This window comes from Streptomyces sp. ISL-94 (assembly GCF_018614075.1).
Taxonomy (GTDB): Bacteria; Actinomycetota; Actinomycetes; order Streptomycetales; family Streptomycetaceae; genus Streptomyces.
The window spans coordinates 1-56,138 of record NZ_JAGGOZ010000074.1; the positions used below are offsets into that span (position 1 = coordinate 1).

At 71.9% G+C, this 56,138-nt stretch carries 49 protein-coding genes and 1 tRNA gene (1 of these 50 running past the window's edge); 11 read left to right on the top strand and 39 right to left on the bottom strand.

The window, feature by feature from the left end:
* Positions 1–323: 323 nt before the first annotated feature.
* The 7 genes from J7E94_RS22635 to clpS all read right to left on the bottom strand — a co-directional run bounded on the left by J7E94_RS22635 (position 324) and on the right by clpS (position 5,042).
* On the bottom strand, positions 324–1,274 hold the full coding sequence (locus tag J7E94_RS22635) for a PLP-dependent cysteine synthase family protein (protein WP_215018292.1): 951 nt from the start codon (positions 1,272–1,274) through the stop codon (positions 324–326).
* Positions 1,274–1,552 (bottom strand): MoaD/ThiS family protein, encoded by a 279-nt coding sequence (locus J7E94_RS22640; RefSeq protein WP_215018293.1) that lies wholly within the window; start codon positions 1,550–1,552, stop codon positions 1,274–1,276. Before J7E94_RS22640 ends, J7E94_RS22635 begins: the two co-directional genes overlap by 1 nt.
* A 104-nt stretch (positions 1,553–1,656) precedes the next feature.
* Entirely contained in the window at positions 1,657–1,764 is a 108-nt protein-coding gene (locus J7E94_RS36005; RefSeq protein ID WP_312847437.1) for a putative leader peptide, read from the bottom strand.
* 77 nt (positions 1,765–1,841) lie between these two features.
* Positions 1,842–2,264, bottom strand: a complete 423-nt coding sequence (locus J7E94_RS22645; RefSeq protein ID WP_215018294.1) for a Mov34/MPN/PAD-1 family protein — start codon at positions 2,262–2,264, stop codon at positions 1,842–1,844.
* 89 nt (positions 2,265–2,353) lie between these two features.
* Positions 2,354–3,793: an amino acid permease gene (locus tag J7E94_RS22650; RefSeq protein WP_215018295.1), complete on the bottom strand. Its 1,440-nt coding sequence runs from the start codon at positions 3,791–3,793 to the stop codon at positions 2,354–2,356.
* 320 nt (positions 3,794–4,113) lie between these two features.
* Positions 4,114–4,728, bottom strand: coding sequence for a DUF2017 domain-containing protein (locus J7E94_RS22655; RefSeq protein ID WP_215018296.1), 615 nt, complete (start codon positions 4,726–4,728; stop codon positions 4,114–4,116).
* Positions 4,728–5,042 (bottom strand): ATP-dependent Clp protease adapter ClpS, encoded by a 315-nt coding sequence (clpS, locus tag J7E94_RS22660; RefSeq protein WP_215018297.1) that lies wholly within the window; start codon positions 5,040–5,042, stop codon positions 4,728–4,730. The genes J7E94_RS22655 and clpS overlap by 1 nt, the downstream gene beginning before the upstream one ends.
* Positions 5,043–5,123: 81 nt before the next feature.
* On the opposite strand from clpS, the gene J7E94_RS22665 reads away from it, so the two are divergent.
* Positions 5,124–6,452, top strand: a complete 1,329-nt coding sequence (locus J7E94_RS22665) for a nicotinate phosphoribosyltransferase (RefSeq protein WP_215018298.1) — start codon at positions 5,124–5,126, stop codon at positions 6,450–6,452.
* Positions 6,453–7,113: 661 nt separating this feature from the next.
* Positions 7,114–7,698, top strand: a complete 585-nt coding sequence (locus tag J7E94_RS22670; protein ID WP_215018299.1) for an isochorismatase family protein — start codon at positions 7,114–7,116, stop codon at positions 7,696–7,698.
* Between the two features lie 37 nt (positions 7,699–7,735).
* On the opposite strand, the gene J7E94_RS22675 is transcribed toward J7E94_RS22670, so the two are convergent.
* Together J7E94_RS22675 and J7E94_RS22680 are read right to left on the bottom strand one after the other, a co-directional pair.
* Positions 7,736–8,038: a hypothetical protein gene (locus tag J7E94_RS22675; RefSeq protein WP_215018300.1), complete on the bottom strand. Its 303-nt coding sequence runs from the start codon at positions 8,036–8,038 to the stop codon at positions 7,736–7,738.
* 113 nt (positions 8,039–8,151) lie between these two features.
* Positions 8,152–10,506 (bottom strand): immune inhibitor A domain-containing protein, encoded by a 2,355-nt coding sequence (locus tag J7E94_RS22680; protein WP_215018410.1) that lies wholly within the window; start codon positions 10,504–10,506, stop codon positions 8,152–8,154.
* Between the two features lie 504 nt (positions 10,507–11,010).
* Between J7E94_RS22680 and J7E94_RS22685 the strand changes: the two genes are divergently transcribed.
* Positions 11,011–11,283: a hypothetical protein gene (locus J7E94_RS22685; RefSeq protein WP_215018301.1), complete on the top strand. Its 273-nt coding sequence runs from the start codon at positions 11,011–11,013 to the stop codon at positions 11,281–11,283.
* A gap of 78 nt (positions 11,284–11,361) precedes the next feature.
* Here J7E94_RS22685 and J7E94_RS22690 read toward each other — a convergent pair whose 3' ends face one another.
* Together J7E94_RS22690 and J7E94_RS22695 are read right to left on the bottom strand one after the other, a co-directional pair.
* Positions 11,362–12,099, bottom strand: coding sequence for an RDD family protein (locus J7E94_RS22690; protein ID WP_215018302.1), 738 nt, complete (start codon positions 12,097–12,099; stop codon positions 11,362–11,364).
* A 76-nt stretch (positions 12,100–12,175) separates the two neighbouring features.
* Positions 12,176–13,780: an RDD family protein gene (locus J7E94_RS22695; RefSeq protein WP_251057077.1), complete on the bottom strand. Its 1,605-nt coding sequence runs from the start codon at positions 13,778–13,780 to the stop codon at positions 12,176–12,178.
* A gap of 285 nt (positions 13,781–14,065) precedes the next feature.
* Here J7E94_RS22695 and J7E94_RS22700 point away from each other — a divergent pair, with 285 nt between their 5' ends.
* A complete protein-coding gene (locus J7E94_RS22700) occupies positions 14,066–14,545 on the top strand; it encodes an SsgA family sporulation/cell division regulator (RefSeq protein WP_215018304.1) in 480 nt (159 codons plus the stop codon).
* A 22-nt stretch (positions 14,546–14,567) separates the two neighbouring features.
* Here J7E94_RS22700 and J7E94_RS22705 read toward each other — a convergent pair whose 3' ends face one another.
* The gene (locus J7E94_RS22705; RefSeq protein ID WP_215018305.1) at positions 14,568–15,950 is read right to left on the bottom strand and encodes an FAD-binding oxidoreductase; all 1,383 of its coding nucleotides are present in this window, start codon (positions 15,948–15,950) and stop codon (positions 14,568–14,570) included.
* Positions 15,951–16,074: 124 nt separating this feature from the next.
* Between J7E94_RS22705 and J7E94_RS22710 the strand changes: the two genes are divergently transcribed.
* A complete protein-coding gene (locus tag J7E94_RS22710; RefSeq protein WP_215018306.1) occupies positions 16,075–17,652 on the top strand; it encodes a tetratricopeptide repeat protein in 1,578 nt (525 codons plus the stop codon).
* A 358-nt stretch (positions 17,653–18,010) separates the two neighbouring features.
* Here J7E94_RS22710 and hppD read toward each other — a convergent pair whose 3' ends face one another.
* Positions 18,011–19,156, bottom strand: a complete 1,146-nt coding sequence (gene hppD, locus J7E94_RS22715) for a 4-hydroxyphenylpyruvate dioxygenase (RefSeq protein WP_215018308.1) — start codon at positions 19,154–19,156, stop codon at positions 18,011–18,013.
* Positions 19,157–19,287: 131 nt separating this feature from the next.
* Between hppD and J7E94_RS22720 the strand changes: the two genes are divergently transcribed.
* The 4 genes from J7E94_RS22720 to J7E94_RS22735 all read left to right on the top strand — a co-directional run bounded on the left by J7E94_RS22720 (position 19,288) and on the right by J7E94_RS22735 (position 22,098).
* A complete protein-coding gene (locus tag J7E94_RS22720; protein WP_215018310.1) occupies positions 19,288–19,764 on the top strand; it encodes an Lrp/AsnC family transcriptional regulator in 477 nt (158 codons plus the stop codon).
* A gap of 86 nt (positions 19,765–19,850) precedes the next feature.
* The gene (locus J7E94_RS22725; RefSeq protein ID WP_215018312.1) at positions 19,851–20,507 is read left to right on the top strand and encodes a helix-turn-helix domain-containing protein; all 657 of its coding nucleotides are present in this window, start codon (positions 19,851–19,853) and stop codon (positions 20,505–20,507) included.
* A gap of 86 nt (positions 20,508–20,593) precedes the next feature.
* Positions 20,594–20,809: a hypothetical protein gene (locus J7E94_RS22730; RefSeq protein WP_215018314.1), complete on the top strand. Its 216-nt coding sequence runs from the start codon at positions 20,594–20,596 to the stop codon at positions 20,807–20,809.
* Positions 20,806–22,098, top strand: coding sequence for an MFS transporter (locus J7E94_RS22735; protein ID WP_215018316.1), 1,293 nt, complete (start codon positions 20,806–20,808; stop codon positions 22,096–22,098). Before J7E94_RS22730 ends, J7E94_RS22735 begins: the two co-directional genes overlap by 4 nt.
* On the opposite strand, the gene J7E94_RS22740 is transcribed toward J7E94_RS22735, so the two are convergent.
* The 6 genes from J7E94_RS22740 to J7E94_RS22765 form a co-directional block, all read right to left on the bottom strand.
* Positions 22,028–22,810 (bottom strand): PDZ domain-containing protein, encoded by a 783-nt coding sequence (locus J7E94_RS22740; RefSeq protein ID WP_215018412.1) that lies wholly within the window; start codon positions 22,808–22,810, stop codon positions 22,028–22,030. The genes J7E94_RS22735 and J7E94_RS22740 overlap by 71 nt on opposite strands.
* 211 nt (positions 22,811–23,021) lie before the next feature.
* Positions 23,022–23,663, bottom strand: coding sequence for an IclR family transcriptional regulator (locus tag J7E94_RS22745; protein WP_215018318.1), 642 nt, complete (start codon positions 23,661–23,663; stop codon positions 23,022–23,024).
* 348 nt (positions 23,664–24,011) lie between these two features.
* A complete protein-coding gene (locus J7E94_RS22750) occupies positions 24,012–25,796 on the bottom strand; it encodes a DEAD/DEAH box helicase (RefSeq protein WP_215018320.1) in 1,785 nt (594 codons plus the stop codon).
* Between the two features lie 115 nt (positions 25,797–25,911).
* Positions 25,912–26,295: a type II toxin-antitoxin system death-on-curing family toxin gene (locus tag J7E94_RS22755; RefSeq protein ID WP_215018322.1), complete on the bottom strand. Its 384-nt coding sequence runs from the start codon at positions 26,293–26,295 to the stop codon at positions 25,912–25,914.
* Positions 26,296–26,493: an Arc family DNA-binding protein gene (locus J7E94_RS22760; RefSeq protein WP_215018414.1), complete on the bottom strand. Its 198-nt coding sequence runs from the start codon at positions 26,491–26,493 to the stop codon at positions 26,296–26,298.
* A gap of 43 nt (positions 26,494–26,536) precedes the next feature.
* Positions 26,537–28,009 carry an MFS transporter gene (locus J7E94_RS22765; RefSeq protein WP_215018325.1) on the bottom strand — a complete coding sequence of 491 codons (1,473 nt, stop codon included), beginning with the start codon at positions 28,007–28,009 and terminating at the stop codon, positions 26,537–26,539.
* A gap of 171 nt (positions 28,010–28,180) precedes the next feature.
* Between J7E94_RS22765 and J7E94_RS22770 the strand changes: the two genes are divergently transcribed.
* Positions 28,181–28,278, top strand: a tRNA-OTHER gene (locus J7E94_RS22770).
* A 74-nt stretch (positions 28,279–28,352) separates the two neighbouring features.
* Here J7E94_RS22770 and J7E94_RS22775 read toward each other — a convergent pair.
* From J7E94_RS22775 to J7E94_RS22830, 12 genes are all read right to left on the bottom strand, one after another.
* Positions 28,353–29,000 carry a hypothetical protein gene (locus J7E94_RS22775; protein ID WP_215018327.1) on the bottom strand — a complete coding sequence of 216 codons (648 nt, stop codon included), beginning with the start codon at positions 28,998–29,000 and terminating at the stop codon, positions 28,353–28,355.
* Positions 29,001–29,069: 69 nt separating this feature from the next.
* Positions 29,070–31,403, bottom strand: coding sequence for a DUF6571 family protein (locus J7E94_RS22780; RefSeq protein WP_215018329.1), 2,334 nt, complete (start codon positions 31,401–31,403; stop codon positions 29,070–29,072).
* Between the two features lie 12 nt (positions 31,404–31,415).
* A complete protein-coding gene (locus J7E94_RS22785; RefSeq protein WP_215018331.1) occupies positions 31,416–31,841 on the bottom strand; it encodes a hypothetical protein in 426 nt (141 codons plus the stop codon).
* Positions 31,842–31,902: 61 nt separating this feature from the next.
* Complete coding sequence (gene mycP / locus J7E94_RS22790) at positions 31,903–33,072, bottom strand: type VII secretion-associated serine protease mycosin (protein ID WP_215018334.1); 1,170 nt, start codon at positions 33,070–33,072, stop codon at positions 31,903–31,905.
* Positions 33,073–33,093: 21 nt separating this feature from the next.
* A complete protein-coding gene (locus J7E94_RS22795) occupies positions 33,094–34,536 on the bottom strand; it encodes a WXG100 family type VII secretion target (RefSeq protein ID WP_215018336.1) in 1,443 nt (480 codons plus the stop codon).
* Positions 34,529–35,077, bottom strand: a complete 549-nt coding sequence (locus J7E94_RS22800; RefSeq protein WP_215018338.1) for a hypothetical protein — start codon at positions 35,075–35,077, stop codon at positions 34,529–34,531. Before J7E94_RS22800 ends, J7E94_RS22795 begins: the two co-directional genes overlap by 8 nt.
* A gap of 170 nt (positions 35,078–35,247) precedes the next feature.
* Complete coding sequence (locus tag J7E94_RS22805; RefSeq protein WP_215018416.1) at positions 35,248–37,542, bottom strand: xanthine dehydrogenase family protein molybdopterin-binding subunit; 2,295 nt, start codon at positions 37,540–37,542, stop codon at positions 35,248–35,250.
* A 44-nt stretch (positions 37,543–37,586) separates the two neighbouring features.
* Positions 37,587–39,608 (bottom strand): 2Fe-2S iron-sulfur cluster-binding protein, encoded by a 2,022-nt coding sequence (locus tag J7E94_RS22810; protein WP_215018340.1) that lies wholly within the window; start codon positions 39,606–39,608, stop codon positions 37,587–37,589.
* Positions 39,605–40,477: a xanthine dehydrogenase family protein subunit M gene (locus J7E94_RS22815; protein ID WP_215018342.1), complete on the bottom strand. Its 873-nt coding sequence runs from the start codon at positions 40,475–40,477 to the stop codon at positions 39,605–39,607. The genes J7E94_RS22810 and J7E94_RS22815 overlap by 4 nt, the downstream gene beginning before the upstream one ends.
* 377 nt (positions 40,478–40,854) lie before the next feature.
* Entirely contained in the window at positions 40,855–42,495 is a 1,641-nt protein-coding gene (locus J7E94_RS22820) for a beta-N-acetylhexosaminidase (protein WP_215018344.1), read from the bottom strand.
* A gap of 528 nt (positions 42,496–43,023) precedes the next feature.
* The gene (locus J7E94_RS22825; protein WP_215018346.1) at positions 43,024–43,308 is read right to left on the bottom strand and encodes a DUF3039 domain-containing protein; all 285 of its coding nucleotides are present in this window, start codon (positions 43,306–43,308) and stop codon (positions 43,024–43,026) included.
* A gap of 28 nt (positions 43,309–43,336) precedes the next feature.
* On the bottom strand, positions 43,337–43,897 hold the full coding sequence (locus J7E94_RS22830; protein WP_215018348.1) for a YqgE/AlgH family protein: 561 nt from the start codon (positions 43,895–43,897) through the stop codon (positions 43,337–43,339).
* A gap of 263 nt (positions 43,898–44,160) precedes the next feature.
* Here J7E94_RS22830 and murA point away from each other — a divergent pair, with 263 nt between their 5' ends.
* Positions 44,161–45,504, top strand: coding sequence for a UDP-N-acetylglucosamine 1-carboxyvinyltransferase (gene murA / locus J7E94_RS22835; RefSeq protein ID WP_215018350.1), 1,344 nt, complete (start codon positions 44,161–44,163; stop codon positions 45,502–45,504).
* A gap of 333 nt (positions 45,505–45,837) precedes the next feature.
* Here the strand turns inward: murA and J7E94_RS22840 are convergent, their stop codons facing one another.
* The 8 genes from J7E94_RS22840 to J7E94_RS22875 form a co-directional block, all read right to left on the bottom strand.
* Positions 45,838–46,119, bottom strand: a complete 282-nt coding sequence (locus J7E94_RS22840; protein WP_007264399.1) for an HU family DNA-binding protein — start codon at positions 46,117–46,119, stop codon at positions 45,838–45,840.
* Positions 46,120–46,469: 350 nt separating this feature from the next.
* Positions 46,470–47,873, bottom strand: coding sequence for an NAD-dependent malic enzyme (locus J7E94_RS22845; RefSeq protein WP_215018352.1), 1,404 nt, complete (start codon positions 47,871–47,873; stop codon positions 46,470–46,472).
* A 501-nt stretch (positions 47,874–48,374) separates the two neighbouring features.
* A complete protein-coding gene (locus J7E94_RS22850; protein WP_215018354.1) occupies positions 48,375–50,681 on the bottom strand; it encodes a UvrD-helicase domain-containing protein in 2,307 nt (768 codons plus the stop codon).
* A gap of 93 nt (positions 50,682–50,774) precedes the next feature.
* On the bottom strand, positions 50,775–51,335 hold the full coding sequence (locus J7E94_RS22855; protein ID WP_215018356.1) for an ABATE domain-containing protein: 561 nt from the start codon (positions 51,333–51,335) through the stop codon (positions 50,775–50,777).
* 539 nt (positions 51,336–51,874) lie between these two features.
* Positions 51,875–52,402 (bottom strand): GNAT family N-acetyltransferase, encoded by a 528-nt coding sequence (locus tag J7E94_RS22860; protein ID WP_215018418.1) that lies wholly within the window; start codon positions 52,400–52,402, stop codon positions 51,875–51,877.
* A gap of 52 nt (positions 52,403–52,454) precedes the next feature.
* Positions 52,455–53,630, bottom strand: coding sequence for a uroporphyrinogen-III synthase (locus J7E94_RS22865; protein ID WP_215018358.1), 1,176 nt, complete (start codon positions 53,628–53,630; stop codon positions 52,455–52,457).
* A gap of 111 nt (positions 53,631–53,741) precedes the next feature.
* Entirely contained in the window at positions 53,742–55,112 is a 1,371-nt protein-coding gene (locus tag J7E94_RS22870) for a NarK/NasA family nitrate transporter (RefSeq protein ID WP_215018360.1), read from the bottom strand.
* Positions 55,113–55,209: 97 nt separating this feature from the next.
* A protein-coding gene (locus tag J7E94_RS22875) for a LysR family transcriptional regulator (protein WP_215018362.1) crosses the window boundary here: on the bottom strand, positions 55,210–56,138 show its 3' portion. Its footprint extends 37 nt past the window's final position; only the last 929 of its 966 coding nucleotides appear in the window; its start codon lies off the right edge, out of view; the stop codon is at positions 55,210–55,212.

Consider the following 56,138-nt stretch of genomic DNA (forward strand, 5'->3'; position numbering starts at 1 on the left):
CGCTCCGCGCCCGCGCCTCAAACGCCGGCGGGGCTGGAATTGCCCTCCGGGCAATCCAGCTCCAGCCGAACGGAGCCCGGCCGGTCAGCATCCAGCCCAGCCGCGCCGGCTGTGAGGCGACCTCACAGCCTCGCGGGCGCAACCTCTCAGCCCCGCCGGCGATTGAGGCGGCTCTCAGTCCCGCCTGACGTTTGAGGCGGTCTTTCAGCCCCGCCGCCGTTTGAGGCGGTCTTTCAGCCTCGCCGGCGTTTGAGGCGTGGGGTCCCCCGGACTGAGTCTGGGGAAGGGGCTGGGGCATAGCCACGGCGGCGGCGCCGCCGGGGCTATGCCCAGAGCTGGCCCTGGAGGACCTCGATGGCTTCCTCGGTGGTGGCCGCGGTGTAGACGCCGGTCGAGAGGTACTTCCAGCCGCCGTCGGCCACGACGAAGACGATGTCCGCGCTCTCGCCCGCGGCCACCGCCTTGCGGCCGACGCCGATCGCCGCGTGCAGGGCGGCCCCGGTGGAGACGCCCGCGAAGATGCCCTCCTGCTGGAGGAGTTCGCGGGTGCGGGTGACCGCGTCCGCCGAGCCGACCGAGAAGCGGGTGGTGAGGACGGACGCGTCGTACAGCTCCGGGACGAAGCCCTCGTCGAGGTTGCGCAGGCCGTAGACGAGGTCGTCGTAGCGGGGTTCCGCGGCGACGATCTTCACGCCCGGCACGTGCTCCCGCAGGTAGCGGCCGACGCCCATCAGGGTGCCGGTGGTGCCCAGACCCGCCACGAAGTGGGTGATGGAGGGCAGGTCCGCGAGGATCTCGGGGCCCGTGGTGGCGTAGTGCGCGCCCGCGTTGTCCGGGTTGCCGTACTGGTAGAGCATCACCCAGTCCGGGTGCTCCGCCGCCAGCTCCTTCGCGACGCGGACGGCCGTGTTCGAGCCGCCCGCCGCCGGCGACGGGATGATCTCGGCTCCCCACATGGCCAGCAGGTCGCGCCGCTCCTGGGAGGTGTTCTCCGGCATCACGCACACGATGCGGTAGCCCTTGAGCTTCGCCGCCATCGCCAGCGAGATGCCGGTGTTGCCCGACGTCGGCTCCAGGATGGTGCAGCCGGGGTACAGCCGGCCGTCCTTCTCCGCCTGCTCGACCATGTGGAGCGCGGGGCGGTCCTTGATCGAGCCGGTCGGGTTGCGGTCCTCCAGCTTCGCCCAGAGGCGGACGTCGTCCGAGGGCGACAGCCGGGGCAGGCGTACCAGCGGCGTGTTGCCGACCGCGGCCAGCGGGGAGTCGTAGCGCATTACTTCGATCCGCCGGCCACGGCAGGGAGGATGGTGACGCTGTCGCCGTCCTTGAGACCGGTGGAGATGCCGTCCAGGAAGCGGACGTCCTCGTCGTTGAGGTAGACGTTCACGAAGCGGCGCAGCTGCCCGCCGTCGACGATGCGCTCCTCAATGCCCTTGTGGCGGGTCTCCAGGTCGGCGAAGAGCTCGGCGAGCGTGGCGCCCGAGCCGTTCACGGCCTTCTCGCCGCCGGTGTAGGTGCGGAGGATGGTGGGGATGCGGACCTCGATGGCCATGGCTGGGCTCCAGTCGTCAGGGCGTAAGCAGGTGCTTGAGCAGGGGCGTAAGAACGTGGAAGGCGCGCGGTGCGTCCGGGCCCCGCGCAAGAGGGCTCTGGTGCTCAGACAGCAGGACAGATGGCGCTGGCGAGGCGGCACAGGTCGACATGCAGCCGCGCCACGAGCAGCAGCCTGCCGGGCGTCTCGATGCTCACGTCGTGGGAAACCATGCGGTCATGTTAACGATTCCCGGTCACCGGTTTGGAGTGTGATCCCGCATCGTGGACGCTGACCGCTCACATGGTGGTCAGTAGGCCGTTACGACCTGCACTTCTTCCTCTGTGATCACACCGTCGACGATGCGGTACGAGCGGAACTGGAACTCCCCGAGGCCGTCCTTGTCCGCCGTGGAGACCAGCACGTAGTGCGCGCCGGGCTCGTTCGCGTAGGTGACGTCCGTGCGCGAGGGGTAGGCCTCGGTGGCGGTGTGCGAGTGGTAGACGATCACGGGGTCCTCGTCCCGGTCGTCGAGCTCGCGGTAGAGCTTCAGCAGGTCCTTGGAGTCGAACTCGTAGAACGTGGGCGAGCGGGCCGCGTTGAGCATCGGGATGAACCGCTCGGGGCGGTCGGTGCCCGCCGGGCCGGCCACGACACCGCACGCCTCGTCGGGGTGGTCCTGGCGGGCGTGCTCGACGATCCGGTCGTACAGGGCCTGGGTGAGGGTCAGCATGAGCGACAGGATAAGCAGACGGGCCCTCCCGTACCGAGGAGTGGTACGGGAGGGCCCGAATGGTGGACAGGCAGCCTGAACGAAGCGGGTTACGAGGCCTTGGTGAAGGCGGCGCCGCGCGGGTTGCGGGACTTCAGGACCAGGTAGGACAGGCCCAGGACCAGGCCCCACAGCGGGGCGCAGTACAGCGAGACGCGGGCGTCCTTGTCGAGGCCCATCATCACGATGACCATGCCGATGAAGAGCAGGGCGAACCAGCTCGTCCACGGGGCTCCGGGCGCCCGGAACGGGGAGGCGGGCAGCTCGCCGCGGTCGGACTTGGCGCGGTAGCGGATCTGGCAGACCAGGATCATGATCCAGGCCCACATGCCGGAGATGGTGGCGAAGGAGACGACGTAGTCGAAGGCCTTGCCCGGGGCGACGTAGTTGATCCAGACGCCCCCCAGCATCAGCGCGGCGGAGAAGGTGGTGCCCGCCAGCGGGGTGCCGCTCTTGGTCAGCTTGGTGAAGAACTGCGGGCCCTGGCCGTTGAGCGCGAGGTCGCGCAGCATGCGGCCGGTGGAGTACATGCCCGAGTTGCAGGAGGACAGGGCGGCGGTCAGCACGACGAAGTTGACGATCGCGGCGCCGACGCCGAGGCCCATGCGCTCGAAGGCGGCGACGAAGGGCGAGACGCCGGGCTGGAAGTGCGTCCACGGGACGACCGACAGGATCATGATCAGGGCGCCGACGTAGAAGACGGCGATGCGCCACGGCACGGTGTTGATGGCCTTGGGCAGGGTCTTCTCGGGGTCTTTGGACTCGCCGGCGGTGACGCCGACCAGCTCGACCGCGAGGAAGGCGAACATCACGATCTGGAGGGTCATCAGCGTGCCGCCGATGCCCTTGGGGAAGAAGCCGCCGTCGTTCCACAGGTTGGTGACGGTCGCGGTGTCGGCGGCGTCGGAGAACCCGATGGTGAGGATGCCGGCGCAGATCAGGATCATGCCGACGATGGCGGTGACCTTGACCATGGAGAACCAGAACTCCAGCTCACCGAAGAGCTTCACGGAGATCAGGTTGGCGGCGTAGAGGATGACGGTGAAGATCAGCGCGTACGCCCACTGCGGGAAGCTGTCGTGGGTCCAGTACGACATGTACTGCGCGGCCGCGGTGACCTCGGTGATGCCGGTGACCACCCAGAAGAGCCAGTACGTCCAGCCGGTGACGTACCCCCAGAAGGGGCCCAGGAACTCGCGGGCGTAGTCCGAGAAGGAGCCGGAGACGGGGCGGTACATGAGCAGCTCGCCCAGGGCCCGCATGATGAAGAAGATGACCAGGCCCGCGATGGCGTAGGCCAGGATCAGGCTGGGGCCGGCCTTGGAGATCGCCTTGCCGGCGCCCAGGAACAGGCCGGTGCCGATGGCCCCGCCGATCGCGATCATCTGGATCTGGCGGGCGCCGAGCGCGCGGTGGTAGCCCTCGCCGCCTTCGCCCTGCGTGCCCTCGCCGGGTGTCTTGTCGTGCTGCTCGACCTGCACAGAGGTCATGTCTTGATGCGCCTTTCTCCACGCCGACCCGCGCCTTCTGCTGGCTGCGGATCGGGTCCTCGATCCCCCCGGATACGGATGGAGTTGCACGCCGGCGGTCCGCCGGTTCAAGCAGGCCGCGGGACATGGGTGGCGTCCCGTCGGCAGTCGTGAAGATTTATCACGTGCTTACGGGTCGACGAGGCCGGGAAATGTGACGCGGGGCACAGGAAATCCGGGACATAGGCCCTGAAACAGATCAGACCACCGCATGGCGGTGATCTGATCGTTATCCGGATTTGAGCGTCCGCTGAGCGAACTCCGTCGGCCCTTGAGGATCCTCAGAGGGTCTCGATGAGGGTCTCCTGGAGCCCGCCGAGCCAGAGGTAGGCCATCACCATCGGCTTGCGCGGGTCGTCGTCCGGCAGCCGGAAGAGCGTGGCGCTCTCATCGTCCTCGGTGATGTCGAGGCGGGCCGCGATCGTCAGGCGCAGGTCGTTGAGCGCGCCGAGCCAGCGCAGCGGCAGCTCCCCGGTCAGCTCCAGGACCGCCGCCTCGTCGCCGGCCGGGGTGAGCCCGGCCAGGCTCTGTACGACGGCCAGCGCGTCCTCCCGCTTGCGGGTGCGCAGGTCGTTCTCGGTGAAGCGGCGGAACTCCGCGGACCGGGCCGTCAGCTCGGCCGGGTCCACGCCCTGGTCGCCCGCGCCGTCCGGGGACCCGTAGGCGTCGGGGAAGAGCCGGGCGAGCGCCGGGTCGGACGGGGGCTCGGTGGGGCCGTCGGAGGCGAAGAGCACGGCGAGCGGGTCGGCGTCCTCGGCGGGCTCCGGCTCGCCGGGCCCGATCAGCTCCAGCAGCTGGACGGCCAGCGAGCGCAGGATGGAGATCTCGATCTCGTCGAGCGCGATGGCGGCGCCGCCGCCCTTCAGGGCCTCGAACATGCCGGTCGGTCCGCCCATCAGAAGCGGTCCTGGGAGAGGGTCGCCCACAGGCCGTAGCCGTGCATGGCCTGCACGTCGCGCTCCATTTCCTCGCGGGAGCCACTGGAGACGACCGCGCGCCCCTTGTGGTGGACGTCGAGCATCAGTTTGTGCGCCTTGTCCTTGGAGTAGCCGAAGTACGCCTGGAACACGTACGACACGTAGCTCATGAGGTTGACCGGGTCGTTGTGCACCAGGGTCACCCAGGGGACGTCGGGTTCCGGGACCGCGAAGGTCTCTTCGGCCGATTCGGTGCGTTCGATCTCTGCAGGAGCAACACTCACTTGTCCCATGCTGCCACCGTGACCGGCCCGTCGCACAAACGGGGGCCTACATCTCGTCACTCTGACGAAATGTGCGCTAGCATCCGTGACATGAACCCTGCGGACCTGGGCCTGCCGGTGGACGTGCCGTCGACAGCGCTCTTCACGGACCATTACGAGCTGACGATGCTGCAGGCCGCCCTGGCGAACGGCACCGCCGAACGCCGCTCGGTCTTCGAGGTCTTCACCCGGCGGCTGCCGGAGGGACGCCGCTACGGGGTGGTGGCCGGAACCGGCCGGGTGCTCGACGCGGTGGAGAACTTCCGCTTCGACAGCGCGGTGCTGGAGTTCCTGCGCGAGCGGGCCGTCGTCGACATGCGGACGCTGGACTGGCTGGCCTCGTACCGTTTCTCCGGCGACATCTGGGGCTACCCGGAAGGGGAGGTCTACTTCCCCGGCTCCCCGATCCTGCGGGTGGAGGGCAGCTTCGCCGAGTGCGTGCTGCTGGAGACCGTGATCCTGTCCATCCTGAACCACGACTCGGCGATCGCGGCGGCCGCCTCGCGGATGTCCTCGGCGGCGGGCGAGCGGCCCCTGATCGAGATGGGCGCGCGGCGCACGCACGAGCTGGCGGCGGTGGCGGCCTCGCGGGCCGCGTACGTGGGCGGCTTCACCTCCACCTCGGACCTGGCGGCCGGCTTCCGGTACGGCATCCCGACGGTCGGCACCTCGGCGCACGCCTTCACGCTGGTGCACGACAGCGAGCGGGACGCGTTCACGGCCCAGGTGGCCTCGCTGGGCCGGGGCACCACCCTCCTGGTGGACACGTACGACGTGGCCGAGGCGGTCCGCATGGCGGTGGAGGTGGCCGGCACGGAGCTGGGCGCGGTCCGGATCGATTCCGGGGACCTGCTGCTGGTGGCCCACCGGGTGCGGCAGCAGCTGGACGAGCTGGGGGCCACCGCGACGAGGATCGTGGTCACCTCGGACCTGGATGAATACGCCATCGCCTCGCTGGCGGCGGCGCCGGTGGACGCGTACGGGGTGGGCACGCAGCTGGTGACGGGCAGCGGGCACCCGACGTGCTCGATGGTCTACAAGCTGGTGGCGCGGGCCGCCTCGGGGGACCCGAAGGCGCCGCTGACGCCGGTGGCGAAGAAGTCCTCGGGCGGCAAGACGTCCATCGGGGGGCGGAAGTGGGCCGCGCGCCGGGTGGACGCGGAGGGGGTGGCCGAGGCGGAGGTCATCGGGACCGGGCCGGTCCCGTCGGCCCTGGCCGACCACCAGCTGCTGACCCAGCTGGTCAAGTCCGGCGAGATCATCGCCCGCGAGCCGCTGGAGGCGGTACGCGACCGCCACCGCGCCGCCCGCGGCGGGCTCCCCCTGTCGGCGATGCAGCTGTCCCGCGGCGAGGCCGTGATCCCGACGGAGTACGCGTAACCGGCCCCGCGCCTTCATCCGCCGCCCCGAAAAACCGGGGCTCCGCCCCGCACCCCGCTCCTCAAACGCCGGAGGGGCTGGATTGGCCTGGCATAGGCCTACAAGTCCACACCGTGCGTTCTGCGCCCCGGCGGGCGGTTGTGGCGCGTCGTGGGCCTGGAAGCGCACACCGTGCGGTTGGGCCCCCCGACGGGCGGGTGTGGCACGGTGTAGGCCTGGAAGCGCACACCGTGCGGTTGGGCCCCCCGACGGGCGGGTGTGGCACGGTGTAGGCCTCCACGTGCACGCCGTGCGCCCTGCCCCCCGGCGGGCTGGTTTGCGCGCAGCGCGAATCCAGCCCGCCGACGTGTGAGGCGCGGGGGTGCGGGGCGGAGCTCCGGGCCTTGGGGCGCGCGGGGCCGCTAGGGCGCAGCACAACCCAGCCCCGCCGGCGTGTGAGGCGCGGGGGTGCGGGGCGGAGCTCCGGGCCTTGGGGCGCGCGGGACCGCTCGGGCCCTTGGGGCGCGAGATGCGGGGCGGAGCCCCGGGCCTTGGCGCGCGGGACCGCTCGGGCGGAGCGCATGGTGCTGGGGCGGGGCCGCAGGTTCGGGTAGGGGTGGGGCGGGGGAAGAGCACCCGCAGGTTCCCGCCGCAACACACCATCAAGCGAAGGGCACGCGAAATGCACCGCGCACTGATCGTCGTCGACGTCCAGAACGACTTCTGCGAAGGCGGCAGCCTCGCGGTCGCCGGCGGGGCCGACGTCGCCGCCTCCATCACCGAGCTCATCGGCCAGGCCGCGCCCGCCTACCGGCACGTCGTCGCGACCCGCGACCACCACATCGACCCGGGCGCCCACTTCGCGCACGCCCCGGCCGAGCCGGACTACGAGACCTCCTGGCCGGTGCACTGCGTCGCCGGCACCGAGGGCGTCGGCTTTCACCCGAACTTCGCGCCCGCCGTGGCGTCCGGCGCGGTCGCCGCCGTGTTCGACAAGGGGGCGTACGAAGCCGCGTACAGCGGCTTCGAGGGGGCCGACGAGAACGGCACGGGCCTCGCCCAGTGGCTGCGGGACCGGGACGTCACCGAGGTGGACGTGGTCGGCATCGCCACCGACCACTGCGTGCGGGCCACCGCGCTCGACGCGGTCCGCGCCGGCTTCGCCACCCGCGTGCTGCTGGACCTGACGGCCTCCGTCGCCCCGCACACCGCCGCCCGGGCCCTGGAGGAGCTGCGGGCCGCCGGTGTGATCCTCACCGGCGGCTAGCCGCTCCCAGGGCCTGAGGGGGCTCCCGGCGGGCCCCCTACGCGCCCAGCAGGGCCCGGATCGGGTGCCAGAGCTCCTGCGCCCGGTCCGGGGCACCGCGCCACAGCAGGCCGTCCGGGTGGTGCAGGACGGCCGTGACCTCGTCCGGCGTCGGCGGATGCGCGTTGCCCCGCAGGTACACCGCCCGCATCCCGAGGTTCCGCAGCCTGGTCAGGGCGCGGGCCCGGTTCGCGGCGTGCACCAGCACGCGGACATTTCCGCCGCCTCCGGACGGCCTCGGCAGCATGAGCGCGACCACCACGCTGCCGCCCGGCAATCTCACGAAACCTCCATCTGGCATGGAAGTCATCTCCCCCGTCAATAAGGAACTCGTACCGGGGCATCTAAACGCGATCGGCCGCCGCCCGCTAGAGGGCGACGGCCGATCATGCTTTGACCTGCGGTTGTACCCGATTACTTAACGGCGGGGCCAACCTCGACCGTCATGACGAGACCGTCGTAGGTCTCCTTGGCGATCTTGATCTTGGTGTTGGTGTCAGTGACCTTCACCGAGCCGGTCGGGTTCTCGTCGTAGTAGTACTTGCCCTTGTGGTCGTCGAAGACCAGGTTCGCGGGCTTCGGCTTGAGGAAGAGCTCCTCGCCGTTCTTGTGCAGGGTGAACGCGTCCGTCGAGTAGGCGCTGAAGGCCGCGTCGTACGGCTGGATCTTGTTCCGCAGCAGGGTGCCGTCGGCCCACTTCATGGGCTTGGCGTTGGCGTCGATCGGAAGGATCAGACCCTGGCCCGGGTGCTGGCTGGTGTTGTTGTCCTTCTGGGAGGTGTCCCACTGCCAGATGAGCAGGCCGTCCTGGTACGGGTAGTGCTCGACCCAGTTCGGCTTGGTGTTGGCGAAGCCGAAGTTGTACGGGCCCACCTTGAGGGTGGAGTCGTACGAGACGTAGCGGCGGTTCTCGGCCAGGTAGTACTGCGCGTACTCCTTGGTGAAGCCGGCGCCGATGCGCGAGAAGCCCTTGCCCGTCCAGCCGTTGTCGCCGTTCTCGGCGCCGTCGGTGAACAGGGCGGAGCCGTCCGCGGCCAGGGTGACGGCGTCGGCGGTGAAGCCCTTGCCGCCCGCGCCGCCGTCCGTCTGGTAGCGGAAGCGGAGGTCGACCTTCTTGCCCGCGTAGGCGTCGAGCGGGAAGTTCAGGTTCTTCCAGGCACCCGAGACACCGGTCAGCGACGGGCTGCCGGAGGCGTCGGCCGGGATGGCCGCGCCGTCGGCGGTGCCGGCCAGCGCGGTCCAGGTGGCGCCGCCGTCCGTGGACACCTCGGTGTAGAGGAAGTCGTAGTCGGCCTCGATGTCCCACCAGCCCTTGAGGGACAGGGCGGCGGACTTCTTGCCCGTCAGGTCGACCGAGCGGGTGAGGGTGTTCTTGAGGTCGTCACCCATGTTGCTCCACCACTGCGAGGAGCCCTCGGCGGGAGCGACGATGTCGGTCTTGACCTGCTTCTTCGGCAGATCGACGACCAGCGCCTGCTTGTCCTTGGTGTTGTACTCGGACACACCCAGCTTGTGGGTGGACTTCGTCGCGGCCTTGGCCTTGTCGAAGTTCAGCCAGCCCAGCTGGAGCTTGTCCCAGGCGGTCATGTCGCCGGGGAGGTCGCCTATGGAGTCCTTGCCGTTGCCGAGCCAGGAGCCGGCCGACATCAGGGACCAGAAGCCGACCGAGTTCTCGCCGCCACCGGAGGTGTCGTAGAGGTCCGGCAGGCCGAGGTCGTGGCCGTACTCGTGCGCGAAGACGCCGAGGCCGCCGTTCTCGGGCTGCATCGTGTAGTCGCCGACCCAGATGCCGGTGTCGCCGATCTGGGTGCCGCCGGCCTTGTTGTTCGCCGGGCCGGTCTTGCCCACGTCGGTGCCGTAGGCGTACCAGCGGTGCGCCCACAGCGCGGTGGTGCCCTGCTCGCCGCCGCCGGCCGACTCGTCCTCGCCCGCGTGGACGATCTGGAAGTGGTCGATGTAGCCGTCGGGCTCGTTGAAGTTGCCGTCGGCGTCGAAGTCGTTGCGGTCCCACTGGTCGTACTGGGCCAGCTGCGCCTTGATCTGCGCGTCGGTCTTGCCCGCCTTCTTCTGGGCCTCCGTCCACGCGGTGACGCCGTCGCGGACGGTGTCCCACACGTTGGAGCAGTTGGTCTGGCCGCAGTAGTTGGAGCCGTAACGGCCCTCGTTGTACGGGACCTTGACCCAGTCGGCGACCTCGCCCTCGACCGAGTAGCGGCCCGAGGAGGTCTTCTCGTAGTAGGTCTTCAGGGAGTTCTTGCCCTGGCCGGTACCGAAGTACAGGTCCTGGAAGTAGTCCCGGCTGAAGTCCTTGCGCCAGGCCGTGCTGTTGTTGCTGGCACGGTCGGGCTGCTTGATCGTGTTGCGCAGCGGACCGGGGGTGCCGCCGTACTTCGGGACCGAGGGCTTCGGGCCCGGGCCGTCCGGGTCGAACATGGTGGTGCTGTCGACCTGGTCGCCGAACTCGACGAGGATCGTGAAGATCTTGTCGGTCTTCTCGCGGCCGAGCTCGACGTACTTCTTGTCGTCGAGCTTGACGACCTTCGAAGCGCCGCGCTGCTCGACATTCTTCTTGCCGCTCAGCACCTGCTCGAGAGCGGCCTTCCTCTGGGTCGCCGCCTGCTCGCTGAACGGACCCTTGAGGTCGTGCTCGACGACCTTCGCGGGGGCCGTCGGGTCCTGGCGGTCGGAAGCCGGTGCTGCCGGGCCGCGGTCTTCGGCCTGGGCGGCGGTGACGGTGAAGAAGGTGGCGCTGGTCGCGCATGCGGCCATGGTCACGGTGACGGCGGCAGCGCGGATCGCACGCCGTCTGGCGGAATTGGTGGTCACTTGATGTCGTTCCCCTCCCGCGGCCGCAACGTAGGTCGGAACATCTCCATAGGAGCGGGGGGTTCCGCGCGGCGCGCGTCTCAAGTGACGACATTTGACCGGAGAGTCGAGAGAAAAGACAGATCTTGACTTGTTCCTTACAACTGCACTATGCGGTCAGTCAGTTCCGCTATTCGGACGTTCCGCTGCCATATGGGGCGAAGGGCGCTTCCCGACCGTCCTCTAGTGCCTCACGAGCGCTTCCCGAGTACCTCCTGGCACCGTTTCGACCGGATTGGGGCCTGCCCGAGACACGCGATGTGATCCTGTGCGCCCCCCGTGCTCCGGCACCGTGGGTTAGGTCACGCTTACCGGTTGTTCCGCTCGGGCATCCCCCGTCGTAGAGTCACTTGACGCGCGACCTGGTTGAGCCGACTCCCCCTCCCCTCTCCGAGGACGGATATCGCCATGCCGCGTCCGACTGCCGCACAGCTCGCCTACGGGTCCGCCACCGTCGTCGCGTCGACGATCGCCATGCTGCTGCTCTCGCAGACGAGTACGGGGCTGGGAGTCGCGGTCATCTCCGCCGCCGCGCTCGCCCTGGGCCTGCTCGTCGCCCTCACCGTGCCTGCCCCGCAGCGCCGCGGCCGCCACGCGGCCCGTCCGGACGCGACGCGGGCCGCCGCCGCCCGGGTGCCGGGCCGCCGGCCGGCCGGCGCCGAGCAGCCCGTCCACCACTGAGCAACGCGGTGCGGGCGGCCTCCCCGGAGGGAGACCGCCCGCTGTGTGCTGCTCTGCTGCTGCCGCGCTGCGTCCGCGTCAGGTGGACTGGACGACGACGGTCTTGGCTGCCTTGTCGTGCAGGCCCTGCTGGTAGGGCTTGTCGACCAGGATCGAGATGCCCACGATGATCCACCAGAGGCCACCGCAGCAGAGGAGGGACGGCAGCCACAGGACGGCCGCTCGGCCGAAGGCAGCCTTGGACGAGGGCACGCTGCCGTCGTTGAGCATGGCGACCCGTAGACGCATCGCCTTCTTGCCGAGGGTCTGGCCGCTCCTGTGGGTGAAGTACCAGTCGTAGACGACGTAGGCGGCGATCCCGATCAGCACCAACAGCAGAACGCCACCGCTGGACCAATTGGCTGCGGCGTCGGACGTGTCCTCGCCCGTGTAGGGGTCGCCCCTGTAAGTGACCCCGATGATCAGGAACCAGATGAGCCAGATCGGGATCCCCACGATCAACCAGTCGATGATGCGCGCGACGAACCGCTTGCCGGTGTCCGCGAGCGGGGGCATGCCGGCGAGCGGGTCGGGCATGGCGTAGCCGCTGCTGCCGTACGGGTCACCCGGGCCGCCGCCGCCGTACGGGGGCGGCGGGGGCGGATACCCACCGCCAGCGCCGGAGCCGCCGTAGGGGCCTCCCGGCGGCGGGGGCGGGGTCCCGCCGGGGGGCGGCGAGCCGTATGGCGAACCGCCCGACGGGGGCGTCGGCTCCTGGGGCTTCTTGAGGAACGGGTCCTCCGGCGGCTCGCCCGGCGGCGGCTGATCGGTACTCATGGCCCGAGTCGAACCCGGCTCCGGCGGCCCCGCAACGGAACCGCGTCCGTTCGGGGGCCGGGCGGCTCGCGGCGCCTCAGCGGGCCACGTACGTCTTCGCCGCCTTGTCGTGCCAGGCCTGCCGGCGCGGGCGGTCCACGAGGCACCAGAGGCTGCCGGGGAGGCCGAGGAGGGCGTACACGAGCCAGCGGCGCAGCGCAGCGCCGAAGCCGGGCGGGCGCAGGGTCGCGGTGGCCAGTACGCGCACGCCGAGGAGCTTCTTGCCCGGGGTGCGGCCCCAACGGGCGGTGGGCAGGGCCTCGTAGAGGACGCCGAAGAGGAGGACCGCGCCCAGGACCAGGCCGAGGTGGCCGGCGATGGTTCCGTCGAACAGCCAGACGGTGGTGCTGCGGCCGCGCGCGCGGGCGGCGTCCACCTTGGCCTCCAGGTGGGCGGTGGCGGCGGGCAGCTGGGGCCAGGCGGCCGCCGCTGCGACCGCCGCGAGGACGAGGGAGTCCAGGGCGCGGGCGACCGCCCGGCGCACGAGCCCGGCGGGGCGCACGGAACGCTCGGCCATCCGCTCGAACACGGCCCGGGGGGTACTGGCCCCCTCCGGCCGGGGTGCGGCGGACCGGGACGCCCCGGCGGGCCCGGCCGGGTGCCGCCCGGCGGCCTCCGAGGACTCCGGCGACGCCTCGGCGGGCCGGGGTGACCCGACGCCCCCGCGCGGCGTCCAGGCCTCCCCCTGGTCCGGGACCCGGGTGCCGGGCCGCGAGGCCGGGGCCGCGCCGCTACGGGGCTCCCAGGGCTCCTGGCGGGGCGCCTCGGCCGGAGCCGACGCCCGGGTGCCGGGCCGCGAGGCCGGGGCCGCGTCGCTACGGGGCTCCCGCGGCTCGGGACGGGACCGCTCGGTCGGCGGGGCCGTGGCGGGGGCGGAGGCCTCGACCGGGGGGCGGGACGCACCGCTGCGGGGCGGCCAGGGCTCCGGGCGGGCCGGCTCGGCCGGGGGCTGCTCCCGCCGGGGTGCCCCGGCCGGGGACGCCGGCGCCGCCGAGGCGGGCCAGGAGGTGGTGGCCCCGGAGCGCCCCGCACCGGGAGCGTCCGGCCACTCAGGGGCCGGGGCAGGAGCCGGGGCGGAGACAGGGGCCGGGGCCGGGGCAGGGGCCGGGATCTGGGCCGCCGGGGAGCGGACCGACAGGATGCCCGCCGCGGCCTGGGCGGGGAGCCGGGTCTCGGGCGTACGGGCGAGGGAGATCCCCGACGGCCGGCCGCCGCCGGGCTCCGGCTCCGGCAGGTTGCCCCACGACACCCGGTGGTCGCGCGGCCCGCCGAAGCCCGCCTGGTGGAGGGGATCGGCCTGCCACACCACGGGCTCCGGCTCGGGATCGCACCCCGGCGAGCGGTCTGGTGAGCGCTCCTGCGGGCGCTCCTGCGGGCGTTCCTGCGGGCGTTCCTGCGGGCGTTCCTGCGGGCGCTCCGGTGCCCGCTCCGGGGCCCGCTCCCGCGCCCGCTCCGGCAGCGCCTCCGTCGCGGAGGTCTCGTCCAGGAACACCGGACCCGTCTCGTCCGCCGGGGGCGCGGGGCGGCTCGTACCCGGAACCCAGGCGGCACCGTTCCAGTACCGGACGTACCCGGGAATGGACGGATCGGGGTAGTAGCCCTCGCGGGCCGCGTGCTCGCCGTCACCAGGGGAGGCCGTCAATGTCCCCAACTCCGATCGTGGCTTGAGGCTTGTGCAAGGGAGGACCATAGCCAAGAACCTCCCCCCGACAGGTCCGGTAACGGGAGAATCCAAGCCTTCGGGCGAACCCCGGGCCATACGACGGTTTTCGGTCACCCGACAGAATTCCGCCAATCTCCTTTTCGGTGCGCGAAGTCGCGTCATTCCCGGGCACAACCGAGCTCTCTCCGGGTGTGGGGCGCGATCCGGCCGTCCCGCACACCGAAGAGAAGCGAAGCGCACGCAGCGCACCGAAGTGAGGCCGCCATGCACCACCCCGCCATCGAGCGCGAGCTGGAACTCCAGCTGGTCCTGTCCCCGGAGCGCAGCATCCCCGTACCCGCCCGGCTGCTCTACCTCACGGAGGACCCGTACGCCGTCCACATCACCTTCCACACCGGCTCCAGCGCCCCCGTGAACTGGACCTTCGCCCGCGAGCTGCTGGTCGAGGGGGTGTTCCGCCCCTGCGGCCACGGCGACGTGCGGATCTGGCCCGCCAAGGTCGACAACAAGGCCGTGCTCTGCATGGCGCTCAGCTCCCCCGACGGCGAAGTCCTGCTGGAGGCCCCCGCCGCCTCCGTGTCCGCCTGGCTGGAGCGCACGCTGCGCATCGTCCCGCCCGGCACCGAGGCCGAGCGGCTGGGCCTGGACGACGCGCTGGCCGAGCTGCTCACCCCGACCCCGGCCGACGAGCTGCGGCTGCGCGACCCCTGGCCGTCGGACGAGTCGGCCGACGGGGACCTGTGACGCCGCCGGGGTCGGGGCGCCGTCAGAACAGCTTGCCCGGGTTGAGCAGCCCCAGCGGGTCGAAGGCGTGTTTGACGGCGCGCTGCATCTCCACGCCCACCGGGCCGAGTTCGCGGGCGAGCCATTCCCTCTTCAGGACCCCGACCCCGTGCTCGCCGGTGATCGTCCCGCCCAGTTCCAGCCCGAGCGCCATGATCTCGTCGAAGGACGCGCGGGCCCGCCGCGTCTCGTCCTCGTCGGCCGGGTCGAAGCAGACCACGGGGTGGGTGTTGCCGTCGCCCGCGTGCGCGCACACGCCGATGAGCAGGTCGTGCGTACGGGCGATGGCGGCCGTCCCGTCCAGCATCTCGGCGAGCCGCGAGCGCGGTACGCACACGTCGTCGATCATCGTGGCCGGCCGCAGCGTCTCCAGGGCGGTCAGCGACATCCGGCGGGCCTGGAGAAGCAGTTCGGACTCCGCCTCGTCCTCGGCGGGGACCACGGCGGTGGCTCCGGCGGCCGTGCACAGCTCCCCCACGGCCGCGAGGTCCGCGGGGGCGTGCGGGGTGTCGAAGGCGGCGAGCAGCAGGGCCTCGGTGGTGTCGGGCAGGCTCATCTTCCCGAGGGCGTTGACGGCCCGGACGGTCGTACGGTCCATCAGCTCCAGCAGCGAGGGCGTCAGTCCGGCCTCCATGACGGCGCACACGGCCTCGCAGGCGGCCGCGGCGGAGGGGAACTCGGCCGCCAGCGCGAGCTGCCGGGGCGGCGCGGGGCGCAGCGCGAGCACCGCCTGGACGACGACGCCGAGGGTGCCCTCGGAGCCCACGAAGAGCCGGGTGAGGTCGTATCCGGCGACGCCCTTGGCGGTGCGCCGGCCGGTGCGCAGCAGCCGCCCGTCGGCCAGGACCACGTCGAGGCCGAGCACGTACTCGGCGGTGACCCCGTACTTGACGCAGCACAGCCCGCCGGAGGCGGTGCCGATGTTGCCGCCGATGGTGCACTGCTCCCAGCTGGAGGGGTCGGGCGGGTAGTACAGGCCCTGTTCGGCGACGGCCCGGGAGAGGACGGCGTTGACCACGCCCGGCTCCACGACGGCGATCCGGTCGACGGGGGAGATCTCCAGGATCCGGTCCATCTTGACGAGGGACAGCACGATGCAGCCGTCCGTGGCGTTGGCGGCGCCGGACAGGCCGGTACGGGCGCCCTGCGGGACCACGGGGACGCGCAGTGCGGTGGCGGTGCGCAGGACGTGCCGGACCTGTTCGGCGGTCCGGGGCAGGACGACGGCGGCCGGGGTGCCGGCGGCGCAGAAGCCGGCCATGTCGGAGGTGTAGGAGTCGGCCACCTGGGGGTCGGTGATCAGGGCCTCGGGCGGGAGCCCTTCGCGTAGGCGGGCGGTGAGCCGTGCGGAGACGTCATCATCCATGGGGCCAGCGTGACACCCGGTGGGGGCACCTCCCAGCGGTAGCTGGGGGACCATCGGTGTGAACACGCCCGCGCCCCTCTTCGGACACCGCGGTGCGCTCTTCATATTGACGCACAGTGACCCCATGGACCGAACCGACCGTATCCACGGTATCGACGAGGAATCGCAGACGCCGGCGCCGCCCGTGACCTTCACCGGCCGCAAGACGCTCGTGGCGGCCGCGGTCGCCGTGGTCCTGATCGCCGGGGCCCTGCTGATCCGCCCGGCCAAGGCCGGTGACGACGCCCGCCCGCCGGGGCCGAGCGAGCGGGCCGCGGAGGCGGTCGGCATGGGCGCGCCCGCGGCGGCGGTGGACCTGACGGCGCTGGTCGCGGACCGGGAGAAGTGGGTCGCGGCGCATCCGGACGACGACGCCTCGTGGGCGGTGCTCGGCGCCGCCTGTCTGGAGCAGGCGCGGCGCACGGCGGACTCGGCCTGGTTCCCGAAGGCGGAGAAGGCGCTGAAGCGGTCGCTGGAGGTCCGCCCGGCCGAGAAGGGCAACTTCGACGCGATGACGGGCATGGGGGCGCTGGCCAACGCCCGGCGGGACTTCGGGACCGGGAAGAAGTGGGGCGAGCTCGTACGGGCGCAGGCGCCGCGGCGCTGGACGGCGTACCCGGTGCTGGTGGACGCCTACACGGGCCTGGGCGACTACAAGGCCGCGCAGAAGGCGACGGAGCAGCTGCTGGAGCTGCGGACGGGGCTGGCGGCGTACGTCAGGGCCTCGCAGGTCTACCGGGACCGCGGCTGGCGCGAGGACGCGGCGGTGGCGATGGAGCACGCGGCGGGCGCGGCGAAGACCCCGGCGGAGAAGGCGTACGCGCTGTTCCGGCTCGGGGAGCTGTCCTGGGAGCGGGGCGACGCGGCGCAGGCGCTGCGGCTGTACGAGGGTTCGCTGAGGACGGATCCGGCGCAGGCGGAGGCGCTGGGCGGCCGGGCGCGGGCGCTGGCCGCGCTGGGGCGCGACGGTGAGGCGGTGCGGGACTACCGGCTGGCGCTGGGGCGCACTCCGCTGCCGCGGCTGGCGCTGGAGCTGGGCGAGCTGCTGGACTCCCTGGGCCGCGGGGAGGAGGCGCGCGCGCCGTACGGAATGCTGAGCGCGCTGGCGTCGCGGGACGATGCGAACGGCGTCGACGACGACGTGGTGCTGGGCCTGTACGAGGCGGACCACGGCGATCCGGCGGCGGCGGTGCGCAGGCTGTCGGAGGAGTGGACGCGGCACAAGAGCGTGCAGGTGGCGGATGCGCTGGGGTGGGCGCTGCACCAGGCGGGCGAGGACGCGGCGGGGCTGGAGTACGCGAAGAAGGCGACGGATCTGGGCCTGCGCAGTGCGGACTTCTCCTTCCACCGGGCGATGATCGAGCGGGGCCTCGGCGACGAGGCGGCGACGCGGCGCCACCTCGAGGAGGCCATGCGCACGAACCCGCACTTCTCGCCCCTGCGGGCCCCGCTGGCGAAGGAGGCCCTGACGGCGATCGGCCAACCGCCCCCGGGCGGCCCGGAAAACCTCCTGCCGACCACCCCGTGGGTCGCCCCGGAGCTCCCGAAGGCGGCGCCGCAGCCGCAGCCTAAGCCGGCTGCGGCGAAGCGGGAGAAGCCGGAGAAGCCGGAGAAGTCCGCGCCGAAACCGGAGAAGCCCGCGCCCAAGCCCGGCACGCCGTAACACCCGGACCGGACGCTCCCGCCCGTAGGGTCCCGGTGGTCGCCGCCGTATTGGCCCATCCCCCGTGGTCATTGGTGAACATGGCGCCGAGGCCCTGCCGGCGGCCGGCGGCAGGGCGCCCGCCGGCCATGTTTCCATCCTCTGGACCACCCGGTTTCATCCCGGGGAAGGGCCCCGGTGCCGGTCCGGCCCTGCGACCGGCGGGGCTGGTCCCCCGCCGGTCGGGGGGTGGCGCACGGCCACGGGGGCCGGGATCCGGACAGGGATCCGGAGATGCCGATACGGCCCGCCGGATGAACCGGCGGGCCGTATCGGTGCAGTGCGTGTCAGGGCACCGCGTATCGGGCTGGGGCGGGCCTCAGAGGTTGCCGCGCTTCGCCTGCTCCCGCTCGATCGCCTCGAACAGGGCCTTGAAGTTGCCCTTGCCGAAGCCCATCGAGCCGTGCCGCTCGATCATCTCGAAGAAGACCGTCGGCCGGTCCTGCACCGGCTTGGTGAAGATCTGCAGCAGGTAGCCGTCCTCGTCGCGGTCCACGAGGATCTTCAGCTCGCGCAGGGTCTCGACCGGGACGCGGGTCTCGCCGGCCCACTCGCCCAGCGTGTCGTAGTACGAGTCCGGCGTGTCCAGGAACTGCACGCCCGCCGCCCGCATGGAGCGGACCGTGGCCACGATGTCGTTCGTCGCCAGCGCGATGTGCTGGACGCCCGCGCCGCCGTAGAACTCCAGGTACTCGTCGATCTGCGACTTCTTCTTCGCGATCGCCGGCTCGTTGATCGGGAACTTCACCTTCAGGGTGCCGTCCGCGACCACCTTCGACATCAGCGCCGAGTACTCGGTCGCGATGTCGTCGCCCACGAACTCCTTCATGTTCGTGAAGCCCATGACCTTGTTGTAGAAGGCGACCCACTCGTTCATGCGGCCGAGCTCGACGTTGCCCACGCAGTGGTCGATGGCCTGGAAGGTGCGCTTGGCCGGGGGCTCGACCATCGGGTCGACGGCGACGAAGCCGGGCAGGTACGGGCCGGTGTAGTCCCCGCGCTGCACGAGCGTATGGCGGGTCTGGCCGTACGTGGCGATCGCGGCCAGCGTCACCGTGCCGTGCTCGTCCTTGACCTCGTACGGCTCGTCCAGGCCGCGCGCGCCGTGCTCGACGGCGTACGCGTATGCCGCCCGCACGTCCGGGACCTCGATGGCGAGGTCGATCACGCCGTCGCCGTGGTCGGCGACGTGCTCGGCGAGGAAGCGGCCGCGGTCGGTCGTCGCCTTGATGACGGAGGTCAGCACGAAGCGTGCGCCGCCGTTGGTCAGGACGTAGCTGGCGGTCTCGCGGACGCCGTTCTCCGGTCCGGAGTAGGCGACGAGCTTCATGCCGAAGGCGGTCGAGTAGTAGTGCGCGGCCTGCTTGGCGTTGCCGACGGCGAAGACGACCGCGTCCATGCCCTTCACCGGGAAGGGGTCTGCCTCACGCGCGGTGTGCGGGGTGGTGTCGAGGGTCTCAGTCATGAGCGCAGAGTCCCGCCGATCCACAAGCTGCGCAATAGTTTCCATTTCTGCTGTACATACTGACCAGCATCGCCGCAGGATGGCTGAAACATCTGTGCACTATGACCACCCCCAGACCCCGGGAGGCACCCATGGGCATCGACGACCTCGACGGCCGGCTCATCGTCCTGCTCGCCCGCGAGCCCCGGATCGGGGTCCTGGAGGCCTCGCGCCGCCTCGGCGTGGCCCGCGGGACCGTACAGGCCCGGCTGGACCGGCTCCAGTCGAACGGAGTCATCCGCGGCTTCGGCCCGCAGGTCGATCCGGCGGCCCTCGGCTACCCGGTGACCGCGTTCGCCACCCTGGAGATCAAGCAGGGGCAGGGGGCGGACGTACGGGCCCACCTGGACGGGGTGCCGGAGGTGCTGGAGCTGCACACCACCACGGGGCACGGGGACATGCTGTGCCGGCTCGTGGCCCGGTCCAACGCCGACCTCCAGCGGGTGATCGACCGGGTGGTCGGGTTCGAGGGGATCGTGCGGGCTTCGACGGCCATCGTCATGGAGAATCCCGTGCCCTTGCGGATCATCCCGCTGGTCGAGCAGGCGGCCGAGGACGACAGCCGCTGACCCGGGGCAGCCGAGCGCCGGAGTTCCAAAGAAGACGTTGCAAAGAAACCCTTGCATGGACATCTTTGCAACTCTATGGTCGAGGCATGCCCGAGAAGAACACCGAAGCCGCCGAAGCCGCCGAAGGCACCCATGGGGTCGCGGACTCCGCGCCCCCGCAGGGGGCCGCCGAGCCCCAGGTCCGGATGCTCGACGCGCACGCCCTGCGCGGCCTCGCCCACCCCCTGCGCATGCGCCTGCTGAGCGCGCTGCGCCAGGGCGGCCCGGCCACGGCCTCGCAACTGGCGGCGAAACTCGGGGAGTCCAGCGGGGCCACCAGCTACCACCTGCGCCAGCTCGCGGTGCACGGGTTCGTCGAGGACGCGCCCGAACACGGGAAGGGCCGGGAGCGCTGGTGGAAGGCCGCCCACGACGGCACGGCCTTCGACGAGGCGCTGATCTTCGAGGACGACCCGGCGACCCGGGCCGCGGCGGACGTCTTCCTCTCCGAGATCACGAAGATCCACGCGCAGGAGCTGACCACCTGGCTCGGCACCGCGCACACCTGGACGCCCCAGTGGCGCGGCGCCTCGGACATCAGCGACTTCACGCTCAGGCTGACCGCCGAGCAGAGTCGCGAACTGGTCGACACACTCCATGAGTTGATCAACAGTTACCGCGACCTGCCGCACGCGCCGGACGCCGAAGGCGTGGAGACCGTCCGTTTCCACACGCACGCCTTCCCGCGCCGCGCCGCCGAGTAGCCCCGCCGAGCAGCCCTCGCGCACGCCGCACGCCGCACGCCGCACGCCGCACGCCGCACACGTCGCTTCGCAGAAGGAGTCCCGCCATGCACGCCTTCCTCCACGCCCACACGCACGCCGCCCGCACGGCCGAGCTCGCCGCCGAGGCCGCCGCCTGGCACCGCGCCCAGCAGACCGCCGCCGGCGCCCCCGCCACCCCCGCTCTGCGCAACCGGCTCGGCGAGGCCCTGATCGGCGCCGGCATACGCCTGATGGAGCCGGCCCACATCCACACCCGCCTCCAGCACCCGCACGCGGCATGAGCAGGCGGCCGTTCACGGCCGTCCTGGCCGCCAACACCATCTCCATCGCCGGGAGTTCACTCACCCTCATCGGTGTCCCGTGGTTCGTGCTCCAGACCACGGGCAGCGCCGGCCGGGCCGGGATCGTCGCCTTCTGCGCCACCCTGCCCGTTGTCATCGCCGCGCTCGTCGGCGGCCCGGTCATCGACCGGATCGGCCGGCGCCGGGTCTCCGCCGTCTCCGATGTGATCTGCGGCATGTCGGTCGGCGCGATCCCGCTGCTGCACCACGCGGGCGTCCTGGAGTTCTGGATGCTGTGCGCGCTGATGGCCGTCGGCGGCCTCGTGCACACGCCGGGCCTGACCGCCCGCTACGTCCTGCTCCCCGACCTCGCCGAGCACGCGGGCACCACCCTCGCCCGCGCGGCCAGCCTCTACGACGCGGTCTCGCGCGGGGCCCGGATGATCGGGGCCGCGCTGGCCGGCGTACTGATCGCGGCCTTCGGCGCCGAGACCGTACTGCTGCTGGACGCGGCCACCTTCGGGGCCTCCGCCCTGCTGGTCTCCGCCTTCCTGCGCGGAATCCCGGCCGCCGAACCACAACGGGCCGCCGGAGAGGTCTCGTTCGCCGCCTACCGGGCCGAACTGGCCGAAGGCTGGGCCTTCCTGACCCGCTCGCGCCTGCTGATGGGCATCACCGTGATGGTCATGATGACCAACGGCCTGGACCAGGGCTGGTCCTCGGTCCTGCTGCCGGTGCACGGCCGGGAAGCCCTCGGCGGCGCCACCGCCCTCGGCCTGATGATCTCCCTCTTCGGCGGCTTCGCACTGCTGGGCGCCCTGCTCTACGGGGCGTGGGGCGAGCGGTTCCCGCGCCGGGCGGTGTTCGCGGCGGCGTTCCTGCTCTGCGGGGCGCCCCGCTATGTGACGGCCGCCTTCACGGACACCGCACTGCCGCTCGCGGTGATCATGGCGCTGGCCGGCCTGGGCGCGGGCGTGCTCAACCCGGTCCTGACCACGGTCATGTACGAGCGGATCCCGGAAGAGCTGCGCACCCGCGTCTCGGGGGTGAGCACGGCGGGCTGCGAACTGACCATGCCGCTCGGCGGACTGGCGGCCGGCCTGCTGGTCGACGGCTTCGGCGCGCCCCGGGCACTGCTGCTGTTCGGGGGCGCGTACCTGCTGACCACGCTCGCCCCGGTGGTCTTCCCGGCCTGGCGAGGGCTGGACCGCGCGCCGCTCAGCAGGCCGGAACGGCCTCTCCCCGGTTCAGCGCGCGAAGGGCGTTCACCGCATCCGTCAGCGAAGTGACGGGCACCAGCCGGAGCCCCTCGGGGAGTTCCGACCGGGCGTCCGAGCACTCCGCCTTCGGTACGAGGAACACGGTCGCCCCGTCGCGCCGCGCGGCCTGGGTCTTCAGGGCCACCCCGCCGACCGCGCCGACCTCGCCGTCAGCTGAGATGGTGCCCGTACCGGCGATGGTGCGTCCGCCGGTGAGGTCGCCGCCGCTGCCGTCACCGTCGAGCTTGTCGACGATGCCGAGGGAGAAGAGCAGCCCGGCGCTCGGACCGCCGACATCGGCGAGGTTCAGCTCGACCTTCACGTCCTTCGGGTCCTTGTGGAGGTAGCCGAGGGCGACGTCGGTGGCCGTCGACTGGGACCTGGCCATTTCCTCCAGGTTGTGCTCCTCGATCTCCTTGTCGCTTCCGCCCGAGGAGTACACCGCCTCCTTGGGCAGGACGGCCCGGGTGGTGTCGAACCAGTGGCCGACGAGCTCGGGCAGGTTCACGCTCGTGGAGGGCCCGGTGGCCTGGATGGTGGTCATACGGAGCTGCCCCTTGGTCTCCCGGGCCGGCGCCCCGGAGACGGCGATGACGGCCTTGCCGTCCCGCTCGCCCAGCACGTCGGCCGTGAGCCCCGGCTGAGCGATCACAAAGGGCAGCGGCGCGAACACCGCGAGGGCGAACAGCCCGATGACCGGCACGGCGCAAACGGCCAGTGCGGCAGGACGCGGCAGACGCATGAGACGAGAGAGCACGCCCCCAATCTATCGGCCCACCCCACCGCCCCAGCCCCGCCGGGCGGACACGTCCAACCCCGCCGGGCGGACACGTCCAGCCCCGCCGGCGTTTGAGGCGCGGGGGTCCGGGGGCAGAGCCCCCGGCAACGGCGCCGCACCCGGCAGCGCACCCGCAGCGCACCGGCAGCGCCGGAGGACACCGCCAAGGCCGCGCCTAGCGAAGGGCGTCGGCGACCTCACGCGCCGCGTCAACCACCCGCGGCCCCACCCGCTCCGGCACCGCGTCGGCCAGCATCACAACGCCCACGCTGCCCTCCAGCCCGGTGATCCCCACGAGCGGCGCTGCAGCGCCACTGGCGCCCGCCTCCAGCTCCCCGTGGGTCAGCGTGTACCCCGGCTCGATCAGCTGGCCCTGACGGGCGGCCAGGATGGCCCGCCCGGCGGCCCCGCGGTCCAGCGGGTGGCGGAAGCCGGCCCGGTAGGCCACGTGGTAGTCCGTCCAGGTCGGCTCCACGACGGCGACGGCCAGCGCCTCGGTGCCGTCGACGAGGGTCAGGTGCGCGGTGGCCCCGATGTCCTCGGCGAGGGACCGCAGCGCGGGCAGGGCGGCCTCGCGTACGAGCGGATGGACCTGTCGGCCCAGCCGCAGCACCCCGAGCCCGACCCGGGCCCGCCCGCCGAGGTCGCGGCGGACCAGGGCGTGCTGCTCGAGTGTGGCCAGGAGCCGGTAGACCACGGTGCGGTTGACACCGAGGCGGTTGGAGAGCTCGGTGACGGTCAGACCGTGGTCGGTGTCGGCGAGCAGTTTGAGGACTCTGAGCCCTCTGTCGAGAGTCTGGGAGGTTTCCGCGGTCACGACGCCTCTCCCTCTTTCGGTGAGCGGCGGTAACTCTCTGGGTGGCACGCCGCCGGTCCGTCGGCGACGCGTGGAGAGGCCGCCGGTAGCGGCCATGGCACCGGCTGCGCTCCCGCGGCGGCGCTGCCACGGTGCGTTCGATGCGGGGACAGTAGCGAGCAGGTTCGCTCAGCGGAAGGGCTCGTCCAGAATCCGGGCGCGTGCTACCGCTATATGCCGATTCCGGAAGGCCCCCGGTCCCACGGCGCGACCGCCCACGTGCACCGAAACGCGGTCGTACGACCCCGAGCCGGACGAAGTCCGTGCGAACCTCCGCACGGACCCCGTTTCATCCCCTGTGGGAATGGATCACCGCATACGGGTGGCCCACTCCTGTACCTTCTTGATCCGCTCGCGCAGCTGCCCCGCCGTCGCCTCCGCGCTCGGCGGTCCGCCGCACACCCGGCGCAGCTCCGTGTGGATCACCCCGTGCGGCTTGCCGCTCTGGTGGACGTACGCGCCCACCATCGTGTTGAGCGACTTGCGCAGCTCCAGCAGCTCCTTGTGCGAGACCACCGGCCGCCGGTCGGCCGGCAGCTCCAGCAGGTCCGCGTCCGCGTCCGGCTTGCGCCGGCTGTGCGCGATCTGCCGCGACTGGCGCTTCTGCAGCAGCATCTGCACCTGGTCCGGCTCCAGAAGCCCCGGGATGCCGAGGTAGTCCTGCTCCTCCTCGCTGCCCGGGTGCGCCTGCATGCCGAACTCGGCGCCGTCGTACAGCACCCGGTCGAAGACCGCGTCGGACTCCAGCGCCTCGAAGGACATCTGCTCGTCCTCGCCGGTGTCCTCGTCCTCCTGCTTGTTCGCCTCGTCCATCTCCTTCTCGGACTCGGCGTACGGATCCTCCTCGCCCTGCTTCTTCGGCTTGTCGAGGACGTGGTCGCGCTCGACCTCCATCTCGTTGGCGAAGCCGAGCAGGTAGGGAATGGTCGGAAGGAACACCGATGCCGTCTCGCCGCGCCTGCGCGAACGCACGAAGCGCCCGACGGCCTGCGCGAAGAACAGCGGTGTCGAGATGGTGGTGGCGTACACCCCCACCGCCAGCCGCGGCACGTCGACGCCCTCCGACACCATGCGGACCGCGACCATCCAGCGGTCGTGGTTCCCGCTGAAGGTGTCGATGTTCTTCGAGGCCCCGGTGTCGTCGGACAGCACCAGGGTCGCCTTCGTCCCGGTGATCTCGCGGATCAGCTTGGCGTACGCGCGCGCCGAGTCCTGATCGGAGGCGATGACGAGGCCGCCCGCGTCCGGGATGCCCTTCCTGACCTCGGTCAGCCGCTGGTCGGCGGCGCGCAGCACGTTCGGCATCCAGTCGCCGCGCGGGTCCAGCGCCGTCCGCCACGCCTGCGAGATGGCGTCCTTGGTCATCGGCTCGCCGAGGCGCGCGGCGATCTCGTCGCCCGCCTTCGTCCGCCAGCGCATGTTGCCGCTGTAGGAAAGGAAGATGACGGGCCGGACGACCCCGTCCCCGAGCGCGTTCCCGTACCCGTAGGTGTAGTCGGCGGAGGACCGCCGGATCCCGTCGTTCCCCTCCTCGTAGGTCACGAAGGGAATGGGGTTGGTGTCGGACCGGAAGGGCGTTCCGGTCAGGGCCAGGCGCCGGGTGGCCGGGTCGAAGGCCTCCAGGCAGGCCTCGCCCCAGGACTTCGAGTCACCCGCGTGGTGGATCTCGTCGAGGATCACGAGGGTCTTGCGCTGCTCGCAGCGGTTGCGGTGCAGCATCGGCCGTACGCCGACACCCGCGTAGGTGACGGCGACCCCGTGGTAGTCCTTGCTGAGCGGCCCGGCGGAGTACTCGGGGTCCAGCCGGATGCCTATCCGCGCCGCCGCCTCCGCCCACTGCTTCTTGAGGTGCTCGGTCGGCGCGACCACGGTCACCTGCTGGACCACGTGGTGGTGCAGCAGCCAGGAGGCCAGGGTCAGCGCGAAGGTGGTCTTGCCGGCGCCGGGGGTCGCCACCGCGAGGAAGTCGCGCGGCTGCGTCTCGATGTACCGGTTCAGGGCACCCTCCTGCCAGGCACGCAGCTTGCTGGCGGTGCCCCACGGCGCACGGCCGGGGAAGGCGGGTGAGAGGTGGTGGGAGGCGGTAGTAGTCACGGTCTCCGGTTCGTCGCTCTCGGCAGTCGTACGTAGGACAACCGGGCCACCCTACCGGGGCGGGCCCGCCCCTCGCGGAGGGACAGGCCTGTGACCTCGCGGGGTGCGGTGAGCGTCACATTGCTTCGTGGAGCGCCCGCAATCTCCGCGCGATCTGCGCCACGTCTTCCAGGCTGCCGGTGGCCACCTCGATCACCAGCTTGTACGACTCGTCCTGATCGACGTCGACCATTTCGGTCCCGTTGAAGTCGAGGAACACGACCGTGCACATCCAGGCCATGCGCTTGTTGCCGTCCACCAGCGGATGGTTCACCGCGAGGGACTGGAGCAGCGCACCGGCCTTCTCGAACAGGTCCGTGTACGCCTCTACCCCGAACATCTGGGACTGCGGCCGGTGCACGGCGGAGCTGAGCAGGCCCAGATCGCGTACCGCGACCTGCTGTCCGCACATGGCGAGCTCTGCCAGGTCCAGGGCTTCCTGGACCGTCAGGTACTTCACTTACTCCCCCAGGCGGCGCAGCAGGTCGGCGTGGCTCTTCGCGTACTTCTCACCCAGCCGGCGGACGGTCTCGCGGTCCGCCTCCTGTTCGAGGTAGCGGTCAATCGCCTGGAGCACTATGGCATGCATGCTGCGGCCCTCCTCCTCGGCACGGAGCTTCAGGGCCTCTTGCTGATCGTCGCGGAGACGCAGGTTCATCGCCATACCAAAACGGTACCACGATGGTGGGGCCATCGTGGTACTACTTTCTCGGGGGGCCGTCCAGACGGGTCGCGACCCACGCCCCCACCAGCGCCACGCAGGCCATCGGCAGGAACACCACCAGGAAGGCCGCGGGGTGCGCGGCGCCGCCGCCCTCCGCCACCGTGTGCCCGGCCCCCACCGCCCCGCCGCCCAGCGCGGCGAAGGCCGCCCCGCCGGCCGCGAGCAGCACGACGTTGGCCAGCGCGTCGGAGATCTGCAGGGCGGCGGAGTTGGCGCCCGCCTCTTCCGGCGCGGACAGCTTCAGCAGCAGCACGCTCGTGGAGCCGATCACCAGCCCCATGCCGAGGCAGCCCACCGCCCAGGCGAGCGCGAGGGTCCACACGGGCACGGACTGGATCAGCACCGCCGGGGCCACGGCGATCGCGAAGGCCACCATCACCATCCCGCCCACCATCAGCCGTTCCCGGTAGGGGTCCATCCGTCCCTTCGACTGCACCCACGAGCCGCCCGCCCACGTCAGCCCGCCCGCCGCGAGCGAGAAACCGGCCAGGGTGGGGCTGAGCCCCCGCTGGGTGACCAGCATGAGCGGCACGAAGCTCTCGGCCGCGATGAACGACCCGGCCGCGACCCCGCGCAGCAGCACCACGGACGGCAGCCCGCGCCGGGCGCGGTAGGTCCCGCGCGGCAGCAGCCCCCGCACGGCGGGCACGAGCAGCGCCGCGCCGGCGATGCCGGGCACCAGCGACAGCCACCGCGCGCCTGGTTCGGATGCAGTCTGGGCGGCGTACTGGAGCAGGCCGGCGCCGAGCGAGATCCCGAAGGCCAGCCGGATCCGCCGCCGGTCGAAGGCCGCGGGCGCCGCGCCGGTGTCCACCGGCCCGGAGGCCGTCCGCCGTATCGCGGGCAGCGCGACGACGAGCGGCACGACCACGAGGGCCGGTATCCCGAGGAACACCCACCGCCATCCGAGGTGCTCGGTCACGGTCCCCGCAGCCAGCGGCCCGACGATGGACGGCACCACCCAACTCGCGGCGAAGGCCGCCATGATCGCCGGCCGCAGCCGCTCCGGGTAGGCCCGGCTGACGACGACGTAGAGCGCGACGATGACCAGCCCGCCGCCGAAGCCCTGCACGGCCCGCCCGAGCACGAACACCCACATGTCCCCGGCGGTCCCCGAGCCCACGAGCCCGGCGGCGAAGGCCCCGATCCCGCCGGTCAGCGGCCGCAGCGGCCCGTGCCGGTCGGCCCACTGCCCGGACAGGACCATGCCGAAGAGGCTGGTGGTGAAGTAGGCGGAGAAGGCGAAGGCGTAGAGCCCGATCCCCTCCAGCTCGCGAGCGGCGACGGGCATGGCCGTCCCCACGGCGGTGGCCTCGAAGGCAATGAGAAAGACAACGGAGATGATCCCGAAGCTGAGCGTCCGGTACGCGGCCCCCATGATCCCGCCGGTCGGCGGGGCCGGGGTGACCGGGCCGGTCTTCTCGGGGGCACGGCGTTCAAGGGCACTCATCGCCCCAGAGTAAGGCGCACAGCCGGTATTCACCCCTGTCAATTAGGCGGATCCCGCCTCCGCCCGAGGACCTACGACTGTGAACGCGGCACGGCAGTCGTATGGCGGCACCCGCGCATCCCTTCCCCCACCCGGCGGGGGCTCGTACGGTCGTAGACGTCACCACCACACAGCCGTGTGCCCGAGTGGTTGAGGGACTCGCCTGCACAGTGCCTAACAGCGGGCTCCGCCCGCGGGGAGTTACGCCGGTTCGATTCCGGTCACGGCTTCGCGGCAGGCCGCTCAGGGGCAGCGCTCCCCTGAGCGGCCTTCGCCACGTCCCCGGCCCGCCGGCCTCACGGCCTCACGCGGTCGGCGCGGCCTTCTCCTTGACCACCAGCTTGTCCGGCAGGCCGCCGTTGTCCTTGCAGCCGAGTTCCTTGGCCATGGCCAGGGCAGCTGAGTGGACGATGGCGAGGTTGGCCTCGCGCAGCTCAAGCTCGTTTGCCTCGGATCCGTTCGCCACGCTGACGCTCGCCGCGACCGGCACAGCCTTGTCGGGACCCGCGAGCTTGCTGCTGGCGCAGTCGAAGAACAGCTGCGCCTGACGCGAGATCGCCAGGGCGTTGCGGCCAAGGTCGTACTCCCAATAGTGGCCCTTGCCGCTCTCGCTGTTCTCGCCGGTCCGCTGCAGCTCGCTCTGGATCTCGAAGGTCACCGAAACCTTCCGCCGGTTCTTCTCGTCCAGTGGAGTGGCCCTGCAGGCTTGCCCGCCGAGCGAGCCGCCCGCCTTGGCGTAACCGCGGGCCAGTACGCCAGCCACCCACGTGACGCCCGGGTTCTCCCCGTTCTCCGGCGGCGCGAAGACGGTGGCCTCAGTGACCTTCTCCAGGCCGCGGACCGCGTCGGGACCGAGCATCCCCCCCGGACACACCTCTGCCGCGGACAGCTCGGCGGGCCCGCTGGGCTCGTCATCGTCCCCACCGCAGCCCACGAGCAGCGTTGCACCCATGACCGCCAAGGCCAGTGCCCCGACACGTCGGCCAGCGGTTCCCGAACTCCCTGGAGTCACCTTCGCACCTCACTTCTCCACGACGGGCTCGTTCCCGGTGTGCTGTTCGAGACCCCAGCCATAGTTGTAGCCGGTCAGGTTCGACTGCGTCAGCAGCTCATCGAACGGATCGTCCAGTGCCACAGGGTGATGCCTCAAGAACTGCTTCACAGGCGAGCCGGACAACTCCGCGCCGTTCGTGTAGACACTCGCCTTGTCCTCGTGGGCTTGGCCCTCCACCTTCTCCTTCTTACGGTCCGCCTCGGCGTCCGACCAGTCCGAGATCAGGCCGCCCGCGACCTGCTCCAGCGCGCCACTGCCCGTGTCCACCGCAAGAGGCACGATGACCGCCGCGGCGCCAGCGGCCGCCGCCGTCGCAGGCAGGAAGGCAACACCCGCGGCGATCGCCGCCGTCGTACCGAACTCGATCCAGCCCGACCGCTTCTCCACGGCCTTCTCGTAGTCTTCAACCCACTTCTTGGCGTCGGCGTCAATCTGCTTGCCGCGGGACTCGTCCAGAATGCCCTGAAATTCACCGCCGGTACGGGCCGCCTCCATCAGAGCGCTCTGGTTGAGCTTGCCGTCGGGTCCCACCTGGGACTCGAGCATTGACGCCTGGAAGACCGACTCGGCTCGGGACATGGTGAGGTAGGAGTCGGGGTGCTGGCCAAGGCTGCTGAGGAACTTGAGGGTGTCGTCCCGCTCGAACTCCGCATGGCCTTCGCCCACGCCCGCGAACAAACTCCTCCCACCGTTCTCCCGCAAGCTGTGGTTCAGATCGTCAATGTATCCCGCGCCCATAGTCCCCAGGCTGTCCGCCAGGGACTCCTGGTTCTTCAGCAGCTCGGCGTCCCCGCCGTACTTCGAGACGACCTCCTGCATGATGCGCGAAGAAACCTCGTCGCGCTCAAGCTTCGGCGACGGGTCGTCCCACGCGTGGCCGAGGGTCGCCGCCTCCAGCGCATGCCCGAGGGCGTCCGGCATGTACTGCTGGACCTTCTTCATGTCGTCCGGATTCGTGCTCTCCGTGTCGATCGTGAAGTCGTACTTCTCGTTGCCGAAGAAGTCGAGGTAGTTCTTGATCGGCTTCTTGTCCTCGCCCTTGCCCAGGTCGGCCGGGCCGGACTTCTCAGTACCGTCCTGGTTGTACGCGTGCGGCGTGCGCTCAGGGTCGAAGAACTCCTTCGCGGCGTCCGGGCTGTGCCCCATCGCCTCCAGGAAACTGACCACGGGGTCGTAGCCGGCGCCGTTGACACCGGACGGGTTGAACAGGTTCTTGCCGAACCCGTTGATGTGCCGGGTCGAATTGAAGAAGTCCGGGTCCTTCGCGTGGATCTGCGTCGCGTGCTCGGCGATCGGGACCAGGAACTTCGGGTCGTAGTTTCCGTACCGCATGATGCCGCCGAGCAACTGGTACCCGTACGGCGGGTTCTGGTCGTACTTGGCAAGCGGGATGTGCTGCGTGCCGAGCTTGCGCAGCTCCTGCGCGTAGGAGTCCGGCAGATGGGGCTCGCTCTTCGAGCTGGTGGCCGTCGCCAGGTTGAGGCCCAGGTTCTTCTGCAGCTCCTGGACATCCTTGAGCCGCTGCTCGTCGAGCTTGGAGTAGTCGTAGGTGTCGGTCGACATGTACCCGAAGAACTCGAGCGCCCCCTTGGGGCCGAGCTTCTCGTAGAAGTTCTTCGAGAACTCCGGGACCTTCGCGTTGTCCGCCAGCAGCTCGTTGAGCTCCACGAGCTCGTCGTGGCTCAGCTCCCGCCCCTTCTTCGCGAGGTCGGCGGCACGGCCCGCCTGCTCGGCATCGAGGCTGCCGTACTTCGGTGCGCTGAAGTCATGCCCGTCGGTGACGTTGGCGCCGAGCATCCGGGCCAGCGATTGGTCGACGTCGTCGCAGTTGTCGATGATGGCGTCGATCTTCTGCTGCCACAGCCCCCGGTTCTCCCGCACGGCCTGCTGGTAGTCGGGGTCGTGACGGGCCGCGTTCCGCTCACCCTCGGTCGCCGGCGGAATGGCGGAGACCCGCCCGGACGCGTCGACCTGGAAGCCGGCCGCGGGAGCCTCCTCCGTAGCGATCTTCTTTAACTGTTCCTTGAACGACTTGAAGACGGCGAGGCCCTCGGTCAGGGCCTTGTGGACGCCCTTGGCCGCCTTGGCGGCGTCCTCGAACTCCTTGGCCGTCTTGTCGACGAACCCCCGCGCCACGCCCGCGGTGACCCCGCTCCACTCGGCCTTGTCGGACTTGGCTTTCATGCCGTTGCGAGCGGCCTCGGCCATCTCGTCCAGCTTGCCGGCCATCGCCGTCCAGTCAGTGACCGCCGTCTGGAGCTTGTCCAGGGGTGCGTTCAGCACGTTCTCGTACGTCAGCATGTCGGCGGGCCCCTACTTCAGGTACTTGTCGATCGCGGACGCGGTGAAGTCTGCGTGGAGCTGCTGCTCGTCCTTGGCGTGGGAGGTGAGGGAGTAGTTCAGGCCGTTGGAAATGTTGGCGCAGGCGGCCACGAGGGTCTTCACCTGGGTCTCCCAGGTGGTGTTGACCTTGAGGAGCGCCGCCCCGCTGGCGAAGTTCTCCTTCGTGAGCGCGCCTGCGGCTTCGGTGGTGGAGGTGGCGGCGTGCTTGCCGTCGGTCTGGAGGCGGGTGTGGAGCTTGTACGCCTCGGAGCCGACGGCACCGATGTGGTCCTGGTTGAGTTCGAGGTCGCCGCCACCGCCACCCCCGCCCGGATCGGCGGGGACCTGGTTAAGCCGCATGGAGACATTGGCGGTGGCCGTGGCGCGAGCCGCCGACCATTCCTCGTCGAACGACATCGCGTGAACTCCCGTGTCAGGTCGGGTCCGTCAGGCAGGTCAGTCAGGTCGTACAGGTCAGTCAGCGGTTGCGGCGCACCACGACTACGGTCACGGCTCCGCCGATGAGCACGCAGGCTCCCAGGCCGAGGGCGATCCAAGGCAGGGAACTGCCGCTCTTCTTCTCCTCCGCCTGCGGTGCCGGCTTGGACGCCGCCGAGTCGGGAGCCTTGCCGTCGGGGGAAGCCGAGGGCTTCTTGGCTGCGTCCGCCGCCGCCAGGTCGGGCAGGGGGTAGACGTCCGCCGGACCGGGGTCGCCGGGCGTCTGCAGCGCGAGGCGGGGCCGGACCACGCCGTAGCCGACGAAGTCGTTGCGCTGAGAGCCGTCAAAGGGCTTGCCGGCGGTGTTCAGGAGAACGCGGAGGACCTGGTTGTTGGTCCAGTCGGGGTGGGCGGACCAGAGGAGGGCGGCGGAGGCGGAGGCGAGGGCGGAGGCGTCACTGGTGCCGGAGGTCTTGCACAGCCCCGTCTTGCCCGTGCAAGCCGTGACGATGTCGATGCCAGGCGCGGCCATGTCCACCTGGGGACCGTGCTGCGACTCCTTGGTCGGCTCGCCACTGGGATCCACTGCGCCTACGCCGACCACCCCAGGGGTCGCACCCGGGTACTCGACCTTGTTGAGCGTGTCCCCAGAATTTCCCACGGCGGCGAAGATCAGCTTGCCCTTCGAGAGCGCATATTTCACCGCTTCGGCCCGCGCCAGATCATCTTCGGGCTTGCCGTCGATACCCAGGGAGATATTAATGACCTTGGCATCCGATTCTGCCGCATACCGAATGGCAGCGACCCACGACGGGGTTGCCATTTCAGTGTTAGAAACGCGGAGTGGGAGAATCTTGGCGCCAGGTGCGAGTCCGTAGCTACCGTCGCCACTCGGATGTTTTCCCGTTCCGGCGATCATGGCTGCTATGCCTGTGCCGTGAGTGCTGTTGTCAGCATGTCCGTCGCCACCTTGCGACGTGAAATCCTTGCCAGAGACAACCTGGCCTTCTAGTTCGGGAATTTCCTTGATTCCATCGTCGATTACCGCGACGGTAACGCCCTTCCCCTTGCTGATTTTCCAAATCTCGTCAGCCTTCATGGCGTCGAGATGCCATTGCTGCGATCGAATGGTCTCCGCGTGGGCCGGGGTCGCGGCGACCCCGGCCAGCAGCAGACCCACCAGGGCCGAGGTCGCCTTACGCATGCGCATCCCGTGCAACGTCCGTTCTGCTCAGTCGATCACCGGCGGAGCAACACGACGGTTGCCCTGCCAGGTCTCTTCGTCTTCAACCAGGTAGTCGGGGCGTTCGCCCCCCTGGTCGTCCCGTCGCTTACCCGGAGTGTGCGCGCCCGCGCCAACAGCGCCGTTTCGCACCAGTCCCGAGCCGCCCTGGGTGAACGGCTGGCCGCCCGCGACCGGGCGACCGGCTGCAGACTGACGCCCACCGACGCTGCCTCCCGGCTCCGAGGCCAGCCGACGGCCTGCCGACGCTCTGCCCGCGCCGCCGTGAGCGCCACCGCCCATGCCGCCACCCATGCCGCCTATGCCACGGCCAGCCTGAGCACCTTCGCCGATGACCGTGCCACGCGGGATGCCCGAGCTGGGACCGTTGGACTTCATCGGACGACCGCCCATGATGCCGCTGTCACGCGGGGGCATGCCCGGCGGCATACCGCCGACCTTGCCACCCGGATGACCGGGACCCGTCAGAGTCGGGTACGGGCCAAGGCCGTGGCCTGGGCCCGTACCGAGCCCCTTCACGCGGCCTACCGGCGGGAGACCCATAGGAGGGACGAACGGGCCGGGGGTGGGACCGACGGGGCCGGGGCCCGTGGGCAGCGGCACACCTGGCGTGGTCGTCATCGGCGGCACAGTCCGATCCGGGAGCGTGCCAACGGAGTCGAGGCCCACGTCCACATTACGGTCCGGGATCCCCGGCATGGACACCGACGGGACCGTGTTGTCCGGCTGCGGCTGGTGCCCAGGCACCCACCCGGGCTCGCTCGAAGACGCACCACTGCCCGAGCTCGACGGCGTGTACGAGGAACCGGCCGAGCTAACTCCCCCACCGGACCCTCCCCCGGGCCTCGCCATGTCCTGCTCTCCATAGCGCTCCGGTACGAGCACCGGCGGCGGCGGCGGAAACGTCGGGATCTTCGCATCCCCCATATGCTGGGAGGACTTCTCGTACGACCCGGCCAGCTTGGTCATCGCGTCCACGGCCCGCGCGTGGTCTCCGCTCAGCTTCGACCACGCCTCCTGGCCCAGCTTCACCGCATCCGGGTCGTTGTGGTATTCGCGGGACGTCGCGAGGTTCTGCTTGAGGGTCGCCTCCGTAGACGCGTCGTACTTGGGCATGTTGCCCGCGCCGTAGTCGGTCGGCTTGACCTCGCGCATGATCTGGGCGGACTCCGCCATGTACTTGCCGCCAGTGGCGCTGTACTCGGCCAGCACCAGCGTGGCGCTGCCCGTCTGGTTCACCCAGTTCTGGAAGGCCTCGGCCGCTTCGCCCTCCCAGCCCTTGACCTTGTGGTCCTTGAGCTTATTTCCGATCTCTTCGATCGTCTTGGCGGCATTGGTGAGCTGCGTTGCGCAGTCATGGGCCTTGTCCGGGTCCATCGCAGCGACCATGGCGTACAGCTGCGCGTGTGTGTAGCCCTCAAATTCACTCATCGAGAGCACCGCCCTTCTTCGTCCCCTTCGGCTGCGACGTGTTCGGCGCGGCTGACTGTCCGCCATCGGCCATCTTGTCCGCGTACGGGTCAAGCTTCGGGATGTACAGGTCATGGGCCTGCTTGGCAAGGAGGGCCATGCGCCGCTTCGTCTCCTCGTCCACCTCGCTGTAGCCGCCCCCCGCAGACTGGATGGCGATGCCGAGAGCCTCGATCTGCACCGCCAGCCCCTTCGACAGCTTCTGCAACTCCGTATGGACGGTGGTGTACGCGTTGTAAAGCTTCTCGGCCTGAGTGAAGTCCTTGCCCAGGGCACCCTTCGGCAGCGTGCCGTCGGCCAGCTTCCCGTGGTGCGCCGGGGAGTCCTGAAGCGTCGTCAGGAGCCCGTCGACCAGCTTCTGATAGGCCTTCAAGTCGTCGTACTGAACCTTCAGCGCCGCAGCGGCCGCCCCGTAGACAGCGCCTGCGAGCGCGCCCATCGGACCCGCCAGCCCCAGCGCGAGGCTCGCTCCCACCAGGCTCGCCCCGTTGTCCTCTGCCACGTTGGCCTCCCCGTCTCCCCGTAGTACCGGCGCGCAAGCACCGCTACCGTCCCCGTTCGCACCCGTTCGCACGAGTTCGCGCGCACACGTGCGCACTCTCACCGATCACTCTAGCGACCGGCGCCGACAGTCCCAAGTCCGGTGTTGCACGTGCAATGCGGGTCACATGGTCATGAGTTGGGCGCCGCGACCGCCGCCGATGGCCTGATCGGGAGCCTGTTCACCGGGCGGCCCGTGGCCGCGCGTACTGCCGAGGCTACCGCCGCCGGCGCCGTTACCACAGGGACCGCGCTCGCCGCCTTCGCGCCGAAGGGAGCCACCACGTCCCGCTCTTCGACCAGTTTGACGATGCGGACCACCGGGGCGTCCAGCGACGTCGGCAGGGCGTAGCCCGTCAGGTCCGGGTGGCGGACCAGGCCCGCGACCGTGCGGAGGTTTTCGGTCAGGGCCGCGCCCACGCCCTGGGTGACGCCCGCTTCGATACGGGCTTCCAGCTGGCGGGGGTTGAGGATGCGGCCGACGTCCTGGGCCACGGCCAGTTCGACCACGCGGACCGAGCCCAGCTCGATGTCCACGTCGACCACCGCACGGATCGCGCAGAAGGCGAGGCCCACGAAGGCGTCGCCCTGGCCGTCACCGTCCAGGGGCTCGGTCGGGTGGGGGCGGCACTGGGCCGTCGCCCAGAGCTCCTTGCCCTCCATCGCCTCCGCGACCGTCGTGGAGAAGGCACCGTCGTATGACGTGATCCGGCCATCTGTGATCTGGAGCAGTTCCGTTGACATGCCCAGTTTGTGGGCCATGGGCTGGAGGAGCTGGGTGCGGACCATCTTGGCGGCCCGTTCGACCGCGCCGCCCGAGACCCACGTGTGGCGGCCGTGGGCCGACGGGCCCGCCGGCGGCTGGTCGGTGTCGACGGGGGCCGTCGTCACCTCGTCGACGCCCAGGACCTCCTGGACGATCTGGCGGGCGAGAGTGGAGAAGCCCTGGCCGGTGTCCACCGCCGCGCAGATGACCGTCGCCGACCCGTTGACGACCTTGACCGTCGCCGTAGAGACCTCGTCCGTGCCCTCCGCGCCGAGCATGTGCACCATGCCGACGCCGTAGCCGACCCCGCGCCGCACCGCGCCCGGCTCGCCCGCGCCCTCCAGGCCGCCCGGGAGCAGCCACTCGTCCTCCGGGGTGTCCTTCGGGAGGGAGGGGAGGGGGTAGTCGCGGACCGAGCGCAGGAGTTCGGCCACGGGGGCCGGGCAGGTCACCGTCTGGCCCGTGGGGAGGAGGTCGCCGGTGGCGAGGACGTTGCGCATGCGCAATTCCGCGCCGTCGATGCCGAGAGCGGCCGCGAGCTTGTCCATCTGGCCCTCGTACGCGGCGCAGACCTGCATCGCGCCCTCGCCCCGGACGTGGCCCGACGGGGGGTTGTTCGTGCGGACCGCCCAGCCTTCGACGAAGGCGTGCGGGACGACGTACGGGCCGCAGGCGAAGGCCACCGCGGCGGCCAGCGACTCCGCCGAAGCGTCCGCGTACGCGCCGGCGTCCATCAGGATCTGGGCCTCGACCTTGACGAGGCGGCCCTCCGCGTCCGCGTGGTGGCGGTAGCGCAGCAGCGTCGGGTGGCGGTGGGTGTGGCCGAGGAAGGACTCCTCGCGGGTAGCGGCCAGCTTGACCGGGCAGCCGGTGCGCAGGGCGAGCAGGCCGAGCGGCAGCTGGAAGGCGGCGTCCTCGCGGTCGGCCGTCGCGCCCGGGACCCCGGTGACGACCACGCGCACCCGGTCCGGCTCCAGGCCGAAGCAGGCGGCCGCGAGGTCGCGGTCGGTGTGCGGGTCGGTGGAGGCGGTGTACAGCTCCACGCCGCCGTCGGGGCGCGGCACGGCCAGCCCGGCCTCGGCGCCGATGGGGGCGGGGTCCTGGCGGCCGATGCGGTACAGGCCGTCGACGACGACCTCGCCGGTGGCCTCCGGGTCGCCGTAGCGGAGCGGGATGTGCCGGATCAGGTTGCCGTCGGGGTGCAGCGGGGCGGCGCCGAAGGACTGCTCGGGGTCGGTGACCGGGTCGAGGAGCTCGTACTCGACGGCGATCGCGGCCGCGGCGAGGCGGGCGGTGTCCGGGTGGTCGGCGGCGACGGCGGCGATGGGCTCGCCGTGGTGGCGTACGACGTCGTGCGCGAAGACCGGCCGGTCGGCGATGCGGCGGCCGTGGGTGGTGGCGCCGGGGACGTCGGCGTGGGTGACGACGGCGCGGACGCCGGGCATCTCGGCGGCGGCCGAGGTGTCGATGGAGAGGATCCGGGCGTGGGCGTGCGGGGAGCGGAGCACGGCGGCCCACAGGAGCCCCTCGGCCCACAGGTCGGCGGCGTAGGGGAAGGTGCCCTCGGTCTTGGCGCGGGTGTCGGCGGCGGGCACGGAGGCGCCGATTCCGCGCGGTACCTGCGGTTCCGCGGCCTCCGCGGGCGCCGCCAGGGCGGTCACCGTGGTGTTCACCGTCGTCGTCGCCGTCGCCGCGTCCTGCCCGCTCACACCGTGCCTCCGTGGTGGATGCCGCCCTCGCCGGGCGCTGCCTGATGCGGAATGCGCGGCTCCGCCGAAGCCGTGGACTCCGCGGCCGCCGTCTCACGCCCGGCCACGACCTCGCGCACGGCGTCGATGACCCCCGCGTAGCCGGAGCAGCGGCAGAGGTTGCCGCAGAGCGCCTGACGGGTCTCCAGCTCGCTGGGGGCGTGGTTGCCCTCCAGCAGGTCGTGGATGGTCATGGCCATGCCCGGTACGCAGAACCCGCACTGCACCGCACCCGACCTGCACAACGCCTGCTGCACGTCCGAGAGTTCCCCGCCCGTCGCGAGACCTTCGACGGTCCGGACCTCGCTCCCGGCGGCCGTCGCGGCCGGCACCAGGCAGGAGGCGACGAGCCGGCCGTCGACCTGCACGGCGCAGGCGCCGCATTCGCCCTGCGAGCAGCCGTCCTTGGCGCCGGCGAGGCCGAGGCGCTCGCGCAGCACGTAGAGGAGGGATTCGCCGATCCAGGCGCCGGTGACGGGGCGGTCGGCGCCGTTGACGCGCAGGACGTAGGAGGCCGACGGGTGCTCGTGATGGGTGACGGGCTCGGCGGCCGCGTCATCCGCGAGCTCCCCGAATCCCCCGAGCCCCTCGATTTTTTCGTACGCCGGCCCCTCGGCCGGGCCACCTTCGGCGGTGCCCCCGTCCGGGACCACCACAGCAGTGTCGGCGGTGTCCGCATTCGACGTGGGCTCGGGCCCGCTTCCAGCCGGTGCCGGGGCGGCTTCGGCGAAGCCGTGCCCCTCCGCGTCGGCCGGCTCCGGCGCGGGCCCGGCCGCGCCCACCGGCTCGGCCGCGACCACGGCCTCGGACTCCGGCCCGGCCGCCGGGTCCGGCTCGGCCGCGACCACCGGCTCCGGCGCGTGGCCGAACGCCGAGAAGCCGTGCCCGTCGGTCCCCTCGCGCCCTGCCGGCGCCGCGGCCGATGCCGGCGCCGCGGCCGATGCCGACGACGCGGGCGATCCCGACGACGCGGGCGGTGCGGCCGGCGCCGACGGCGCGGGCCGGGACCCCTCGACCGGCATTTCCGCCGGCCCGTGGGAGGCCTCGATGTCATGCGGAGCCGGATGCACCGGCTCGCCCTCCGGCAGCGGGGTGCCCACCCCGGGGCCGCCCAGCACCCGCGGGCCGCGCCCCATGGCGCCGACCTCTGGCCCGCCGAGCAGCCGCTCGGCGCCCGTGGCCGCGTCGGCCGCCGCCGAAGCCACCGCCTCGTCCGTGCCCGGCAGGACGCCCGGGTCCGGCTCCCCGGCCGGCTGCTGCGCCGCGTACCCGCGCGCGCCCTCGAAGTCGGGGTGGTTCGCCCAGGGCGCCGCGGCGCCGCCCGGCAGCGTCGCCGGGGCCTGGCTCCAGTCGGCGTCCAGCCCGCTCTGCCGGAACTCGCCCGACTGCTCGGCCCGTTCCTGCGCGGTCGACATGTTCGACATATGCGAGATGTGGGAGATGTGGGAGATGTGGGAGATGTGGGAGATGTCCGGCATGGCCCACTGGCCGGTCGCCCCGCCCTCGGGCTCCGGCGGCACGTCCGGGAACCGCCATTCCGCGGTCGCCGCCGGATCGGGCTCCGGCTCGGCCTCGGCGAACGCCGCGGCCACCGACGCCGGGATCGGGATCGACGCCGGGATCGGCCCACCGACCGGCGCCGGAGAAGGAGCAGATGCAGCGGCACCGCCGCCCGCCGAGTCGACCGGAACCGAAGCCCCCGCCTCCGGCCAGTGCACCGGCATCGCCCACGTGCCCGTGGCCGCCGGGTCCGTACTGGCCGAGCCGAGCGGCACGATCATCGGCGGCGGCACGTAGCCGTGCCCGGGCGCCGCGAGCGGCTCACCCGTGCCGAGCGCGTCCAGCATGTCCTGCGGCAGCTTCACGAAGGCCGTCGCGTCCGAGTCGTGCTCGCCGCCCTGCGGGACCGGTTCCCAGCCCCAGTCCGCCGCGCCGTTCCCCTGGCCCTGGCTCACGTTCTCGTTCTCGTTCCCGCTCATGAGGTCAGCGCCCTCCCCAGGGCCCTGCGTGCCAGCACGGCCACCGTCCGCCGCAGATGCAGTACACCGGGAGCCACCGGTTCCCCCTGGTCGGGAACGCAGGCGGCCGCGACGTACTCGCCGAAGGCCTCCAGCGCCTCGGGGGCCAGGCTCCGCTCGCCGTCCCAGTCGATCAGCGAGGCCACCCACTGCTCGGCCTCCAGCGGCCGCAGCGGCATCGGGGCGACCGCGCCGATCGCGCAGCGCACGCCCCGGCGCGCGGGGTCCAGCACCAGCCCCACGGACGCCACCGCGCGCCCCGGCCCCGTACGCCCCGTGGCCTTGAGGAACACCTGCGGCGCGTGCAGCAGCGGCACCCGTACGAAGCCGATCAGCTCCCCGGGCCGCAGCATCTCCCGGCCGGCCAGCAGGTGCGAGACCGGGACCTCGCGCGATCCGACCGGGCCGACGATGACGAGCACGGCCTCCAGCGCGGCCAGCACGGGGAGGGCGTCACCCGTGGGCGCGGCGGTGGCGATGTTCCCGCCGAGGGTGCCGGCGTTGCGGATCTGCGGGGGCCCGGCGGCGCGCGCGGCGGCCGCCAGCCCGGGGATCAGCGCGGCGAAATCCGGCCGCCCCATGCGCGCGTGGGTCAGTCCCGCGCCGAGCAGCGCGTGGCCGTCCTGGTACTGCCAGCCGCGGATCTCATTGATCCGGCCCAGGCCCACCAGCGCGGCGGGCCGCAGCAGCCCGGCGTTGACGGCGGCCATGAGGTCGGTGCCGCCCGCCACGGGCACGGCGGCGGGCATGGCGGCGAGTGCCGCCACGGCCTCCTCGAGTGAGGCCGGCAGCGTCACGGACTGCGCCGCCTGCGGTGCGTGCGTGGTCAACCCAGCTGCCCCTTCCCGATGTCCCGGTCCCGGCGCTCACGCCTGTCCGCCGTACGGTACGTGCTCACCGCCGGGAGGTGGCAACTCTGGCACATCTTCGCGGACGTCCGGCGCGAGGGTCGACCGGGCGCCCCCCTCGTGGAGCCCGGCACTCCAGGGGGCCGCGGACGCCGCCTCACCGGCGCCCGCCGCCCGGCCGGCACCCACCCCCGCAAAGCCCCCGCAACGCCCCCTCAGCGCCCGGGCGCCACCCGGGCGCCACCCGCGCCCCGGCCACGCCCCGGCCGCGCTCCGCCCCACTCCCCCGACTGACCGTTTTTCCCCGTATCACCAGAAATACAGCCAGAGTTCCGCTTCCCTTCGCCCCCGGCGCCCTGTCACACGTTCGGGGGCGCGCCCTCGGCCGGCCGCCCCAGCACCCCCGGCCGCCGCTGCCACGGCAGCGGGCCGCCCGGCGGCCGGTAGCCGACCCCGAGCGCGTCCAGCCGGCCGTAGTGCGCCGCCGCCATCCGGCCCTCGAACCAGGCGAAGTCGCGCTCCTCCGGCTCCGGCAGCCGTGACCACACCACCTCCGCGAAGGCCGCGAGCCGCGGGAACACCTGGTAGTCGACCCGCGCCTGGTCCTCCGTCACCTCGGTCCACATGTTGGCCTGCGCGCCCAGCACATGGGCCGCCGCCTCCGCCGACAACTTCGGCGGTATCGGCTCAAAGCGGTACACATCCTCCAGCGAGCGCACGTACCCGATCGGCACCGGCTCCTCCGCGCCGCCCGCCTGACGGTGGTCCAGGTACACCTGCTGCTCGGGGCACATCACCACGTCGTGCCCGGCCTCGGCGGCCGCGATCCCGCCCGCGTAGCCGCGCCACGAGGACACGGCCGCCCCCGGCGCGAGCCCTCCCTCCAGGATCTCGTCCCACCCGATCAGCCGCCGCCCGCGCTCGGCGAGCCAGGTGTCGAAGTGCCGGATGAACCAGGACTGCAGCCCGTCCTCGCCGTCCACCCCCAGCTCGCGGATCCGCTCCTGCGCGACCGCGGAGGCCTTCCACTGCTCCTTGGGGCACTCGTCCCCGCCCACGTGCACGAAGGGGGAGACCTCGGCGGGGAACAGCTCCAGCAGCTCCTCGAAGACGCCCTCGTAGAACCGGACCACGGCCTCCGTGGGCGCGAGCACGTTCTCGTTGATCCCCCAGTCGTCCCACACCTCCAGCGCCGAGGTGTCGACGACGTCCGTGTTCCCCAGCTCCGGGTACGCGGCGATCGCGGCCTGGGAATGCCCCGGTACGTCGATCTCCGGGACGACCCGGACGTGCCGCTCGGCGGCGTACGCGACGATCTCGCGGATGTCGTCCTGCGTGTAGTAGCCGCCGTGCGGGGTCTCGTTCCACAGGGGCGAGGCCCGGTGCCCCCGCCGGCTGCGCGCCCGCCACGCGCCGACGCCGGTCAGCCGCGGGTGGCGCTTGATCTCGACCCGCCAGCCCTGGTCGTCCGTCAGGTGCAGGTGCAGGACGTTGAGCTTGTGCGCGGCGAGCAGGTCGATGTAGCGCAGCACCCCGTCCTTGGGCAGGAAGTGCCGGGCGACGTCGAGCATCAGCCCGCGCCACCCGAACCGCGGGCTGTCGGCGATCCGCCCATGGGGCAGGCTCCACGCCCGTCCGGGCAGCGGCGCCTTGCGGTACGCGTCCGGCCCCAGCAGCTGACGCAGCGTCTGGAGGCCCCAGAACAGCCCGGCCGGGCTCGCGCCGGCCAGTTCCACGCCCGTCCCGTCGACGGTGATCCCGTACGACTCGTGCCCCATCCGCTCCCCGCACTCGGGATCCAGGCGGAGCCTCACGTCCGCGGCCGCGCCGGGCCCGGCGGCCGGCAGGCTCCAGCCGGTGGCCGCGCCCAGCTCCCGGCGCAGCAGGCGCGCCACGCCCTCCGTGCCGGGACCGGCCCCGAGGAGCGGCTCGGGGCCGAATGCGTAGCGGCGCCCGCCCTCGTCGAAGACGGCAACCTGGGGTGCGGGGATCAGGTCCATGCGTCAGCCCTTCACAGCAGCCTGTTGTGCCCTGCGCAACGTCCGTTCCACAGAGTGCCCGTGGCGCCGACCCTCATACGCGAAAAACCCCGGGACGCGCCTCTGCGCGCATGGGGGCTTCGGTCACACAGGACAAGGCCGAAAGCCCCGTTGCACCGGTATTTCGTCAAGAAAGTGACATGAGCGACGACCGCATGCGCAACGTCTGCCCTTTGCGATTCCGCAAGTAACGCGCGTACCCCGCCGGGGTTCAGGAGGAGGTGCTGACCCGGTGGGGCCATACGCGCGCGCTCTTTCGTGTCCACCGAGACCACTCCCCCGCTGCGGGTACGAGGACGACGCCGACCACAACGCGTCGATGGAAATCGAGGCCCGAGCCCGCCGGACGGGCGGCTCGGACATCAACAGCACGCGCAGCACCCGCAAGGTGCAAGTCCCGGCCGCCGGCCGGAGGCGGATGCGTGAAGCCCCGAAGCCCGCCCGCGCGAGCCGAAGGGAATCGTCCTCATGGGATGAGGACGAGGATCGTCAATTGTCCTTGCCGCCCTTGTCCTTGTCCCCGCCGGGGCCCATGGACTCGTAGATCTCCTTGCACATGGGGCAGACCGGGTACTTCTTCGGGTCGCGGCCCGGTACCCAGACCTTGCCGCAGAGCGCGACGACGGGGGTCCCGTCGAGGGCGCTCGCCATGATCTTGTCCTTCTGGACGTAGTGGGCGAAGCGCTCGTGGTCGCCGTCACCGTGCGACACCTGCGGCGTCGGCTCTACGAGGGTCCCCGTGCCAGTCCCGCGCTCGGGCTCAAGAGTGCTCATGGGACCAGGGTACCGACCCCCGCCCGGGTCAGTTGAGCGACGGGTCGTCCGGATAGGTGGCGACCATCGCGAGATCACTGCGCTGGCGGCGCAGCACCGCCCGCCACAGGCGCTCCGGGTCCGGGAAGGACACGTCGCCGGGCTCGGATTCCACGACGTACCAGGCTCCGTCGCCCAGCTCGTCCTCCAGCTGGCCCGGGCCCCAGCCCGAGTAGCCCGCGAAGATGCGCAGCGATCCCAGGGCGGCGGCCAGCAGCTCGGGCCGGGCCTCCAGGTCGACGAGGCCGATGGCCCCGTGCACCCGGCGCCAGCCGAGTGGGCCCTCCTCGCCCGGGATGACCGCCACCCCCAGGGCCGAGTCGAGCGCCACCGGCCCGCCCTGGAAGACCACGCCCGGGTCGCCGGCCAGGGGGGCCCAGGGCAGCAGGACGTCGCCGACCCCGACGGGGGTCGGCCGGTTGAGGACCACGCCGAGCGAGCCCTGCTCGTCGTGGTCGAGCAGGAGCACCACCGCGCGGTCGAAATTCGGATCCGCGAGGCGGGGGGTGGCCACGAGCAGCCGCCCTGTGAGGGAGGACACCTCGGTCATGCCGCCATGATCCCGCACATTCGCCCTTTGCGGGGAGCGGGCGGAGAGATCGGATCGCACGCAGCTCAGGGCGCACGGCAGCAGGAAGGAGCGCGCACGCTCATCGCGGACGGAACGCGACACTCCGCCACTTGGCGGACACACAGGGTGCTGTGGCTAATTCATGACAGTCCTACGGCCGCGTCGGCCTTACGAACAAGGGGGGGATGGCCCTTACCCTTTCCTCTGGTCCCCTGCCCATCCCTCTCCGGAACGCGAGATTCATGACCGGCATCAGTGACGATGTACTGCTTGTCCACGGCGGCACCCCGCTCGAGGGCGAGATCCGGGTCCGCGGTGCGAAGAACCTCGTGCCCAAGGCCATGGTCGCCGCTCTGCTCGGCAGCGAACCCAGCCGGCTGCGCAACGTTCCCGACATCCGCGACGTGCGCGTCGTCCGCGGGCTGCTCCAGCTGCACGGGGTGACGGTCCGCCCCGGCGAGGAGCCGGGCGAGCTGATCCTCGACCCCACGCACGTCGAGAGCGCGAACGTCGCCGACATCGACGCCCACGCGGGCTCGTCGCGCATCCCGATCCTGTTCTGCGGTCCGCTGCTGCACCGCCTCGGCCACGCCTTCATCCCGGGCCTGGGCGGCTGCGACATCGGCGGCCGGCCGATCGACTTCCACTTCGACGTGCTCCGCCAGTTCGGCGCGACCATCGAGAAGCGCGAGGGCGGCCAGTACCTGGAGGCCCCGCAGCGCCTGCGCGGCTGCAAGATCCGCCTCCCCTACCCGTCGGTCGGCTCGACCGAGCAGGTGCTGCTGACGGCCGTCCTGGCCGAGGGCGTCACCGAGCTCAGCAACGCCGCGGTGGAGCCGGAGATCGAGGACCTCATCTGCGTCCTGCAGAAGATGGGCGCGATCATCTCCGTCGACACCGACCGGACCATCCGGATCACGGGTGTGGACCGCCTGGGCGGCTACAACCACAAGGCGCTCCCGGACCGCCTGGAGGCCGCCTCCTGGGCGTCCGCGGCCCTGGCGACCGGCGGCAACATCTACGTGCGCGGCGCGCAGCAGCGCTCGATGATGACGTTCCTGAACACCTTCCGCCGCGTCGGCGGGGCGTTCGAGATCGACGACAACGGCATCCGCTTCTGGCACCCGGGCGGCCCGCTCAAGGCCATCGCGCTGGAGACGGACGTCCACCCCGGCTTCCAGACCGACTGGCAGCAGCCCCTCGTGGTGGCCCTGACGCAGGCGACCGGCCTCTCGATCGTCCACGAGACGGTCTACGAGTCCCGGCTCGGCTTCACCTCGGCGCTCAACCAGATGGGTGCCCACATCCAGCTGTACCGCGAGTGCCTGGGCGGCAGCGCCTGCCGTTTCGGCCAGCGCAACTTCCTCCACTCGGCGGTCGTCTCGGGCCCCACCAAGCTCCAGGGCGCCGACCTGGTCATCCCCGACCTGCGCGGCGGGTTCTCGTATCTGATCGCGGCGCTGGCGGCCGAGGGCACCTCGCGGGTCCACGGCATCGACCTGATCAACCGCGGCTACGAGAACTTCATGGAGAAGCTCGTGGAGCTCGGCGCGAAGGTCGAACTCCCGGGCGGCGACCTCGCCTGAGCCGTACCGCGCGCGTCGCGTACGCCGCGTGCACCGCGCACGCCGAAGCCCCCCGGGCCCCGCACAGGGCCCGGGGGGCTTTCCCGTCCCCCGGCGGGCCCTGTGCGGGCCCTGTGCGGGCCCTGTGCGGGCCCTGGCGGGCCCTCAGGCGCCGCGTGGGCACCGGGAACAGGCGGCGACCAGGCGGGGACCAGGGAGCCAGGCCGGGAACACGCCGAAGGGCGGCCGCCCCGCCCGGGGTGGCCGCCCTTCGCCGTTCTGCGTACTACTGCGCACTACTTGCGCACTACTGCCGTTCCAAAGGCCTGTGCGGCCTTCGGCGCCGGGGCAGGACTACTTGCCCTTGGCGGCTTCCTTGAGCTTGGAGCCCGCGGAGACCTTCACGCTGTAGCCGGCCGGGATCTGGATGGGGTCGCCGGTCTGCGGGTTGCGCGCGGTGCGAGCGGCACGGTGGGTGCGCTCGAAGGTCAGGAAGCCGGGGATGGTGACCTTCTCGTCGCCCTTGGCGACAATCTCGCCGACGGTCTCGGCGAGCGCGGCCAGAACGGCGTCGGCGTCCTTGCGGGTCACCTCGGCGCGCTCGGACAGAGCGGCCACCAGCTCACTGCGGTTCATGTTGTACTCCCGTGTTCAACTTGCCTTAGAGGCGTGAGATCGAAGCCGATGCTGCCAGGGCCCTCGGACAGTCCCCGGACCCGGGTCTGAACGTCAGACCCTCTCGCCCGGTTACGCATCCTGCCCCCACCAGCGGCGGGAAAGCCAATCCGGCACCCGCCGGGGTCACACGAAAAGCGCCACAGTCACGCCGCGGTGACGCTCCGTCCACGCCTTCGCTCACGCGCCGGTGCGGACCGCGGACCTCGCGGGCATCCCCGCAACCCTAGAGGCGGCCCACCGGGCCGCATCTCGCGACGCGCCGGTATCAGCGGGCCGTGAGGGCGGTCACAGCGGTCGTGACCCGGCCGTCACCCGGCCGTGGCGGCCTTGCGGACGGCGCCCGCGACCGCACCCGCGACCTTGTCGTTGAACACCGACGGGATGATGTAGTTCGCGTTCAGCTCGTCCTCGCCGACGACGTCGGCCAGGGCGGTCGCGGCGGCCAGCATCATGTCGGTGTTCACGGTGCGGGACTGGGCGTCCAGCAGGCCGCGGAAGACGCCCGGGAAGACCAGCACGTTGTTGATCTGGTTCGGGAAGTCGGAGCGGCCGGTGGCCACGACGGCGGCGGTCTGGCGGGCGACGGCCGGGTCCACCTCGGGGTCCGGGTTCGCGAGCGCGAACACGATCGCGCCTTCGGCCATGGCCGCCACGTCCTCGCCGGAGAGCACGTTGGGGGCCGAGACGCCGATGAAGACGTCGGCGCCGACCACGGCCTCCTTCAAAGTGCCCGTGTAGCCCTCGGGGTTGGTGTTGTCGGCGATCCAGCGCAGCGGGGAGTCCTCGTGCGCGTCGACGAGGTCGGGGCGGCCCGCGTGCACGACACCGTGGATGTCGGCGCTGACCGCGTTCTTGACGCCCGCCGCGAGGAGCAGCTTGAGGATGGCCGTACCGGCCGCGCCGGCACCCGACATGACGACCTTGACGTCGCCAACTGCCTTGCCCACGACGCGAAGTGCGTTGGTGAGGGCGGCCAGGACGACGATCGCGGTGCCGTGCTGGTCGTCGTGGAAGACGGGGATGTCGAGGGCCTCGCGCAGGCGGGCCTCGATCTCGAAGCAGCGGGGCGCGGAGATGTCCTCGAGGTTGATGCCGGCGAAGCCGGGGGCGATCGCCTTGACGATGGCGACGATCTCGTCACTGTCCTGGGTGTCGAGGCAGATCGGCCAGGCGTCGATGCCGGCGAAGCGCTTGAAGAGGGCCGCCTTGCCCTCCATGACGGGCAGCGCGGCCATCGGGCCGATGTTGCCCAGGCCCAGCACGGCGGAGCCGTCCGTCACGACTGCGACGGAGTTGCGCTTGATGGTGAGGCGGCGGGCGTCCTCGGGGTTCTCGGCGATCGCCATGCACACGCGGGCCACGCCCGGGGTGTAGATCATCGAGAGGTCGTCGCGGTTGCGGATGGGGTGCTTGGACGCCATCTCGATCTTGCCGCCGAGGTGCATCAGGAAGGTGCGGTCGGAGACCTTGCCGAGGCTGACGCCCTCGATCCCGCGCAGCTTCTCGACGATCTCGTCCGCGTGCGCGGTGGAGGTCGCGGCGATGGTGACGTCGATCCGGAGCTTCTCGTGGCCGGAGGCGGTCACGTCGAGGCCGGTGACCGAACCACCGGAGGACTCCACGGCAGTGGTGAGCTGGGAGACCGCGGTTCCGCTCGCGGGCACTTCCAGGCGGACCGTCATCGAATACGAGACGCTGGGCGCCGTTGCCATGGCCGTGTTCCTCTTCTGTCCCTGGTTTTCGCTTGTACGCACAGGGCCCGGCACACGGCAGGTGTGGCAGGACCTGTTGTCCGATCGTCCCACCTACCAGCCGGTACAAGGTAACCAGCTACAAATTTCGGAAAGACTCTTCCACCATACGAGATACCAGGAGGGTTCGGAATGGTGGGTCCATACAAAACAGGTCCGCGCCCTCCACTGGGGAGGGCGCGGACCTGTTGATTGACTAGTGACACCGACCCGCCATGCTCGCCTCGCGGCAAGTGGTCGCTCTAGGCGACGAAGGTTGGGCCCGGGGGCTTGGATCGAGTCGGTGCCGTACCCAGGCTAACAAAGGATCGCCCGATGTCATCCCCGTGCTCGAAGTCCGTTCACGGCACCACGCGCCTGGCCGCGGACCATACGGCCCTGCGCGGCCCGGTCCGGGCCCGGGCGCGGTTCCGGCCCGGGCGCGGTTCCGGCCCGGGCGCGGCCCGGTCCGCGCCCGGTGCGCTACGGCAGCAGCAGCTCGGGCACCCCGTCCGCGTAGGGCTTGTCCCGGTTCGCCGAGACCACCGTCAGCTGCTGCGTCGCGCGCGTCAGCGCCACGTACAGCACCCGCAGGCCCGCCGGGGACTCGTCCGCGATCTCCGCCGGGGAGACGACCACCGTGGCGTCGTACTCCAGGCCCTTGGCCTCCAGGCTGCCCAGCGCCACCGCCCGCTCGCCGAGGTCGGCGAGCCAGCCCGCCGCCTCCGCGCGCCGGTCCATGGCCACGACCACGCCGACCGTGCCGTCCACCTGCTCCAGCAGCCTGCGGGTCTCCTCCCGCACCGCCGCGCCCAGATCGCCCTCAGCGGCCGTGAAACGGGGCTCCAGGCCCGTGGAGCGCACCGCCGACGGCGGCTCCATGCCGGGCATCGCCAGGCGCAGCACCCGGGAGGCGACCTCGGCGACCTCCGCCGGGTTGCGGTAGTTCACCGTCAGCGTGAACCGCCGGCGCGGCCGGGACCCCAGGGCCTCGTCGCGGGCCGCGGCCGCCTCCTCGGGGTCGGTCCACGAGGACTGCGCCGGGTCGCCGACCACCGTCCAGGTGCCCGTCCGGCCCCGGCGGCCCACCATCCGCCACTGCATCGGCGTCAGGTCCTGGGCCTCGTCGACGATGACGTGCGCGTACTCGGTGCGCTCCGCCGCGAGCCGCTCGGCCCGCTCCCACTGGGTCTCCTCGCGGGTCGGCATCAGCTCCTCCAGCCCGCTGAGCTGGTCCAACGGGTCCATCTCCCGCTTGCGCTTGGGCCGCGCCGGGGCGCCGAGCAGCTGCTGGAGCTCGTCCAGCAGCGCGACGTCGTGCACCGACAGGGGGCCCTTGCCGTCCGGGCCGACCCGGCGCAGCGAGCGGGCCAGCATGCGGGTCTCGCGCGGGTTCAGGTCCCGGCGCGACCAGCGGCCGAGCTTGCGCTCGTCGGCCATCGCGGCCAGCACCGCGCGCGGGGTCAGCTCGGGCCACCAGGCGTTCAGGAAGCCGATGAAGGCGTCCTCGGTGGAGATGTCCTCGTCGAAGGCGGAGCGCAGCTCGGCGGCCAGCTCGGGGTCGCTGTGCCGGCCGGCGCCGCCGGATTTCGCGTAGAGGGCGTCGAGCAGCAGCTTGCGGGCGCGCGGGCGCAGCAGGTTGACGGGGGCGGTGCCGCTGAGGACGTTCTGCCGGATCCGGTTCAGCTCGCCGGCCTCCAGCTCCTGGCGGCGGCCGAAGGCGACCACGCGCAGGCGGTCGGGGGCGTTGCCGAGCTCCAGGGCGCCCCTGACGGCCTTGCGCAGCACCTTGAGCATCCGCGAGGAGCCCTTGACGCGGGCCACGGCCGGATCGTCGTACGTGGTCGCCTCCGCGCCGTCGACCAGCGAGCCGAGCGCCCGGATGGCGACCTGGCCCTCCTCGCCGAGGGAGGGCAGCACGCCCTCGGTGTACGCCACGAGCAGCGGGGTCGGGGAGACGATCAGGATGCCGCCGGAGTAGCGGCGCCGGTCCTGGTAGAGCAGGTAGGCGGCGCGGTGCAGGGCGACGGCGGTCTTCCCCGTGCCGGGGCCGCCGGCGACCTCGGCGACGGAGGCGGCGGGGGCCCGGATGACCAGGTCCTGCTCGGCCTGGATGGAGGAGACGATGTCCCGCATGGAGTGCGTACGGGCCCGGCCGAGCGCGGCCATCAGGGCGCCGTCGCCGATGGCGGGGAGCTCCGTACCGTCCAGGAAGGCGGTGACCTCGGGGCGCATCAGGTCGTCCTCGACGCCGAGCACCTTGCGGCCCTTGGAGCGGATGACGCGGCGGCGCACGACGCGGCCGGGGTCCTTGGGCGTGGAGCGGTAGAACGGCGCGGCGGCGGGCGCGCGCCAGTCGATGACCAGGGGCGAGTAGTCGGCGTCGAGCACGCCGATGCGCCCGATGTGCAGGGTCTCGGCGATGTCCGCGGTCAGATCGGCGCGGATGGCGTCGTCGGCGGGCTCGACGGAGGTGTAGGCGCCGTCCGCGCCGCGCTCCCCGTCCTTCCCCAGCACCAGGTCGACCCGGCCGAAGAGGAAGTCCTCGAACTCGTTGTTCAGCCGGTTCAGGTGGATGCCCGCCCGGAAGACCTGCGCGTCGCGCTCGGCGAGGGCGCCGGGCGTGCCGACCTGCCCGCGCTTGGCGGCGTCGTTCATCAGGAACTCGGCCTCGTGGATCTTCTCCTCGAGGCGTCGGTACACCCGGTCGAGATGCGTCTGCTCGACCGCGATCTCCCGATCTCGGACGGAATCCGCCGTGCTGTCGACAGCGGCATTCTGCGCGGCCACCAAGGCCCCCTTCTGACGTGCATGGGCGACCGTCAACCGTACGCGAAACGGCACCCTGTCCGCACGCCCGTTCCGGAACCGTCCCGCGGGGAGCTACGCGGGACCGGCGGCGAGGGCCCGGCGCCGGTGCCGGGCGACGCGCTCGCGGTTGCCGCAGAGCTCGCTGGAGCACCAGCGGCGGCGGTGGCCGCGGGAAGTGTCCAGGTAGACGCGGGTGCAGCGGTCGCCCTCGCAGGCACGCAGGAGGGCCCGTTCACCGGGGTCGGTCAGCATCTCGACGGCGTCCCGGGCGACGGCCGCGAGCAGTGCGCCGCACTCGACGCCGCCGCACAACTCCCGTACGAGGTGGCCTTCCTGGTCCCGTACGGCACACAGGCCCGGGGGTGGTCCGGCGGCCAGTACGTTGACCCGGGCGAGGGCCGCTTCGTCGGGATCGGTCCCGTCCAGCTCCGCCCGTACGAGGACCTCCACATCGGCGCGCAGGGCCCGGAAGGCCGCGACCCAGTCCGGGCCGACCCGGGCGAGCGGCGTCCGGTCGGGCACCAGCCCGGCCCCGGCGAGCCACAGCCGTAGCTCGTCGCCGTCCCGGATCCCCTCGTGGGGGGTGAATGTGGCCACCAGGTCCAGGCAGACCCGCCCGGAGTCGAACCGCATGCCCGTCACCGCCTCGGTTGGGGGGCGCCCCACCAGAGTGCCGCCCGCTGCGCCGCAGCGGAACCCCCCGGACCGGTCCCTCCGGGGGTCCCGCCCCAGCCGCTGCCGCTCCCGCCGCGCGGAGCCCTTCCCCACCCCGCCCTTCCCCCGTTCCCCGGGGGCTCCGCCCCGTTCCCCGGGGGCTCCGCCCCAGACCCCGCCGGGCTCCGCCCCGGACTCCGCCCCCCGTTCGCCGGCGCGCCTCAAAGACCTGGGGCTCCGCCCCAGACCCCGCGCCTCAAACGCCGGCGAGGCTGGATGTGGCTGCTGCCGTCCGCCATGCAATTTCCGCCTCGCCGAACTCGATGTGGCCTGCCGTCCGCCTGGCGCGGCTGGGTTGCCCGCAGGGCAACTCCAGCCCCGCCGGCGATTGAGGCGCGGGGCTTGGCGCGGAGCCCCAACACACGGACCGCAGGGAAGCCTCAACGGCGGCCACAGCCAGCCCCGCCGGCGTTTGAGGCGCGGGGCTTGGGGCGGAACCCCCGGTGGCGGGGCCCCGGTTAAGCCGGTGGGGGTGTGTCGTGGAGGAGGCGCTGGAACAGGCGGTGGTCCCGCCAGGCGCCGTTGATGTGGAGGTAGCGCGGCGCGACGCCGTACGGCTCGAAGCCCGCCTTCGCCAGCACCCGCTGCGACGCCCAGTTGTCCAGCAGGGTGCCTGCCTCCACCCGGTGGAGGCCCACCTCGTCGCGGGCGACCCGGCACACCTCCTCCACGGCCGCGGTGGCCAGCCCCTTCCCGTTCCAGGCCTGGTCGACCCAGTAGCCCACGCCCCCGCTGCACAGCGGCCCGAGCTCGATCGAGCCGAGGTTGATCGCGCCGACGATCGCGCCGGTCGCCGTCTCGGCGAACACGTACGGGACCAGCCGCCCCCCGTCCCGCTCCCCGAGCAGCCCCGCGATGCGCGCCCGCTGCCCCCGCTCCGTGTAGTAGGCCTCCGGCCGCACCGGCTCGAAGGGGGCCATGTACGCCCGGTTGCGCGCGAACGCCTCGGCCAGCGCGGCGGCATCGTCGAGTGCGATGCCCCTCATCTCCACCCCGTCAATGATCACCCGAGCACGCTAGCGGCCCGCCCCCACCGGCTCAACCAAGCGGAGCGCCCCCGTACTTGCCCTCTCCGCCCGCGTCCAGCGACAGCCGGTACCCCCGCTTGACCACCGTCTGGATCAGCTTCGGCGCCCCCAGCGCGGCCCGGAGCCGGGCCATCGCCGTTTCGACGGCGTGCTCGTCGCGCCCCGCCCCCGGCAGCGCCCGCAGCAGGTCCGCCCGCGAGACCACCCAGCCCGGCCGCCGGGCCAGCACACGCAGCAGGGCCATCCCGGCCGGCGGCACCGGCCGCAGCTCCGCGTCCACCAGCACCGCGTGCCCCCGGATCTCCACCCGGTGCCCGGCCACCGGCAGCACCCGTGCCCGGCCCGGCAGCTCCTGGCAGAGCAGCTGCACCAGCGGGCCCAGCCGGAACCGCTCCGGCTGCACCGTGTCCACCCCGTGGGCCTGCAACGGCAGCGCCGTCACCGGGCCCACGCACGCGGAGAGCACCCCGCCGCGCAGCGCCTCCAGCACGGGCTCCCGTACGCCGCGATCCTCGGCCCGGGACAGCAGCGAGGCCGCCGCCGGGGCCGAGGTGAAGCTGACCGCGTCCACTCCGCCGCCGACCACCGCGTCCAGCAGCCGGTCCAGCGGGCCGAGGTCCTCCGGCGCCATCCACCGGTACACCGGGACGACCACCACCTCCGCCCCGCCGGCCCGCAATGCCTCGACGAACCCGGGCAGCGGCTCCCCGTGCAGCTGGAGCGCGATCCGCCGCCCAGCCACCCCGGCCGCCAGCAGCCGTTCCAGTACCTCCGCGAGGGATTCCGAATCGGGGGACCAGTCCTCCACCAGCCCGGCGGCGCGGATCGCGCCCTTCACCTTCGGGCCGCGCGCGAGCAGTTCGGCGGACCGCAGCCGTTCCAGCAGCTCCTCGCCGATGCCCCAGCCGTCGGCGGCCTCGATCCATCCGCGGAACCCGATGGCGGTGGTGGCGACCACCGCGTCGGGAGCGCAGCCGATCAGCTCCTTGGTGGCGGCGAGCAGCTCGCTGTCGTCGGCCAGCGGCACGATCCGCAGCGCGGGTGCGTGCAGTACGGCGGCCCCGCGGCGGCGCAGCAGCGCGATCAGCTCGTCGGCGCGGCGGGCGGCGGTGACCCCGACGGTGTAGCCCGCGAGCGGGGCGGTGTCCCGACCGGTGTTCCGACCGGTGTTCCTGACCTCGTCCATGGTGACCTGCCTTGCCCAGTGGGTCCGTAGCGCATCGCGGGAGCGGAACCGAGCCTGCCAAGTCGGCGTGTCAGGCTCGGTTCCGCAGCGTTTCGGCGCGGTAAAGCGCGGTTACACCGAGGTGAGCTGCGGCTTCGCGGCCGCCCCGGGCTCCGTGACGATCATCACGGCCGGTCGGCGAAGGTATACCGCCCACGTCACGCCGCAGGCCGCCGCGTAGAAGCCGAGGAAGGTCACGAAGGCGGCCGTCCCCGACCCGGAGCTCAGGAAGGCCTCGCGGAAGACGAGGTTGATGCCGAGCCCGCCGAGCGCGCCCACCGCGCCGATCAGGCCCATGGCGGCCCCGGACAGCCGCCGCCCGTAGGCGGCCGCGTCCTCGCCGCTCATGCCGCGGGCCAGCGCCTTCGCCTGGAAGATGCCGGGGATCATCTTGTACGTCGAGCCGTTGCCGAGCCCGCTCAGGACGAACAGCGACACGAACCCGACGAGGAACACCGGCAGCGACTCCCGGACCGAGGCGAAGACGACGACCCCGGTCGCCGCGGCCATCGCCACGAAGGTGGCGAGGGTGATCCGCGCCCCGCCGAACCGGTCCGCCAGCGCCCCGCCCAGCGGCCTGATCAGCGAGCCGAGCAGCGGCCCGATGAAGGTCAGCGAGGCCGCCTGGAGCGGGGTGCGGCCGAACTGCGTCTGGAGCACCAGCCCGAAGGCGAAGCTGTAGCCGATGAACGACCCGAAGGTGCCGATGTAGAGGAAGGCCATGATCCAGGTGTGCGGCTCGCGGACCGCCTCGCGCACCGCGCCGGTGTCGTTGCGCACGGGCGCCAGGTTGTCCATCCGCAGGGCGGCCAGGGTCGCGGCGGCCACGATCAGCGGGATGTACGCGCCGAGCAGCAGCCGCGGGTGTCCGGCTCCGGCGGTGCCGATGACCAGCAGCGCGGCGAGCTGCACCACCGGCACCCCGATGTTGCCGCCGCCCGCGTTCAGCCCGAGCGCCCAGCCCTTCTTGCGGAGCGGGAAGAAGGCGTTGATGTTCGTCATCGACGAGGCGAAGTTCCCGCCGCCGACACCGGTCAGGGCGGCCACGGCCAGGAAGGTGCCGTACGAGGTCCCGGGCTCCATGACCACCAGCGCGGCGCTGGTGGGGGCGAGCAGCAGCAGGGCGCTGACGACGGTCCAGTTCCGGCCGCCGAAGCGGGCGACGGCGAAGGTGTACGGCACCCGCACCACGGCACCGACCAGCGTGGCGGTCGCGATGAGGGAGAACTTCCCGGCCGGGTCGATCCCGTACTGCGGGCCCATGAAGAGGACCATCACGGACCACATCGACCAGATGGAGAACCCGATGTGCTCGGAGAACACGGAGTAGAGGAGGTTGCGGCGGGCGGTCCGCTCCCCCGTCTCCTTCCAGAACGTCTCGTCCTCGGGATCCCACCGCTCGATCCAGCGGCCCCCCTTGCGCGGTGCGGTCGTACCGGTCATCGCTCGCCTCCACAGCTGTCGCGTCCGTGGTGACGACGGTAGGAACAGCGCGTTTCGGCCTCGGTCACCGCCCGATGACCGCCGGGAAACCTTGGTCTCACCCGCCGCCGGGACCGCGTGTGAGCGCGGCGGGGCGCCAGCTTCCCGGGGGCACGTCCAGCCAGCCGCACTCAGCCGTGAGCCCGGCGGCGGCCTCGTGCAGCGCATCCAGCCCCGGGTGGCCGAAGCCCTTGCGCCACACCATCGACAGCGGGGACAGCGGCACGGGGTCGGTCAGCGGCCGCTTCACGCACCCGGGCATGTCGAGGAAGTCGACGGTGACCAGCACCGGATTGCGGGTCTTGGCCATCACCCGGCGGAACTCCTCCTTGCCGACCGCCACCGGCGCGGGCGGCGCGAGCGCGATCCCCCGCCCGGCGAACAGCTCGCGCGCCAGCCCGGTCCACTCCAGGGTCCGCGGATTCCCGGCACCGCCGTACACGGTCTCCCCGGCGAGCGCGTCCAGCGGTACGGCCTCCAGCGCGCTCAGCGCATGCCCCTCGGGCAGCAGCACGGCCAGCGGCTCGTACCGTACGGGCCGGTGCGCGAGCTTGGCCCGCAGCGCCGGGTCGAGCCCCTGGGCGTACCCGAAGGACACGTCCAGGCGTCCGGCGGCGATCTCGGCGGCGGCGTGGGTGAGCCCGCTCTCGAAGCGGGCCATCAGCTCCTGGCCGGGGGCGAGTTCTCGGGCCCGCTCCAGCACCCGGCGCCCGGTGCTCGGGCCGTCGGTGTTCAGGTCGACGAGCAGCGCCCGGGGGGCGGTGAAGGCGGTGGCCATCTCCTCGTGCGCGGCCAGCACCCGGCGGGCGAGCGGCAGCAGCCGCTCCCCGTCGGCGGTGAGCTCGACGGCGCGGGTGGTCCGTACGAACAGCGCGGCTCCCAGGGCCTGTTCGAGGCGGCGGATGTCGCGGCTCAGCGCCTGCTGGGCGAGGAAGAGGCGGGCGGCGGCGCGGGTGAAGTGCAGTTCCTCGGCGGCGGCGACGAATC

Excerpts from the sequence above, each read along its gene's own strand:
- J7E94_RS22635 (WP_215018292.1), bottom strand. The coding sequence starts at position 1,274 with ATGCGCTACGACTCCCCGCTGGCCGCGGTCGGCAACACGCCGCTGGTA.
- J7E94_RS22640 (WP_215018293.1), bottom strand. The coding sequence starts at position 1,552 with ATGGCCATCGAGGTCCGCATCCCCACCATCCTCCGCACCTACACCGGC.
- J7E94_RS36005 (WP_312847437.1), bottom strand. The coding sequence starts at position 1,764 with ATGGTTTCCCACGACGTGAGCATCGAGACGCCCGGCAGGCTGCTGCTC.
- J7E94_RS22645 (WP_215018294.1), bottom strand. The coding sequence starts at position 2,264 with ATGCTGACCCTCACCCAGGCCCTGTACGACCGGATCGTCGAGCACGCC.
- J7E94_RS22650 (WP_215018295.1), bottom strand. The coding sequence starts at position 3,793 with ATGACCTCTGTGCAGGTCGAGCAGCACGACAAGACACCCGGCGAGGGC.
- J7E94_RS22655 (WP_215018296.1), bottom strand. The coding sequence starts at position 4,728 with ATGGGCGGACCGACCGGCATGTTCGAGGCCCTGAAGGGCGGCGGCGCC.
- clpS (WP_215018297.1), bottom strand. The coding sequence starts at position 5,042 with ATGGGACAAGTGAGTGTTGCTCCTGCAGAGATCGAACGCACCGAATCG.
- J7E94_RS22665 (WP_215018298.1), top strand. The coding sequence starts at position 5,124 with ATGAACCCTGCGGACCTGGGCCTGCCGGTGGACGTGCCGTCGACAGCG.
- J7E94_RS22670 (WP_215018299.1), top strand. The coding sequence starts at position 7,114 with ATGCACCGCGCACTGATCGTCGTCGACGTCCAGAACGACTTCTGCGAA.
- J7E94_RS22675 (WP_215018300.1), bottom strand. The coding sequence starts at position 8,038 with ATGCCAGATGGAGGTTTCGTGAGATTGCCGGGCGGCAGCGTGGTGGTC.
- J7E94_RS22680 (WP_215018410.1), bottom strand. The coding sequence starts at position 10,506 with ATGGCCGCATGCGCGACCAGCGCCACCTTCTTCACCGTCACCGCCGCC.
- J7E94_RS22685 (WP_215018301.1), top strand. The coding sequence starts at position 11,011 with ATGCCGCGTCCGACTGCCGCACAGCTCGCCTACGGGTCCGCCACCGTC.
- J7E94_RS22690 (WP_215018302.1), bottom strand. The coding sequence starts at position 12,099 with ATGAGTACCGATCAGCCGCCGCCGGGCGAGCCGCCGGAGGACCCGTTC.
- J7E94_RS22700 (WP_215018304.1), top strand. The coding sequence starts at position 14,066 with ATGCACCACCCCGCCATCGAGCGCGAGCTGGAACTCCAGCTGGTCCTG.
- J7E94_RS22705 (WP_215018305.1), bottom strand. The coding sequence starts at position 15,950 with ATGGATGATGACGTCTCCGCACGGCTCACCGCCCGCCTACGCGAAGGG.
- J7E94_RS22710 (WP_215018306.1), top strand. The coding sequence starts at position 16,075 with ATGGACCGAACCGACCGTATCCACGGTATCGACGAGGAATCGCAGACG.
- hppD (WP_215018308.1), bottom strand. The coding sequence starts at position 19,156 with ATGACTGAGACCCTCGACACCACCCCGCACACCGCGCGTGAGGCAGAC.
- J7E94_RS22720 (WP_215018310.1), top strand. The coding sequence starts at position 19,288 with ATGGGCATCGACGACCTCGACGGCCGGCTCATCGTCCTGCTCGCCCGC.
- J7E94_RS22725 (WP_215018312.1), top strand. The coding sequence starts at position 19,851 with ATGCCCGAGAAGAACACCGAAGCCGCCGAAGCCGCCGAAGGCACCCAT.
- J7E94_RS22730 (WP_215018314.1), top strand. The coding sequence starts at position 20,594 with ATGCACGCCTTCCTCCACGCCCACACGCACGCCGCCCGCACGGCCGAG.
- J7E94_RS22735 (WP_215018316.1), top strand. The coding sequence starts at position 20,806 with ATGAGCAGGCGGCCGTTCACGGCCGTCCTGGCCGCCAACACCATCTCC.
- J7E94_RS22740 (WP_215018412.1), bottom strand. The coding sequence starts at position 22,810 with ATGCGTCTGCCGCGTCCTGCCGCACTGGCCGTTTGCGCCGTGCCGGTC.
- J7E94_RS22760 (WP_215018414.1), bottom strand. The coding sequence starts at position 26,493 with ATGAACCTGCGTCTCCGCGACGATCAGCAAGAGGCCCTGAAGCTCCGT.
- J7E94_RS22765 (WP_215018325.1), bottom strand. The coding sequence starts at position 28,009 with ATGAGTGCCCTTGAACGCCGTGCCCCCGAGAAGACCGGCCCGGTCACC.
- J7E94_RS22775 (WP_215018327.1), bottom strand. The coding sequence starts at position 29,000 with ATGGGTGCAACGCTGCTCGTGGGCTGCGGTGGGGACGATGACGAGCCC.
- J7E94_RS22780 (WP_215018329.1), bottom strand. The coding sequence starts at position 31,403 with ATGCTGACGTACGAGAACGTGCTGAACGCACCCCTGGACAAGCTCCAG.
- J7E94_RS22785 (WP_215018331.1), bottom strand. The coding sequence starts at position 31,841 with ATGTCGTTCGACGAGGAATGGTCGGCGGCTCGCGCCACGGCCACCGCC.
- mycP (WP_215018334.1), bottom strand. The coding sequence starts at position 33,072 with ATGCGCATGCGTAAGGCGACCTCGGCCCTGGTGGGTCTGCTGCTGGCC.
- J7E94_RS22795 (WP_215018336.1), bottom strand. The coding sequence starts at position 34,536 with ATGAGTGAATTTGAGGGCTACACACACGCGCAGCTGTACGCCATGGTC.
- J7E94_RS22810 (WP_215018340.1), bottom strand. The coding sequence starts at position 39,608 with ATGAGCGGGAACGAGAACGAGAACGTGAGCCAGGGCCAGGGGAACGGC.
- J7E94_RS22820 (WP_215018344.1), bottom strand. The coding sequence starts at position 42,495 with ATGGACCTGATCCCCGCACCCCAGGTTGCCGTCTTCGACGAGGGCGGG.
- J7E94_RS22825 (WP_215018346.1), bottom strand. The coding sequence starts at position 43,308 with ATGAGCACTCTTGAGCCCGAGCGCGGGACTGGCACGGGGACCCTCGTA.
- J7E94_RS22830 (WP_215018348.1), bottom strand. The coding sequence starts at position 43,897 with ATGACCGAGGTGTCCTCCCTCACAGGGCGGCTGCTCGTGGCCACCCCC.
- murA (WP_215018350.1), top strand. The coding sequence starts at position 44,161 with ATGACCGGCATCAGTGACGATGTACTGCTTGTCCACGGCGGCACCCCG.
- J7E94_RS22840 (WP_007264399.1), bottom strand. The coding sequence starts at position 46,119 with ATGAACCGCAGTGAGCTGGTGGCCGCTCTGTCCGAGCGCGCCGAGGTG.
- J7E94_RS22845 (WP_215018352.1), bottom strand. The coding sequence starts at position 47,873 with ATGGCAACGGCGCCCAGCGTCTCGTATTCGATGACGGTCCGCCTGGAA.
- J7E94_RS22855 (WP_215018356.1), bottom strand. The coding sequence starts at position 51,335 with ATGCGGTTCGACTCCGGGCGGGTCTGCCTGGACCTGGTGGCCACATTC.
- J7E94_RS22860 (WP_215018418.1), bottom strand. The coding sequence starts at position 52,402 with ATGAGGGGCATCGCACTCGACGATGCCGCCGCGCTGGCCGAGGCGTTC.
- J7E94_RS22865 (WP_215018358.1), bottom strand. The coding sequence starts at position 53,630 with ATGGACGAGGTCAGGAACACCGGTCGGAACACCGGTCGGGACACCGCC.
- J7E94_RS22870 (WP_215018360.1), bottom strand. The coding sequence starts at position 55,112 with ATGACCGGTACGACCGCACCGCGCAAGGGGGGCCGCTGGATCGAGCGG.